Origin of the sequence: Collinsella sp. HCP3S3_E11, from assembly GCF_052067375.1 — a bacterium.
GTDB lineage: Bacteria > Actinomycetota > Coriobacteriia > Coriobacteriales > Coriobacteriaceae > Collinsella.
In genome coordinates, this window is record NZ_JBQHQI010000003.1 from 57,672 (window position 1) to 115,342 (window position 57,671).

Annotated in this window: 46 protein-coding genes, 1 tRNA gene and 1 pseudogene (2 of these 48 cut by a window edge); 39 read left to right on the forward strand and 9 right to left on the reverse strand. The window is 60.4% G+C overall.

Annotated elements, in window-relative coordinates:
* Positions 1-1,016, reverse strand: the 5' portion of a protein-coding gene (gene glmU, locus ACTM86_RS03310; protein WP_441015268.1) for a bifunctional UDP-N-acetylglucosamine diphosphorylase/glucosamine-1-phosphate N-acetyltransferase GlmU. The gene continues 397 nt to the left of window position 1, outside the view; only the first 1,016 of its 1,413 coding nucleotides appear in the window; its start codon is at positions 1,014-1,016; its stop codon lies off the left edge, out of view.
* Between the two features lie 205 nt (positions 1,017-1,221).
* On the opposite strand from glmU, the gene ACTM86_RS03315 reads away from it, so the two are divergent.
* Genes ACTM86_RS03315 through ACTM86_RS03325 form a run of 3 tightly spaced genes read left to right on the forward strand, consistent with a single transcriptional unit; the run spans position 1,222 to position 4,461 of the window.
* Entirely contained in the window at positions 1,222-2,100 is an 879-nt protein-coding gene (locus tag ACTM86_RS03315; RefSeq protein ID WP_441015392.1) for an energy-coupling factor transporter transmembrane component T family protein, read from the forward strand.
* 23 nt (positions 2,101-2,123) lie between these two features.
* Positions 2,124-3,743, forward strand: coding sequence for an ABC transporter ATP-binding protein (locus tag ACTM86_RS03320; RefSeq protein ID WP_441015270.1), 1,620 nt, complete (start codon positions 2,124-2,126; stop codon positions 3,741-3,743).
* A 4-nt stretch (positions 3,744-3,747) separates the two neighbouring features.
* On the forward strand, positions 3,748-4,461 hold the full coding sequence (locus ACTM86_RS03325; protein ID WP_441015272.1) for a DUF6580 family putative transport protein: 714 nt from the start codon (positions 3,748-3,750) through the stop codon (positions 4,459-4,461).
* A gap of 533 nt (positions 4,462-4,994) precedes the next feature.
* Here ACTM86_RS03325 and ACTM86_RS03330 read toward each other — a convergent pair.
* Positions 4,995-5,813, reverse strand: a complete 819-nt coding sequence (locus tag ACTM86_RS03330; protein ID WP_154516667.1) for an exodeoxyribonuclease III — start codon at positions 5,811-5,813, stop codon at positions 4,995-4,997.
* 136 nt (positions 5,814-5,949) lie between these two features.
* On the opposite strand from ACTM86_RS03330, the gene ACTM86_RS03335 reads away from it, so the two are divergent.
* From ACTM86_RS03335 to ACTM86_RS03355, 5 genes are all read left to right on the forward strand, one after another.
* On the forward strand, positions 5,950-6,702 hold the full coding sequence (locus tag ACTM86_RS03335; RefSeq protein WP_441015274.1) for an NAD-dependent protein deacylase: 753 nt from the start codon (positions 5,950-5,952) through the stop codon (positions 6,700-6,702).
* Between the two features lie 94 nt (positions 6,703-6,796).
* Entirely contained in the window at positions 6,797-8,524 is a 1,728-nt protein-coding gene (gene folP / locus ACTM86_RS03340; protein WP_441015276.1) for a dihydropteroate synthase, read from the forward strand.
* Complete coding sequence (locus ACTM86_RS03345) at positions 8,525-9,226, forward strand: hypothetical protein (protein ID WP_441015278.1); 702 nt, start codon at positions 8,525-8,527, stop codon at positions 9,224-9,226.
* Between the two features lie 263 nt (positions 9,227-9,489).
* Complete coding sequence (locus tag ACTM86_RS03350) at positions 9,490-10,686, forward strand: ATP-binding protein (protein WP_441015280.1); 1,197 nt, start codon at positions 9,490-9,492, stop codon at positions 10,684-10,686.
* 159 nt (positions 10,687-10,845) lie between these two features.
* Complete coding sequence (locus ACTM86_RS03355; RefSeq protein WP_441015282.1) at positions 10,846-11,952, forward strand: serpin family protein; 1,107 nt, start codon at positions 10,846-10,848, stop codon at positions 11,950-11,952.
* A gap of 170 nt (positions 11,953-12,122) precedes the next feature.
* Here the strand turns inward: ACTM86_RS03355 and ACTM86_RS03360 are convergent, their stop codons facing one another.
* Positions 12,123-12,920 carry a type III pantothenate kinase gene (locus ACTM86_RS03360; RefSeq protein WP_441015284.1) on the reverse strand — a complete coding sequence of 266 codons (798 nt, stop codon included), beginning with the start codon at positions 12,918-12,920 and terminating at the stop codon, positions 12,123-12,125.
* A 197-nt stretch (positions 12,921-13,117) separates the two neighbouring features.
* On the opposite strand from ACTM86_RS03360, the gene ACTM86_RS03365 reads away from it, so the two are divergent.
* A tRNA-Met gene (locus ACTM86_RS03365) sits at positions 13,118-13,194 on the forward strand.
* A 325-nt stretch (positions 13,195-13,519) separates the two neighbouring features.
* On the opposite strand, the gene ACTM86_RS03370 is transcribed toward ACTM86_RS03365, so the two are convergent.
* Together ACTM86_RS03370 and ACTM86_RS03375 are read right to left on the reverse strand one after the other, a co-directional pair.
* Positions 13,520-15,184: a C45 family autoproteolytic acyltransferase/hydolase gene (locus ACTM86_RS03370; RefSeq protein WP_441015288.1), complete on the reverse strand. Its 1,665-nt coding sequence runs from the start codon at positions 15,182-15,184 to the stop codon at positions 13,520-13,522.
* 258 nt (positions 15,185-15,442) lie between these two features.
* Positions 15,443-16,396, reverse strand: coding sequence for a helix-turn-helix domain-containing protein (locus ACTM86_RS03375; protein ID WP_154516643.1), 954 nt, complete (start codon positions 16,394-16,396; stop codon positions 15,443-15,445).
* Positions 16,397-17,253: 857 nt separating this feature from the next.
* Here ACTM86_RS03375 and ACTM86_RS03380 point away from each other — a divergent pair.
* From ACTM86_RS03380 to ACTM86_RS03415, 8 genes are all read left to right on the forward strand, one after another.
* Positions 17,254-17,553 carry an FAD-binding protein gene (locus tag ACTM86_RS03380; RefSeq protein ID WP_441015290.1) on the forward strand — a complete coding sequence of 100 codons (300 nt, stop codon included), beginning with the start codon at positions 17,254-17,256 and terminating at the stop codon, positions 17,551-17,553.
* Positions 17,554-18,036: 483 nt separating this feature from the next.
* On the forward strand, positions 18,037-20,067 hold the full coding sequence (gene bilR, locus ACTM86_RS03385) for a bilirubin reductase, long form (protein WP_441015292.1): 2,031 nt from the start codon (positions 18,037-18,039) through the stop codon (positions 20,065-20,067).
* Between the two features lie 454 nt (positions 20,068-20,521).
* Complete coding sequence (locus tag ACTM86_RS03390) at positions 20,522-20,917, forward strand: helix-turn-helix domain-containing protein (protein ID WP_229770663.1); 396 nt, start codon at positions 20,522-20,524, stop codon at positions 20,915-20,917.
* A 286-nt stretch (positions 20,918-21,203) separates the two neighbouring features.
* A complete protein-coding gene (locus tag ACTM86_RS03395; protein WP_441015294.1) occupies positions 21,204-24,086 on the forward strand; it encodes a proton-conducting transporter transmembrane domain-containing protein in 2,883 nt (960 codons plus the stop codon).
* A gap of 12 nt (positions 24,087-24,098) precedes the next feature.
* On the forward strand, positions 24,099-24,692 hold the full coding sequence (locus ACTM86_RS03400) for an NADH-quinone oxidoreductase subunit B family protein (RefSeq protein WP_154516632.1): 594 nt from the start codon (positions 24,099-24,101) through the stop codon (positions 24,690-24,692).
* Positions 24,692-25,402 carry an NADH-quinone oxidoreductase subunit C gene (locus ACTM86_RS03405; RefSeq protein WP_441015296.1) on the forward strand — a complete coding sequence of 237 codons (711 nt, stop codon included), beginning with the start codon at positions 24,692-24,694 and terminating at the stop codon, positions 25,400-25,402. The genes ACTM86_RS03400 and ACTM86_RS03405 overlap by 1 nt, the downstream gene beginning before the upstream one ends.
* 5 nt (positions 25,403-25,407) lie before the next feature.
* The gene (locus ACTM86_RS03410; protein WP_441015298.1) at positions 25,408-26,496 is read left to right on the forward strand and encodes a hydrogenase large subunit; all 1,089 of its coding nucleotides are present in this window, start codon (positions 25,408-25,410) and stop codon (positions 26,494-26,496) included.
* A gap of 7 nt (positions 26,497-26,503) precedes the next feature.
* Positions 26,504-26,845 carry a 4Fe-4S dicluster domain-containing protein gene (locus ACTM86_RS03415; protein WP_441015300.1) on the forward strand — a complete coding sequence of 114 codons (342 nt, stop codon included), beginning with the start codon at positions 26,504-26,506 and terminating at the stop codon, positions 26,843-26,845.
* Positions 26,846-27,632: 787 nt separating this feature from the next.
* On the opposite strand, the gene ACTM86_RS03420 is transcribed toward ACTM86_RS03415, so the two are convergent.
* Both ACTM86_RS03420 and ACTM86_RS03425 read right to left on the reverse strand, forming a co-directional pair.
* Positions 27,633-28,262, reverse strand: coding sequence for a response regulator (locus ACTM86_RS03420; RefSeq protein ID WP_441015302.1), 630 nt, complete (start codon positions 28,260-28,262; stop codon positions 27,633-27,635).
* On the reverse strand, positions 28,259-29,404 hold the full coding sequence (locus ACTM86_RS03425; protein WP_441015304.1) for a sensor histidine kinase: 1,146 nt from the start codon (positions 29,402-29,404) through the stop codon (positions 28,259-28,261). Before ACTM86_RS03425 ends, ACTM86_RS03420 begins: the two co-directional genes overlap by 4 nt.
* 166 nt (positions 29,405-29,570) lie before the next feature.
* On the opposite strand from ACTM86_RS03425, the gene ACTM86_RS03430 reads away from it, so the two are divergent.
* The 12 genes from ACTM86_RS03430 (at position 29,571) to ACTM86_RS03485 (ending at position 44,053) form a co-directional block, all read left to right on the forward strand.
* The gene (locus ACTM86_RS03430) at positions 29,571-30,509 is read left to right on the forward strand and encodes an ATP-binding cassette domain-containing protein (RefSeq protein WP_441015306.1); all 939 of its coding nucleotides are present in this window, start codon (positions 29,571-29,573) and stop codon (positions 30,507-30,509) included.
* A 9-nt stretch (positions 30,510-30,518) separates the two neighbouring features.
* Positions 30,519-31,706 (forward strand): ABC transporter permease, encoded by a 1,188-nt coding sequence (locus ACTM86_RS03435; protein ID WP_441015308.1) that lies wholly within the window; start codon positions 30,519-30,521, stop codon positions 31,704-31,706.
* On the forward strand, positions 31,693-32,898 hold the full coding sequence (locus tag ACTM86_RS03440; protein ID WP_441015310.1) for an ABC transporter permease: 1,206 nt from the start codon (positions 31,693-31,695) through the stop codon (positions 32,896-32,898). Before ACTM86_RS03435 ends, ACTM86_RS03440 begins: the two co-directional genes overlap by 14 nt.
* A gap of 346 nt (positions 32,899-33,244) precedes the next feature.
* Positions 33,245-34,450, forward strand: coding sequence for a DUF362 domain-containing protein (locus ACTM86_RS03445; protein ID WP_441015312.1), 1,206 nt, complete (start codon positions 33,245-33,247; stop codon positions 34,448-34,450).
* 383 nt (positions 34,451-34,833) lie between these two features.
* On the forward strand, positions 34,834-35,517 hold the full coding sequence (gene trhA / locus ACTM86_RS03450; RefSeq protein WP_441015314.1) for a PAQR family membrane homeostasis protein TrhA: 684 nt from the start codon (positions 34,834-34,836) through the stop codon (positions 35,515-35,517).
* 114 nt (positions 35,518-35,631) lie between these two features.
* Positions 35,632-37,005: a hemolysin family protein gene (locus tag ACTM86_RS03455; RefSeq protein WP_441015316.1), complete on the forward strand. Its 1,374-nt coding sequence runs from the start codon at positions 35,632-35,634 to the stop codon at positions 37,003-37,005.
* A gap of 24 nt (positions 37,006-37,029) precedes the next feature.
* The gene (locus tag ACTM86_RS03460; protein WP_427727246.1) at positions 37,030-37,857 is read left to right on the forward strand and encodes a cyanophycin synthetase family protein; all 828 of its coding nucleotides are present in this window, start codon (positions 37,030-37,032) and stop codon (positions 37,855-37,857) included.
* A gap of 136 nt (positions 37,858-37,993) precedes the next feature.
* Complete coding sequence (locus ACTM86_RS03465; protein ID WP_154516595.1) at positions 37,994-38,383, forward strand: YtxH domain-containing protein; 390 nt, start codon at positions 37,994-37,996, stop codon at positions 38,381-38,383.
* Positions 38,383-39,138 (forward strand): PRC-barrel domain containing protein, encoded by a 756-nt coding sequence (locus ACTM86_RS03470; RefSeq protein ID WP_441015318.1) that lies wholly within the window; start codon positions 38,383-38,385, stop codon positions 39,136-39,138. Before ACTM86_RS03465 ends, ACTM86_RS03470 begins: the two co-directional genes overlap by 1 nt.
* A 72-nt stretch (positions 39,139-39,210) precedes the next feature.
* The gene (locus tag ACTM86_RS03475) at positions 39,211-40,617 is read left to right on the forward strand and encodes a polysaccharide deacetylase family protein (protein WP_441015320.1); all 1,407 of its coding nucleotides are present in this window, start codon (positions 39,211-39,213) and stop codon (positions 40,615-40,617) included.
* A gap of 320 nt (positions 40,618-40,937) precedes the next feature.
* Positions 40,938-42,782, forward strand: a complete 1,845-nt coding sequence (locus ACTM86_RS03480) for a magnesium transporter (RefSeq protein WP_427795580.1) — start codon at positions 40,938-40,940, stop codon at positions 42,780-42,782.
* A 74-nt stretch (positions 42,783-42,856) separates the two neighbouring features.
* On the forward strand, positions 42,857-44,053 hold the full coding sequence (locus ACTM86_RS03485) for an Nramp family divalent metal transporter (RefSeq protein ID WP_427747655.1): 1,197 nt from the start codon (positions 42,857-42,859) through the stop codon (positions 44,051-44,053).
* Between the two features lie 189 nt (positions 44,054-44,242).
* On the opposite strand, the gene ACTM86_RS03490 is transcribed toward ACTM86_RS03485, so the two are convergent.
* Positions 44,243-46,435, reverse strand: a complete 2,193-nt coding sequence (locus tag ACTM86_RS03490; RefSeq protein WP_441015322.1) for an acyltransferase family protein — start codon at positions 46,433-46,435, stop codon at positions 44,243-44,245.
* 186 nt (positions 46,436-46,621) lie between these two features.
* Here ACTM86_RS03490 and ACTM86_RS03495 point away from each other — a divergent pair, with 186 nt between their 5' ends.
* The 5 genes from ACTM86_RS03495 (at position 46,622) to ACTM86_RS03515 (ending at position 51,319) form a co-directional block, all read left to right on the forward strand.
* Positions 46,622-47,617: a ribokinase gene (locus ACTM86_RS03495; protein WP_441015324.1), complete on the forward strand. Its 996-nt coding sequence runs from the start codon at positions 46,622-46,624 to the stop codon at positions 47,615-47,617.
* 4 nt (positions 47,618-47,621) lie between these two features.
* Positions 47,622-48,596, forward strand: coding sequence for a nucleoside hydrolase (locus tag ACTM86_RS03500; RefSeq protein ID WP_441015326.1), 975 nt, complete (start codon positions 47,622-47,624; stop codon positions 48,594-48,596).
* A gap of 219 nt (positions 48,597-48,815) precedes the next feature.
* On the forward strand, positions 48,816-49,826 hold the full coding sequence (locus ACTM86_RS03505; RefSeq protein ID WP_427793677.1) for a LacI family DNA-binding transcriptional regulator: 1,011 nt from the start codon (positions 48,816-48,818) through the stop codon (positions 49,824-49,826).
* Positions 49,827-50,041: 215 nt separating this feature from the next.
* On the forward strand, positions 50,042-50,530 hold the full coding sequence (locus ACTM86_RS03510; protein ID WP_441015328.1) for an S-ribosylhomocysteine lyase: 489 nt from the start codon (positions 50,042-50,044) through the stop codon (positions 50,528-50,530).
* A 144-nt stretch (positions 50,531-50,674) separates the two neighbouring features.
* The gene (locus tag ACTM86_RS03515) at positions 50,675-51,319 is read left to right on the forward strand and encodes a DUF4867 family protein (protein ID WP_441015330.1); all 645 of its coding nucleotides are present in this window, start codon (positions 50,675-50,677) and stop codon (positions 51,317-51,319) included.
* Between the two features lie 116 nt (positions 51,320-51,435).
* On the opposite strand, the gene ACTM86_RS03520 is transcribed toward ACTM86_RS03515, so the two are convergent.
* On the reverse strand, positions 51,436-52,542 hold the full coding sequence (locus ACTM86_RS03520; protein ID WP_441015332.1) for an ATP-binding protein: 1,107 nt from the start codon (positions 52,540-52,542) through the stop codon (positions 51,436-51,438).
* Between the two features lie 464 nt (positions 52,543-53,006).
* Between ACTM86_RS03520 and ACTM86_RS03525 the strand changes: the two genes are divergently transcribed.
* The 5 genes and pseudogenes from ACTM86_RS03525 to ACTM86_RS03545 form a co-directional block, all read left to right on the forward strand.
* Complete coding sequence (locus tag ACTM86_RS03525; protein ID WP_154518215.1) at positions 53,007-53,120, forward strand: family 1 glycosylhydrolase; 114 nt, start codon at positions 53,007-53,009, stop codon at positions 53,118-53,120.
* Positions 53,101-53,832: pseudogene (locus ACTM86_RS03530) on the forward strand (family 1 glycosylhydrolase); the annotation flags it as partial. The gene ACTM86_RS03525 and the pseudogene ACTM86_RS03530, both read left to right, overlap by 20 nt.
* 142 nt (positions 53,833-53,974) lie before the next feature.
* Complete coding sequence (locus ACTM86_RS03535; RefSeq protein ID WP_441036910.1) at positions 53,975-55,858, forward strand: histidine kinase N-terminal 7TM domain-containing protein; 1,884 nt, start codon at positions 53,975-53,977, stop codon at positions 55,856-55,858.
* On the forward strand, positions 55,855-57,354 hold the full coding sequence (locus ACTM86_RS03540; RefSeq protein ID WP_441015336.1) for a sensor histidine kinase: 1,500 nt from the start codon (positions 55,855-55,857) through the stop codon (positions 57,352-57,354). The genes ACTM86_RS03535 and ACTM86_RS03540 overlap by 4 nt, the downstream gene beginning before the upstream one ends.
* A protein-coding gene (locus ACTM86_RS03545; RefSeq protein WP_418825693.1) for a response regulator transcription factor crosses the window boundary here: on the forward strand, positions 57,351-57,671 show its 5' portion. Its footprint extends 303 nt past the window's final position; the window shows 321 of its 624 coding nt (coding positions 1-321); its start codon is at positions 57,351-57,353; its stop codon lies beyond the right edge, outside the window. Before ACTM86_RS03540 ends, ACTM86_RS03545 begins: the two co-directional genes overlap by 4 nt.

Here is a 57,671-nt window from a genome sequence, read left to right on the forward strand (position 1 = left end):
AGGTAGGCGCGCGGGCCGCAGTCGACGCCGTTCTCGATGACAGTCTCGATGGCGATGGTCTCATCGATGGTGCAGCCGCTGCCAACAGTGGTGTCGGTGAGGCGGCTGTTGGGGCCGAGCTGGCACTCCTCGCCCACGGTGACGTGGCCGATCAGGTGCGTCTGCGGCCACACGACGGTGTCGCGGCCGATGACGGCGTCGGGGCCGATCCAGGCCTGCGTGGGGTCGATGAAGGTAACACCCTCGGCCATCCAGTGCTCGTTGATGCGGTCGCGCGCGATAGCGGTGAGTTGCGCGAGCTGGATCCGGCTGTTGACGCCCAGGCCGTCGCGGTAGTCGTCGCAGTGGAAGATGGAGACTGCCTGGCCGTGGCCCTTGAGAATCTCGAGCATGTCGGGCAGGTAGTACTCGGACTGCGCGTTGTCGTTGCCGATCTCGCTGATGTGGGCGGCGAGCTGCGCGCCGTCGAAGGCGTAGCAGCCGGCGTTGCACTCGAGCAGCGTGGCGGCCTGCTCGGGCGTGCAGTCCTTCTGCTCGATGATGCGCTCGATCTGACCGTCGGCGCCCAGCTTGATGCGGCCGTAGCCAAAGGGATCGGGCGGGGTCATGGTCATGACGGTGCAGGCGAGCTCGCCGGTAGCGACGGTCTTCGCGAACTTGGCGACGGTGTCGGCGGTGATGAGCGGCAGGTCGCCGTTGAGCACGACGACGGGGCCTTGCACGATGCCGCATGCCTCGAGCGCGACCTTTACGGCATGGCCGGTGCCCAGGCGCTCGGTCTGTTCGACGCACTCGACCTTGGTGGCGCTGTTGGCGTAGGCGCCGTCGATAAGCGCGCGCATCTCGTCGGCGTGGCTGCCGATGACGACCACGACGCGGCTGCAGCCGGCCTTGATGGTGGCGTCGACGATCCACTGGACCATGGGCTTGCCCAGGATCTTGTGCGAAACCTTGCAGTGGTTCGACTTCATGCGGGTGCCCTCGCCGGCGGCGAGGATAATTGCGGTTGCGTCCATGTGATCTCCTGTTACGTTATAGAGACGTGTGTTTGGAAACGATACACGGCGCAATATGATACCGCAGGCATATGATGAGCGCGTAACGATTGGCGCATGGCGGCCGATGTCGGTTCCGCCGGCGTGACGTTTGCACTGGTTGTGCATGGCAGCGGCACTGCGGCGTTGGCGTTTGAGCGAGGGGATGGGGGTGTCCGTGGATATCATGCGAGAGGAATCGGGCAACGAGCCCGTCGCGGCATTCTCGATGTCGCATCCGGCGGTGACGGCGCTCTACATGGTGCTGACGCTGGGGCTCACCATGTTCTCGATGCAACCGGTGCTGCTTGCGCTGTCGCTTGCGGGCGGGCTGGCGTATGGGTTTGCGACGCGCGGCGTCGCACGCACGTTGGGGGCGCTTCGCTGGCAGCTGCCGGTGATTTTGATTATCGCGGTGCTCAACCCGTTATTTAGCGCTACGGGCTCGACGGAACTGTTTCGTATTGGCATGCGCGCGGTGTATCTGGAGAGTATGGTATACGGCCTGTGCATGGGCGGGCTGTTTGTGGCGAGCGTGCTGTGGTTTGAGGCCGCGGCGTCGATGCTTAGCTACGACAGGGTGCTTGCGCTTTTGGGTAACACCGCGCCGGTGATCGCGCTCATGATCTCGATGTGTATGCGGCTTATCCCGCAGTTTTTGCGTCGCGGTCGCACGGTGCTGGCGGTGCAGGATGCGATTGAAGTGCCGGGCCGCGCGCCGGCCGACCCCGTGCGTTCGCGCCTACGGGCATCGAGCGTGTTGATGGGCTGGGGCATGGAAGATTCGCTGGAGCGTGCGGACGCCATGCGCTCCCGTGGGTGGGGCGCCGCGGCGCGTCGCACGACGTACGCGCGGTATCGGCTGGCGCGCGGCGACGTTGCCGCGCTGGTTGGGCTTGCGCTGTTTGGCGTGGCCACGGCGGCAGTGGCGTGGACCGCGACGATGCAGTATTCGTTTTACCCGCAGCTTTCGGTGCCGGCGCCGTGGCCTGGCTATGTTGTATACGCGACCTGGATGGCGCTGCCCTGCGTGGTGCATGCGATTGACGAGAAGAGGTTTGGCTGATGGCTCGGTTGGACGGGAGCATCATGGCGGACGCGGTGTGCGGCTCGGATATACCGGCGATTGAAGTGCGGGGCCTGCGCTTTGCCTACCCCGGGGCCGAAGTGCCGGTGTTCGAGGAGCTCGATTGGCGTGTTCCCCAAGGGACGTTTGCGTTGCTTGTCGGTGGTACCGGGTCGGGCAAGTCGACATTACTCTCGTTGCTCAAGCCCGAGATTTCGCCGGCGGGCGAATGCTCCGGCGAGCTGCGTATGCTGGGCGAAAGCGTTGCCGACATGGACGTTCGCGCGTCCGCGGAGCGCGTGGGCTATGTGTTTCAGGACCCCGAGAACCAGATTGTGTGCGAAACCGTGTGGCACGAGATGGCGTTTGGCCTGGAAAACTTAGGCATGTCGCGCGACGAGATGCGTCGTCGCGTGGCCGAGACCAGTTATTTCTTTGGGGTGGAGGATTGGCTCCACCGCGATACCGATACGCTTTCGGGCGGACGCAAGCAGCTGCTGTCGCTGGCAGCCGTGCTGGCGTTGCGCCCTCGCGTGCTGCTGCTCGACGAGCCCACGTCCCAACTGGATCCCGTTGCCGAGAAAAATTTTCTGCATGCGCTGTTTCGCGTGAATCGCGAGCTGGGCTGCACGGTTGTTGTGGCAACGCACCAGCCGCGCCCGATGCTCGAATACGCGACGTGCGCGTATCGGATTGAGGGCGGGCGCGTATGCGAGATCGCTGACATCGCCTCCTTGGGGCATCGCGAAGAGCTGTTTTCTGGCGAGGTGCCAGGGTGGGGTGGCTCGTGGCGTGCAAAAAACGGAGTTTTCAGCAGCGCCAGTGGCCGGCCGGGCTATTTGGACCCGCGCGTGGGCGCTCCGGGCGCAAAAAAAAGACCGAAATCGGACAAATCGGCTGAATTTGAGGCGCAAATCCTGTCGCAAGACGACTCGGGGGCGCCGTCGTGCGCCGGTGGATGCCGAATACTCCCAAAAATGCACGCTGGGTCGGCTACCACCCTGGCAGGGGGCTGGTTTCGCTACGATCGAGCGTCCGGCTGGGTGCTGCGCGGGCTCGATGCGTCGTTTTCGGCAGGCGCGGTGCATGCTGTTGTGGGCGGTAACGGCTGCGGTAAGTCGACAATGCTTTCGGTGCTGGCCAAGACGGTCAAGTTGCAGCGTGGGCATATGGAGCGCGGGGCGGCTTCGGCGGCACTGCTGCCTCAGAATCCCAAGGCGCTGCTGGTTGCCGAGACGGTGCGCGAGGAGCTGATGGAATGGGCTTCGACCTGCGGATATGACGAGGCTATGGCGCGAGAGCGCGCGACGAGTCTGGGATTGTCCGGCTTGGATGGGCGCCATCCGTACGATCTTTCGGGCGGGCAGCGCCAGCTGCTTGCGTTGGCAAAGCTGCTGTTGATTGGCCCCGAGCTGCTATTGCTCGATGAGCCCACCAAGGGTCTGGACCTGGCCAGCCGTCGCATCATCGCCCGCGCCCTGCGCGACCATGCGGAGGCCGGCGGTACCGTCATCATGGCAACGCACGATCTGGGTTTTGCCGAGCAGGTTGCCGATGACATTGCCATGATGTTCGACGGTGAGATTGCCTGCATGGAGCCGCCCGCCGACTTTTTTGCCGACAATGTGTTTTATAGGGCGTGATGGGATGGCGAATTATCGCGTCTTGCGCCTACTCGCAAAACTGGAAATCCCGCTGCTGCTGGCGGTGCCGGCTGTAATGGCCGCGGCGTTGCTGGCAGGCGTTGAGCAAGCGGCGCTTGCCATGCTTGTGGTGCTGGCGCTGGTGCTCGCGCTGTTCTTTGCGGGCTACGAGGCGTCGCGACCGGGCCTACGCCAGATTATGCCCACGCTGGTTCTGGCGGCGTTGGCCGCGGCGGGGCGTATCTTGTTTGGCCCCATTCCCGACTTTAAACCGGTGAGCGCCATCGCCATTATCGCCGGGGCGACGCTCGGTCGTCGTAACGGCTTTATGGTTGGCGCGCTGGCGGCGCTGACCAGCAATTTCTTTTTTGGGCAGGGCATGTGGACGCCGTGGCAGATGTATGCCTGGGGTCTGGTCGGCTATGTTGGCGGCGCGCTGGCGCATGCGGGGGCGTTCGACCGTGTCGATGGAACCGTGCGCATGCCGGCGCTGATGGCGTACGGCTTTGCGTCGGGCCTGCTCTATGGCGCCGTGATTAACGCCTACGACATCATCGGTTTTGTGCAACCGCTCACGTGGGCGGGCGCCGTGGCGCGTCTTGCCACGGCGGTACCGTTCGATATCACACACGGCCTTGCGACCTGCGTGTTCTTGGCCGCTCTCTACAAACCTTGGTGTCGTCGCATTAACCGTGTCGTCGTGAAATACGGGCTGTAGTGGCGGTTGCGCCGGGGCGAGAATCAATACTGTTGAAGTGCCATTTTAAAACTATGCCGGTTTACGGGGCTAGATTGGCACAGGCAGACCATACCGGCTTTTTTCGAAAATAGACGAGCCGTCTACCTGCGGTTTTATTTTGCTTGAATTGCGTTTGGTTGGGGATTTGCGATTCAGCCCCGTAAACCGGCATAGTTTTAAAATGGCCGGCTGATATGAGGGGCGTCGTGGCCCTCAGAGAGCCAAATCGATCCGCTTTCTTCCCCCCAGACGTCCCCAGGGAATCAGTTGACGGCGCTTGCCACGAAACTGGCCCATCTACTACGTTTAGCTTGATACCCTCGACCATGACCGCGTTTTATGAAAAACCGCAGGCTTTCTACCTGCGGTTTTCTTTTTGCGTTGTTTGCTGTGGTTGAGGGTAGTGGCTTAAACGTAGTAGATGGGGCAGTTTCGTGGCGGGTGTGCCGCGTGGATTCCCTCGCGAGGTGAACATGATCCGTTTTGCTTCGTCCCCGAGGGGTCGGCTGGGGCTAGAGCTCTAGGGTGAGGGTGACGGGGCAGTGGTCGCTGCCAAAGATGTCGCCGCGGATGCCGGTGTCGCGCACGTTGCCGGCGATGGCGTCGCTCACCAGGAAGTAATCGATGCGCCAGCCCGCGTTGTTCTTGCGGGCATTAAAGCGGTAGCTCCACCAGCTGTAGACGCCCTCGACGTCGGGATTTGCCGCGCGCCAGGTATCGGTAAACCCGGCGTCGAGCAGCTCGGTAAACTTGCCGCGCTCCTCGTCCGAAAAGCCTGCGTTGCCGCGGTTGGACTTGGGGTTCTTAAGGTCGATCTCCTCGTGCGCGACGTTAAAGTCGCCGCAGGTCACCACGGGCTTGCCGGTCTCGCGCTCGAGTCCCGCCAAAAAGCCGCGATAGGCATCGTCCCAGGCCATGCGCACATCGATGCGCGCGAGCTCATTTTGGGCGTTGGGCGTATAGACGTCCACAAACCAAAACTTGTCGAACTCGAGCGCGCAGACGCGGCCCTCGGTCGCGGCCTGCGCCACGAGCTCGGCTGCCGCGCCCTCGCCGGCGTAAGGCAGCAGCGCATCGGCGCGCAGCACGCGCAGCGGTTCCTGGCGGCTAAAGACCGCAGTGCCCGAATAGCCTTTACGCTCGGCGTAGCTCCAGGTTTGGTGATAACCGGGCAGGTCGATATCAGCCTGGCCCTCCTGCAGCTTGGTCTCTTGCAGCGCCAGGATATCGACATTGAGCTCCTGTGCGATCTGGATAAAGCTCGGGTCCTTTTTGAGCACGGCGCGCAGACCGTTGACGTTCCACGAGGCGAAAGTGTAAGTCTGAGGCATGGTGTCCTTTCGACGGGGTTTGCAGGCTTAAGATTAGCGCAAAAGGGGCGGTGGTGGGCTCCGCGCGTGCTGACTCAAAGGCCGCATGCTGGGATGTCGCCCGACGCTGCCCGACCAACAAGGACGGAGGACTCATATGACGCAGGCGATATCGGATCCCAAGCGGGCCTCCGCCGCACTGGCGGAGCTGTTTGGTACCCACAAGCGTGTGGTTTTCTTTGGCGGCGCCGGCGTTTCCACGGCGAGTGGCATTCCCGATTTCCGCAGTGTGGACGGCCTATATCACCAACAGTTTGCCTACCCGCCCGAGACCATGCTCTCGCATAGCTTTTACGAGGCGCATCCGGCCGAGTTCTTCGACTTCTACCGCACCAAGATGATCTCGCTTGGCGCCAAGCCCAACCGCTGCCACACCAAGCTGGCCGAGCTGGAGCGCATCGGCAAGCTTGATGCCGTTGTGACGCAAAATATCGACGGTCTGCATCAGATGGTAGGCTCGCAGCGCGTGTTCGAGCTGCACGGATCGGTCCATCGCAACATTTGCCAGTCGTGCGGCGCGGTCTATAGCGCCGAGTGGATTTGCGCCCGCGAGCACGAGGACGCCGCGGGTGTGCCCGTGTGCCCCGCGTGCGGCGGGCGCATTAAGCCCGATGTGGTGCTCTACGAGGAGCCGCTCGACGAGCATGTGCTGACCGACGCCGTTGCCGCCATTGCCGCGGCCGATGCCCTCATTGTGGGCGGGACCTCGCTCGTGGTGTATCCGGCGGCGGGTCTTACGCGATACTTTACCGGCGACACGCTGGCCATATGCAATCTTGCTCCCACCGATCAGGATGCAAATGCCGACCTGCTGATTTCTTGCGACATCGCTGCCGCGTTTGCGTTCTAGCCCGCGCGCGCGGATACAATAGAAAGACTAATTGCAAAGCGACCCCGCCGCCTGCGCCCGAGCGTGGCGGCGCGGGCATTTTAGGAGGATGTTCATGGCGAACGACAGCAAGACATGGCGGTGCGGAAAGTACGAGCTCAGCTTTGACCGTCCGCGCATCATGGGCGTCCTCAACGTGACGCCCGATTCGTTTAGCGACGGCGGGGAGCATTTCGACCCGGATGCCGCCATCGAGTACGGCCTGGCGATGCTCGACGCCGGCGCCGACATCATCGACGTGGGCGGCGAGTCCACGCGCCCCGGTTTTACCCCGGTCAACCCTGACGAGGAGGCTCGCCGCGTGCTGCCCGTTGTGCGTGCGTTGGCCAAAGAGGGCGCCATCGTCTCGATCGACACACGTCACGTGGCGGTTGCCAAGGCGGCCGTGCGCTGCGGCGCCTCGATCGTCAACGACGTGACGGGCTTCACCGACCCCAAGATGGTCGAGTTTGTCGCGACGAGCACCTGCGGCGTCATCGTGATGCACGCCGGCGAGGTCGCCGCGCCCGCTCGCACGCATGCAACGGTGCAGCTCGATACCTCTGCCGCGGCGTTTGTTGCCGAGAAGGCGCGCGAGGCGGCTGCCGAGGCCGCGCGCGAGGCCGAGAAGCCCGCCCGCCGCCGTCGTGGCAAGCTGCTGGGCGAGCCCAAGACGGAGGCCAAACTGCCGGGTGGCGTGGTGCAGCCCTCGCTGCCGTTTGGCGATCCGGAGCCAGCGCCCGAGCCAACGGGCGAGCAGAAGCAGGAGACGCCGGCCGCCGAGCAGGCTACCCCTGCCGCCGAGGCCGCCGCGACCCCTGAGCCCGCGCCGGAGCCCAGTGATCACTTGGCCGCCATGATGCGCCGCAGCGCCCGCCGCGAGGAGGCTTATGTGCCCACCTCGCAGCTCCGCCGCTTTACCCTGCCCGATTCGGCGCCCATCATGCGCCGCGTCATGGGCTTTCTGTCCGATCAGGCCCGCGCGCTCATCCACGCCGGCGTGTCACGCGACCGTATCTGCATCGATCCGGGTCCGGGTTTTGGCAAGACGGCCAACGAAGATATCGTCATCCAGCGCGAGACCGCCAAGATGGCGTCGCTGGGCTATCCGCTCATGTGCGCCGTGTCGCGCAAGCGCTTTGTGGGCGCCGTCTCGGGCGTGACCGAGGCCGCCGAGCGCGATGCCGCCACATTTGGCGTGTGCCTGGGCGCTATCCAGGCCGGTGCCAACATCGTGCGCGTTCACGATGTCACCGGCTTTGCGCAGTTCCTGAACGGCTACTGGGCTGTTGCCAAGCCGCAGCCGCGTCGCGCGTTTGTGGCCGTGGGCTCCAACCTGGGGCATCGTTGCGACAACATCCGCGCCGCGCGCGACATGATCGCCGAGATTCCGCTCACCTGTGTGTCCAACTGCTCGCGCATCTACGAGAGCGAGCCGGCCTACGAGACACGCCAGGACGCGTTTGCCAACGCTGTCATCGAGATCAAGAGCGAGCTGGCGCCGCTGGTGCTGCTCGACGAGCTTATGAAGATCGAGGCCGAGCTGGGGCGCGACCGATCCAAGAAGGCCAAGGTCAACGGCCCGCGCACCATCGACCTGGACCTGCTGTGGATGGATGGCGAGACCCATGGCGGCAAAAAGCTGCGCCTGCCGCATCCGCTCATTGGCGAACGCGACTTTGTGCTGGTGCCGCTCGAGGACCTGATGCACGACCCGGCGCGGTTCTTCCGCTACAACGGCGTCGAGGTTAAGGAGCCCGAGGATCGCGTGGGCCATATCGTGGGCGAATTGGGGCGTATGTAGATGATCGAGATGAATGCTGTTGCCGCCGGTACCGAGCTCGACGCGGCACGTGACGCGGGCCGCGAAGGCGTGTCCGCGGGCTGGTGCGCTTGGAGCGTGGGCGAGGCGTCGTTGACGTTTTCGCTGGTCGTGCGCCCGGATGTGAATATGCACGCCTTCCATGGCCTGCCGTTTGTGGCGGCGATGGGCATGATGGACGCGCTCGCGGGAACGGCATCGACGCCGGGGCTGGGTCTTGCCGGTAAGGTGGGCATTCAGTGGCCGAGCGATATTGTGTGCGGCGCGCCCGCGTTTGAGACGTCGTTTGCACGCGTCGCCGTCAACGGTGGCGCCGGTGCTGCGGGTATGTTCGGTGCCGTGACGGTGGATATTGAGCGCGCGGCGCTGGGCGAACTTGGCGTGGATGTGACCGATGAAGCGCTGGTCGAAGCGCTGACTACCGCCGTGCTGGCCCGCGTGGACGCCTGGGCGGTTGTCGCCAACACGCCGCAGGGCGCCGCCGGCCCGCTGGCTCCCGTGCTGGGCGAGTACTTCGACATGGTGCCGCTGCTGGGCCGCCAGGTTGCGGCGGTGTCGCCCAACGGCTTGCCGCTTGCGGTCGGTGTGTTTGCGGGCCTGGACATCTGGGGTCGCGCGACCATCAAGACCGATGCCGGCGAGCAGGAGTTTCCGCCCGAGGCCGTACGGATTCGCGGGCTGTAACACGAGATGCCCGCGCTCAAAGACAACGATGACAACAAGACCCTCCCCGGCAGAGTGAACTGCCTCTGCCGGGGAGGGTCTTTGCGCGACTACAGGGTGGCATCGCGGCCCTATTCCTCAAAACTGAAAATTTTTCGTTTTTGAGGAATAGGATTAAGGCAGCTCGGCCTTTCGCGAGGTATATTCGCTATAGAGCCTATTCCTCAAAACTGAAAAATTTTCGTTTTTGAGGAATAGAGATAAAAGACCGCGAGGAGGCCCCGATGAAACTCATCAATAGAGCGTCATATATGGACACGTTGACGAGTCTTATTGGCGTGCCGGATATCAAGGTCATCACGGGCATCCGCCGCAGCGGTAAATCAAAATTGCTCGAGGCCCTCCGCGATTACGTGGAGGCAAATCTGCCTAATTCGAATGTCATCCATATCAACTACAACCTCGACGAGTTCGAGGTTCTGCTCGAATATCATGCCCTGCTCGCTTATGTAAAAGATCATCGGGTGCCCGGCAAACAAAACTTTCTGCTTATCGATGAGGTTCAGATGTGCGAAGGTTTTGAGCGTGCGATCAACAGCCTTCACGCATCCGAGCATTATGACATCTTCATTACCGGATCGAATGCCTTTTTGCTGTCGAGCGATCTGTCGACGCTCTTTACGGGGCGCACGTTCGAGATCGAGGTTTTCCCATTCTCGTTTGAGGAGTATCGTCTCTATGGCGACGAGGGCGAGGTCGACCGTGACTTCGATGAGTACGCGAGAACCGGCGGTATGTCTGGCTCTTACCCTTATCCACTGCAGGAGCAGCGCTATCAATATCTCTCCAACGTCTTTAAGACGCTCATTGTGAGAGATATCGTGCAGCGGCATAACGTGAGAAACGAATCGGCGCTGCTGCGCATTGCCGATTACATGATGGACAACGTTTCCAACATTACGTCGGCACGCAACATTACCGATGCATTAAATGCGGATGGGCTAAAGATTACGAACAAGACGGTCGGTGCGTACATGGGGTACCTGTGCGATGCGTTTGCCTTCTATAAAGTTCGTCGATATGACATTCGCGGCAAGAAATACCTTAAGAGCGGCGAGAAGTATTACCTGGCAGACCACGCGTTCAAATACGCGCTGCTCGGTACACGTGATATGGATTGGGGGCGCGTATACGAGAACATAGTGGCAATCGAGCTGCTGCGCCGCGGATACGAGGTATACGTCGGCGTGCTCTATAAAAAGGAAATAGACTTTGTAGCAATCAAGCGAAGCGAGAAGCTCTACATTCAGGTGAGCGACGACATCAGCTCGGATAAGACATTTGAACGCGAGATTTCGCCACTGCTGAGCATTGGCGATGCGTATCCCAAGATGATTCTCGCCCGCACGCATCACGAGGCCACGGACCGCGACGGAGTGCAGATCGTGGACCTGGCGAGGTGGCTGTGCGGCGAGGCGTAGCGTGCATCGAGCCTATTCCTCAAAACTGAAAAATTTTCGTTTTTGAGGAATAGAAAGGCTTTGAGCCTCTTAGAAAACCATTGGGCTGCCTTACCGGTGCGAGATTTGTGTCCGCGCCGTGCGAAATAATAGTTTATGTCCTAACGATGGGAGCAGACTATGACTGACAAAGCAAATTCGGCGTGTCCACAGGCATGGAGGGTTGCAAAATCCCTATCCGAGAAAATACTCGCTCAAGGCAAGAACGGGGTTTGGTCGCCTGCGTGCATCGCGAGCTTGTTGACGATTGTACGAAAGGGTGCCTCGGGCGCCACATGTCGGGAGCTCGACATGCTCCTGGGCGATGGCGACATGTTTAGCGAGCGTGATCCCTTCGGCATCGAGCTGGAGCGGAACTGGGGCTATGACGGTTATGATGCGAGCACGGCAACGGCAGCTTGGCTTTCCAGGTCCGCGAGCCCATCGGAGGCGTTTCTGCACGAGTGCGACAAATGCAGCGTGCATGTGTCAATCGATGACTTGGCCGATCCGCGCGTTAGCCAACGGGTGACCGATTGGATAGCCGAACAAACTCACGGCCTGTTGTCGCCAAGCATCGAGTTATCACCAGTGGCTCTTGCCTGTCTTGTGAGCGCGCTTTACATGAAGGATGCATGGGCGGATCCGTTTGACGGCGAATCGACCAAAGTTGAGACCTTCCATGCAAAGAACGGCGATGTTCAAGCAGCGTTTATGCGTGGCAAGCGCGATTGTGCGGTGATCGTCGAGAACGGCAGGGTTGCCTTCTTGTTGCCGCTCAGCTCCGATGCCGGCGTGTGTTTTGTTCTTCCGAGCGGCGAGGATGATCATGTTGATGAGGCGCTTGGGCTATTCGAGCGTCTGTCCCAAGGCGAGGGAGAATGGGAGCCCGTCGACCTGGGGATTCCTCGCTTTGAATGCGAGTCGACGCTCTCGGACGTCTGCTCGCTGCTAAAGGCCGCCGGCGTCTCTACGGCAGCTGCGATGGAGCTTACACCTATGGTGGGGGCAGAGGGGACTCCAACGCAGATTGTCCATGGCGCGAAGTTCGCTGTCGATGAGAACGGCGTAGAGGCCGGCGCGTATACGGTGATGGTCGCTGTCGCGGGCCTTCCGCCGGAGAACCCGCCAGAGCCGCGCAAGATAACGCTTGACAGGCCTTTCTATGCAGCGCTCGTGTCTCGCACCGGCGTACCGCTCTTTGTGGCAAGCGTCGCGCTGCCGTCGGTGGACGTGCAAGAAAGGTGAGGTTGAGGTTTGCGAGGGGGGGCTGCTATGCCAAGGGTTGCCAACGTGCTCTTTCCAGCTGACTATTCTGTTTTGATGAAACGTAGTCCCTTGATCTGGCTCGCGGAGGGGTTGGAGAACTAGAGTCACCTAGTCCGTGCGTCAGATAAACTGAGGGGATAAGACAGTGCTCACGCTTGGCTCCGGTCCCTGTCTTGCCCCAGCTCCTGCATGCGGCGGTAGATTTCGCAGATACCCTTAATGGTGAGCTGTCCATCGACCACGTCGAAGGCATCGGTCGAATCGGCGACGATGCCGGCGAGGCCTCCCGTGGCGATAACGGTGGCATCCTCGCGGCCCAGCTCGCGCTTCATGCGCGCGACCAGGCCTTCGGCCATAGCGGCGGTGCCCACCACGGCGCCGACCTTGATGCACTCCTCGGTATCGCGGCCGATGGCGTGCTCGGGCGCCTCGAGCGGCACGCTGGCGAGCTTGGCGGCGCGGGCGGCAAGCGCATCCATGGAGATGCGGATGCCCGGCGCGATCGCTCCGCCAATGTAATAACCGTCCTCATCGATGACGTCGATATTGGTTGCGGTGCCAAAGTCCACCACGATCGCCGGTGCGCCGTAGAAGGTCTCGGCCGCAACGGCGTTGGCAACGCGGTCGGCACCAACGGCCTGGGGACGCGCCGCGCGCAGCTTGGTCACGGCGGCCGTCTGCGGCCCAATGACGATGGCGTCTGCGGCAATGCGGTTGGCCACGGCATGCCATTCGCGCGAGAGCTGCGGCACCACGCCCGCAAAGGCGATAGCGTCGACCGCGTCGAGCGAAAGGCCGTACATCTTAAAAAAACCCATCAGGCGCACATGGATCTCATCTGCGGTATAGGAGCGGTCGGTGGGCATGCGCCACGACTGCACCAGCTCGTCTCCGTCAAACAGGCCCATGGCCGTCTGCGTGTTTCCCATATCGATAGCGAGCAGCATGTCTACTCCCGGTTTCGGCATAAAAGGACGCGCACCATTGTATACGTGCTGTCGACGGCGCTCGGCTGCGATTCGTTTACGGTGATATGGGCTGAGGGGTTTTAAATATGAAGGAATTATGCTCTACGAGAATTTCCTTGCCGTCCACCGAACTCCCGAGTAGTATTCTTTCTTGCGCACATGAGGCGCCCAGACATTGCGGGGTGGAGCAGTCTGGTAGCTCGCCGGGCTCATAACCCGGAGGTCGTAGGTTCAAATCCTGCCCCCGCGACCAAGACTTTTAGCAGCTCAGAGGCATTGTTCTCTGAGCTGTTTTTCTTTGGATAAATAGCACGGCGAGCTAGTGGCTGCGCGGGCATTTTGGATGCCCCCGTGTCAATCTCTGCGCCTTGGAGGTCGTTGGTTCGAATCCGGCCTCCGCGATTAAAACTCCGGGTCAGACGCAGGAAAGCCTGGCAGCGCGAATAAACGAAAAATACCATCATGCCGAGATGATCGGCATGATGGTACATCTTGGAAGTGATCTCGAGCGCTATCTTTAGGGAGGGTTCGAGATCACTTCCGCTTTCTTTAAATGACGAGCTGAGCGTTACGCAAGATTATTGAATAATTACATTTTCAGTAGTATAAGATGCCTGTGCGTATCGCTGAGCATTGGCAAACTGCGAAGTAGCAAGGCCATACATAATCGCAGCCTGCTCCTTATCGCCTTTCGCATTGGCGCAATCAGCCATAGTGGTGTAATTGCATCCTGTGTGCACCGCCTCAGCAGCCTTATTGTAATACTCCATGGACTCGTCATCCACTGAGCCCTTCTTATACAATTCAGCTCCTGCATTTCTTACCGCAATACGCGCGTCGATTTCTGCGCTCTTATTAGTGGCCTGCATGTTCTTTCCGAGGGTAAGCTTGTAGTAATTAGCTGTACCATAGGGAACGTCTGAACGGAATTTCTCGTCATGACCTCTCAAGACATACATTTCCTGATCAGTTGCATCAAAAATTGTCCTGAAAATTGTCTTGAATTCTATGTCATCGCCTTCTGGAGAGTGGAACTGATAGAAACCACCGAAGTCCCAATTTTCCTCACTCCATTTGCCCTCGTCATAGTAACGAATGCTTCCGAGTCCGTTCGCGAGCGTGAGTGGGGTAACGCTGCCGCTCTCGTCTTGCATAACCTTTTCTAGAGTATTGGCTCTTGGCACGCTATCCGGATATGCCTCATATGAATCATTCATCCAGAGCTCATCCCTGAAATGATTCGCTGCAATTAGATAGTCCGTCTCACCGTAGTCACCGGCTTTGCGTACTACATATGCATTATCTTTTTGCTCGATGAGATACGCATTTCCCTTGTTGTCGGAAACGTTGATGTTACCCGTGTGAATCCACTCAGTTTTCGTAAGCATTTTGACTGCTTCGTCTGCCGTATCGCACTTTGTGGCTGTGTACCAATAAGCAAACAAAGTATCGAGGAAGGTGCCTTCCCTATCGATTGTCTTAGCATCATCGCTTGGCGATGCCGTAGGCCCTCCGGCATAGGTAATAATAAGGCCCTTAGAGTTCATGAACGCATTTCCCTGCAATCCACCTGATGCAATGACTGCATTGCCATGTTTCGGATAAGAAACCATGCTCGAGAACATTGCGGCGGGTGTTGTGCTGACTGCATCAAGATTAGCAGCTCCAAGATGATGACCATCCTGAGTCATACTTCCCCAAGCAGATACATTCATACATGTTTTTGAACGCTCTGGATCATTTGAGCTCTCTGGATCAAAATGCATCATGAGGTCATAGTTAAGAACAGATGAGCCCATAACTGCAACTACTGCATCTTCCTTTGAGACTCCTGCCCCCTCAGCTACTCCCGACAAGAAATCAAATACAGATGGATCATCCTCTTCATAATGTTTCAGAATCTTACCCATGGCTTCGTTATATGCGGCATCGTCTGCCTCTGCATAAATTGAAGCCATTACAGCTGTCCAGTTACTTTCTAACTGATCCTTTTGCTGTAAGCCATACTGCTTTCCCATGTCAAACCAAGAGCCATTTACATACACAACTTCTTGCGCATTTCCTGCGTTGACGGTTGCATCGAACTTCCCGTCAAACTCTTCGTTTTCAGAAGTTGAACCGGCATTTGCCAGCGTGCCGTCTGATGACCCACCTTGCGTATTGTTTGCAGAACATCCTGGGCCTGCCACCATGCTTAAACATAAGCTGGCGCAACACAATACGCAGGCTATCTTTCTTCTCATAATCTTGTCACCTTCTCTTTCAGAGGTTCCGTGTTGCCGATAACTTGATGGCTAAAGCAGAGGCCCCTCGTTGCCGACAACCTAATGACAAAATTATGTAATTTTCCGATCCGCTTTCACATGAACTGGTCTCGATAAATATGTTCAATCTTAGCCTATACCCTGGTTTAGCGCTTTATGAACCAGGGTTCATAAAGCGCTAAGCTGTATAAACAAAAGGAAGTGGGATTCATATTGATTAGCCCAACGTAATCAACGTTATGAACATCTGATTTTCTGCAGCAACTGCATCCTGTTGCTAACATCGGCCTTCTGGTAAATGTTATGTGTATGAGATTTGACGGTGCCAGTCGAAATAAACAACAGTTCGGATATCTCCTGTGTGCTTTTCTCCTTGAGCAAGAATCCCAGAATCTCTCGCTCTCTGAGACTAAGGCCAATAGATGTCGCATAGGCGTCTATGATTTCTTCCGAAAGCTCTCCTGTCAAGGCCTCATAGCTAATCGGTTTCACTGTGATCTTGTCAACAAAAAAACGCGCCGCAACAACAATAAGATATGCGGCAACAACTATCTGGGAGACGCTTTCGCCAAAATTGCGGCTTCGAATCGCGCCGCTAGTTACTAGGCTTGCAACATCATTATTTAGCCCATAATGTAACCCCGTAAGAATATCCTCAAAGACAGTCATTAATCCAAGGATTCCAACCAGTCGCAAGAACATATCTAACCTTAAAAACATGCTCTTATGCACTGTTTTGCCAAAGGACCTGCTACCGATAAAGGCTAGTACGATAACCAGAAGTTGGAATGGCAATAAATAACAAATATACAAGAATCCTGTACGCACCTTTAACAAAGGGAACATGATGAGCCAGATGAACAATGGCGCTTCCACCAATGTCAATATCCATGTTTTTGACCCTCCAACAGCCCCCTTGAATAAATGACATATGAGAAAGGCGCAGGCGAAATATAATAGCGACTTGATTACTACGGGCACCGAAAAAAAATTATGGAAGTAATAATAAAGGGGCGAACTTATTTCGTATCCTCGAACTATTAGCTCAATCAAGTACTGGCTTAGCATAAACAGAGCGATATACAGATATTCCTTCTTTTGACCTCCGATATAGAGGATTAAATAAAGGGCTGCACAGATTACACAGCCAGATTTTATTAATAAACTTAAAACAGCAGACAGTACCAGCATCAGGACCCACCACCCTTTTCCTTTTATAGCGCGCAGTGCCCTATTTAATTCATATCATTTGTCCGCAATCCGTCTTCTGGATCTCCTTGCTCTGCTTCTAGTAAGCAAGCCTTTTCCCGCAACCTCTTCAGCATCCTTTCAATAGTACGTCATATAATACCAAGTTGCAGCGTTCGCATCATTCGCTATGAATATCGCCGCCGTGCCCAGTAGCCTTCAGGCGTCCCGAAGGCCGGTGCGTCGCCGCTGACGGGCACGATGCGCTTTTTCACGAGTCTAAAGATGCATAATCTACGGACTTTTCTCTCTCTTGTCATACTTTTGAAAGTGTTCGTAAGAGGCTACCGATCCATTGGAGGCGTAGAGAGTCCAGGTGATGCGCGGACTCATCCCATCGAGCAGGCGGGTGGAGTCTGGCCTTCCAAGTGGGATGAGCGCCGTCGGGGTGATCTTGCCTAAAGATATTGGACTGTTTAATAGGACTAAACATAAGAAAACTCGATTATCAGGGGCGGGTGCCATAAGGCACACCGCCCCCCTTTGTGCGTATGGCGCCAGGACCATGCGCTCGAAAGCGTTGCCCAAACGCATGGTTCATCCGCACAAAGCCCATGGTCGCTATGGGCAAACATCGGTGCGCCTGCACATGGTTTTGAGCCTGTTCTCGAGCGAAAGTATGGCTGTCGATACGCATGCAATTCGCATGAAACCCGGGCTCGTCCGAGAGCCCTATAAAGGAGGATTCGCATGAAACAGTTAGAGACCGACGTCGTTGTCGTCGCCGCTGGTCTGAGCGGCCTTGCCGCGGCGGTCGCTGCAGCCGAGGCGGGCGCTCGCGTCATCGCGCGGCGACCACGATGACCAAGCGCATGACCGAGCGCGCCCAGGACCTGGGTGTCGAGTTTATGTTTGAGTGCCCGGGCACCGGCCTTATCAAGGGTGAGGACGGCGCCATCTGCGGCGTGACCGCCAAGGACAAGGACGGCGAGGAGTACCAGATCTCGTGCAAGTCCGCGATTGTCGCCACGGGCGGTTTTGGCCACAACGCCAAGCTCATCAAGGAGAAGCTCGACTTTGAGTGGGGTAAAGACCTGTTCTCGTTTGCCATTCCGGGCATGGACGGCGATGGCATCAACTTAGGTTGTTTAAAAAGGTGAGTGTGGCGGTCGTTTCCTCGAACGGGGACGGTGTTGTTGGGGCTGTCTCAATCTGTAACAGGTGGGTCCGATTTTGGTCTGTAGATGTTACAGATTGAGATTTCCGGCGAGCGGGGCTCCGTTTGTCTCGATCTGTAACACGAGGGACGGATTTTGCCGAGTTGTTGTTACAGATTGAGATATTCGGACGGACAGTTGCCGTTTGTCTTGATCTGTAACAGGTAGGGGTCAAAAGTGGGTCTAGCTGTTACAGATTTATATTGTTGAGGATGGGTCGAGAGGAATATCTCGATCTGTAACAGTAAGACCCGGTTTTGCTGGGTAGCTGTTACAGATTGAGACAAACCGACGGGCCGCCCCGCCCCATCCGCCTGCCGCTGCCTGCTATCCGCCGATTTTCGTTGTGCCGCTGTACCCCCATGCCATATCCTCTAAACAACTACGCGGCACCATCGCCGCCGCGTCTACAAGAGAGGAATGTCCATGACCGCACCTGCGTCCAAGCTGCTCCAGCCCATTACGGTTGGCCCCCTTGAGCTCAAGAACCGCATTATGTTCCCGCCGCTGACCACCGGCTATGAGGAGCGCGACGGTTCCATCGGCGAGCGCAGCCTGGCTTTTTACGAGCGTCTGGCCCGTGGCGGTGTGGGCTACATCGTCATCGGCGACGTCGCTCCCGTCATGACCGCAAGCCCCACGCCCAAGCTGGCAACCGACGCCCAGATCCCCACGTTTAAGGCACTGGCCGACGCCGTCCACAAGCACGGTGCCAAGGTCGCGCTGCAGCTGTTCCACCCCGAGTACGACGTGCCCGGTGTCGGCCGCATGGTCATGGGCTCCATGGCTGCGGCCAAAGCCGCGCAGGAGGCCAAGGCCGCCGGCGACGAGGAGACCTTTGCCACCAAGATGGCCGAGTCCAACGAGATCCGCAAGCAGGCATATGCCAAGCTGCACCACGATATGCAGCACTTTGTGAACGAGGCGAGCGTAGAGCAACTCGCCCAGATCAAGGAGGCCATCGCCGCCTCGGCCGCTCGCGCGCAGCAGGCCGGCATCGACGCCATCGAGGTCCACGGCGACCGCCTGGTGGGTTCGCTGTGCTCCGCGATCCTCAACAAGCGAACCGACGAGTACGGTGGCTCGTTTGAGAACCGCGTTCGCTACGCGCTGGAGGTCGTCGCTGCCATCAAGGAAGCCGCGCCGCAGCTGATGGTGGAGTATAAGCTCCCCGTGATCATGGAGAACCCCGATGGCACGCCGCGTGGCAAGGGCGGCCTGCAGCCCGACGAGGCCTGCGAGTTCGCCAAGCTGCTCGAGGGCGCGGGCATCGATATGATCCAGGTTGCACAGGCCAACCACACCGGCAATATGGGCGATACCATTCCGTCCATGGGCGCCATGCCTTACAACTGGACGCTGCCCGTGGCCGAGCGCGTCAAGGCCCTGGTCTCCGTGCCGGTGGCAACTGTGGGCCGTGTTGTCTCGGTCGAGGCTGGCGAGAAGATTCTGGAAGACGGCGCAGCCGATATCATCGCCTATGGTCGCTCGCTCATGTGCGACCCCGACATTGCGCTGAAGGCCGCCACGGGCGAGCCCATCCGCGAGTGCCTCAACTGCAACAAGGGCTGCGTCGATGCGATTCAAAACCGCAGGTACATCTCGTGTGTGCTCAATGCCGAGAACGGCGACGAGGCTACCATCTCCATTAAGCCGGGCGAGGGTGACAAGAAGATCGCCGTTGTGGGCGGCGGTATTGCCGGTCTGGAGGCCGCACGCGTGGCGGCCAAGCGCGGCTACGACGTGACCGTCTACGAGGCGAGCGATCATCTGGGCGGCCAGATTGTGCTGGCGGCCGCGCCTCCGCGCAAGGACGAAATCATGCGCTCGGTCGAGTATTACGAGAAGATTCTGCCCGGCCTGGGCGTGAAGGTTGAGCTCAACCACGTCGCTACCACTGAGGACCTCAACGCCGCCGACGCCGCGATTGTGGCTGTGGGCGCGCACGACGTGGTCATCCCCGTTCCGGGTGCCGATTCTAAGAAGGTCGTCTCGAGCTGGGACGTGCTGGCCGGCAAAGTGGAGCTTACGGGCCGCGTCGCCGTCATTGGCGGTGGCCTGGTGGGCACCGAGACTGCCGAGTACCTGCTGCAGCACGGCTGCGAAGTGGCGATCGTGGAGATGCTCGACAAGATTGCCGCAGGCGAGTCCGAGACCATTCTGCCACTGATTATGAGCGACTTTGCAGAGCACAACGTGGAGCAGCATGTTAAGACCCGTCTGACCGCCATTACCGACGAGGGCGTGGAGGCCGTGCGCACTGCCGATGACGGCGCCGAGGAGCCGGTGAAGATCGCCTGCGATTACGTGGTGATGGCTGTCGGTTCCAAGGCCAACGCGTTTGACTTGGATGGCGTTACGGTGCCCGTGACCTGTGTGGGCGACTGCTCGGGCGAGCGCACCGCCGACATTGCGAACGCCATTCGCACGGCATATCACGCGGCCAACGAGCTGTAGTTGAACATCGCGGCCAGGTGGGGCGGTAGCACGGATCTGTCTCGCCCGGCCGCGTCCCATCGGGTGTCAATCGGGGCGGGGCCTGCAAGCGCAGCAGGTCCCGCCCTTTTTGTTTTGCCCCGGTGGACGACAATGCGCGCTAATCATGGGGAGTGAGGCGTCTACTGCCTTGCAGACTGCTCAAAATTATTGGAGGAGGGGTTAATAATCATATCCTCTATTCCAAAGGATATAAAGAGATGCCAATTTTGCTGGCAAGCGAATGACGATTAGCTGCGAGCTAGTTACCAGCGTAAATAATCAATAAAGAAATGTCGTAAATTGGTGTCAAATTCCCAGATAGCGCCGCGTCTATTTTAATTAACTGCTTTGAGCAAACAGTAAAATGCTACTATCTAACTTGCACGTAAGAAAGCAATTTAACGTTTAAGGCTAAGAAGTAGAAGTGGCAGGTATGTCAGAAACAACAAGGACTCGCACGCATGCGCCCGAGATTAGGCAGCGCGCTGTCGAGATCCTCCAAGAAGGGGTCGGCCATCGCGCGCTCGCCGCAGAGCTTGGCATCCCCCAGGCCACAGCCCGTCAGTGGGCCCGTGCGTATGCCGTGGGCGGCGCCGACGCCGTTCTCAATGCGGGCTCTCATCACCACACATATTCGTTTGACGTTAAGCTTGCCGTGGTTAAGGACCGCTTGGAACATGGTCTGACGGTGCGTGAGGTCATGGTCAAGCACAAGATCCCCAGCGAGTCTTCGGTTAAAGCTTGGTGCCGACAGTATCGCGACGGTGGCGAGGCCGCCTTGGTCGATAAGCCGCGGGGTCGTAAACCGCGCGTTAAAAAGGCGGAATAGCGAACGGGATGGTGCGTCCGCAGGGGCGCATTTTTCTTGCCGCGCCAACTTTTTGGACCGCCGCGAGTCTATCGGGACATCCTTCAAAGTGGTCAATAAACCGCGCGCAGTGGCCCGTGCGCCCGCCGCTACGAGAGGGGGAGCGTTGCCTCTCTACTCCAAAGCGGACATGTCCTTACCCCATACGCCTAAAACTCCCCAGTTGACCGAAAACCTGCCGCCTGAACTCCCAATTTGAGCTATAACGTTAAATAATTGCAGCGTTTTTGCATGGGGGAGTGATGGTATGACGCTACTGTATTTCCTTACCCTGTTTCCGCTGGTACCGGCGATGGGCATGCTGCTCGCGCGCAGTGACCGAGCCCGCGATGCGGTAGGGCTTGTAGGCTCCGGCATTATTATGGCGGTGACCGTTGTAGTTGCCGTCTTATTTTTTGGCACGGGTCCGCAGGGCTTTGAGGTTGCCCCCGGCACCTCGCATGTGCTCTCGATCATCAGCTCCGTCATCGACGTAATTCTGTGCGCCGTCATCCTGTACAACGCGTTCAAATATAGGAACGCGCTTACCGGCGTGCTCGGCGTGGTGCAGCTGGTGGGTTCGGTTGCCTTCGCTGCCATGACGCTGCCCACGGCCGAGGTCGTCACCGCCACGCCGCTCTACCTGGACTATATGAGCGTGATCATGGTGCTCGCCGTTGGCATTGTCGGCAGCCTGATCTGCGTGTATGCCCTGGGCTACATGAAGGACTTCCAGGCGCACGATGAGCACGAGGCCGCGCTGCGTGGGCAGACCGCGCCCGACCGACGCCCGCAGTTCCTGGCGCTTATGTTCCTGTTCCTTTCGGCCATGTTCGTCATCGTGACGAGCGACAACCTAGAGTGGCTGTTCTGCGGCTGGGAAATCACCACCGTGTGCTCGTTTCTTATGATTGGCTATACGCGCACGCCCGAGGCCATCAAAAATGCCTTTATCCAGATCATCCTCAACATGCTGGGCGGCATCGCGTTTTTGGCGGGCCTTATGTTCCTGCACGTCAACGGCGTGCCGCTGACCATCTCGGGCATGATCGAGCTTTCCGCCGCCGGAACCGCGCAATCCGCGCTGCTGGTGCTGCCGGTCGTCTTGCTGTCGATCGCCGCGCTTACCAAGGCCGCACAGATGCCGTTCCACACCTGGCTGCTCGGCGCCATGGTCGCCCCCACGCCCACGAGCGCCCTGCTGCACTCGTCCACCATGGTCAAGGCCGGCGTGTTTTTGATGGTCAAGCTGAGCCCGCTGTACGCCACCTATCCCGTGACCGGCTTTATGGTCACGAGCGTGGGCGCCATCACGTTTTTGCTCGCCGCCCTCATGGCCGTCTCGCAGAGCAATGCCAAGCGCGTGCTCGCGTACTCCACCATTTCCAACCTGGGCCTCATCAGTGCCTGCCTGGGTGTCGGCGCGCCCGAGGCCGTGTGGGCCGCCATCTTCTTGATCTTGTTCCATACGGTGGCAAAGTCGCTGCTGTTCCTGTGCGTGGGCACGGCCGAGCATCATATCGGCAGCCGCAATATCGAGGACATGGACGGCATGTTCAGTCGCATGCCGCACCTGACGCGCCTGATGATGCTGGGCATCATGGGCATGTTCGTGGCGCCGTTTGGCATGCTCGTGTCTAAGTGGGGCGCCCTGGTGGCGTTTGCGCAGACCGGCAATGTGCTCATGATCATGGTGCTGGCCTTTGGCTCGGCCGCGACGTTCTTCTTCTGGGGCAAGTGGCTCGCCAAGCTCTCGGGCGTGGATTCTACGGCCGAAAACGTGGAGGGCAATGTCCATAAGACCGAATGGATAGCGCTCAACACTATCGCCGCGCTGCTGATTCTGTGCTGTGTAGCGTTCCCGATTATCTCGAGCGGTCTGGTGTCGCCTTACTTGGCCATGGTGTTTGGCCGCGTGCCGTATGTTATTGGCAAGGATGCCATGTATCTAATGGTGGTTATCGTGGCTTTTATCGCCGTGGTGCTGCTGACTTCATTCCGCGTGAGCGACAAACCGCACGTAAACGTATATCTTTCGGGTGTGGGAACCGACAATTACCGTCATTTCCGCGGCTCGATGGGACACGATGTGAAGGCCGAAAAGCGCAATTGGTACCTGGAGGACGCCCTTGGCGAGAAGCGCATTGGCCCCGCGGGCAGCATCGTGTGCTGCAGCATCATCCTGTTCGCGCTGCTATGCTGCGTATGGATTGGTCCCGATACGCTCGCCATGGGCGAGCCCTCGGTACTGCGCGGAAAGTATTTCGAAGGCTCGGGCGTCGTGGGCATCTTTATAGGCACCGTGGCGTTTGCCCTGCTGGCGCCTTTGGTTGGTGGCCTGATCGACGGCATCGACCGCAAGCTGTCCGCTCGCATGCAGGGCCGCGTGGGACCGCGTCTGCTGCAACCGTTCTACGATGTAGCCAAGCTCCTGCGCAAAGCCCCTGCCAGCGTAAACACCGTGGACGATACCTACATGGCGTGCGCGCTCATCTTTACCGTGGTGGGCGGCGGCATCTTTGTGTCGGGTTCCAACACACTGTTATGCGCCTTTATGGTTACCCTCGCTGCGATCTTTGTGGTGCTGGCGTCCGCCTCGACGCAAAGCCCGTTTGCCCAGGTCGGAGCCGACCGCGAGCTGCTGCAGGTCATGAGTTACGAGCCCGCCGTTTTGCTGATGAGTGTGGGCCTGTACCTTGCCACCGACAGCTTCGATTCCATCGCCGTGACGGGGCAGTCGGCCCCCATCATCGTGTACAGCGCGCCCATTTTCCTCGCGCTGCTCGCGGTGCTTACCATCAAACTGCGCAAGTCGCCGTTTGACCTTTCGTACTCGCATCACGCGCATCAGGAGATCGTCCAGGGCGTCGCCACCGAGATGAGCGGCGGCACGCTGGCCAAGATGACCCTTATGCACTGGTGCGAGACCGTGCTGTTTTTGATGTGGGTGGGCATGTTCTTTGTTTGGGACAACCCGGTGAGCTGGGTCGTTGCCCTGGTCGTTATGGTCATGACGTATTTTGCCGAGGTACTGATCGATAACACCTTCGCCCGTAGCACCTGGCGCAGCTGCTTTAAGCTCGGCTGGGGTGTGGCGCTGGTGTTTGGCCTGCTCAACCTTATGCCCATCCTCGTCGACGTGTTTATTTAGGAGGCGGCATCCATGGATCATAAAATGTCGCGCTCGCCGTGGGTTATTCATTACGACGGCTCGAGCTGCAACGGATGCGATATCGAGGTGCTGGCCTCGCTCACGCCGCTGTTCGATGCGGAGCGCTTTGGCGTGGTCAACACCGGCAACCCCAAACATGCGGACATCTTTTTGGTGACGGGGTCGGTCAACGCCCAGAACTTGCCCGTCGTGCGCCAGATCTACAACCAGATGCTCGAGCCCAAGTGCGTGGTGGCGTGCGGCATCTGCGCGTGCTCGGGCGGCGTGTTCCGCGATGCGTACAACGTGATCGGTGGCGTGGACCGCGCAATTCCCGTGGACGTGTACGCGCCCGGATGCGCCATTCGCCCCGAGACGGTGATCGACGCCATCGTGGAGGCGTGCGGCATCCTGGACCAGAAGGAGGCCGTGATGCGCGCCGGCGGCGACCCGCTTACCGTGGGCGGTGCCGCTACCTGGGATGGTGGTGTTGAGCTGGGCGAGGACGGATTTGTGGCCCCGGCTGAGGCCGGCGACGCGCCCGCCGCTGGCGACGCACCTGCTGGGACGCCCGCCGCGTCCGCCGCTGCAAGGGGGGCCGAGTAATGCAAAAGGCAATCTATACCACCGTCGAGCTCGATGCACTGCTGTCGCATGTCCAGGCGCTCAAGGGTTCCGGTGCCCGCTTTGTACAGATGCACGCCGAGCGCAATGTGGACGACGGCACGTATCGCTTGGTCTATACGTTCATCAACGTTCGTGCTGCCCAGGAGCAGATCGCGCAGGACGGCAGTTATGCGATTGAGAACCTGGTAGTCGAGGGCATCGACCAGTACCAGGAGATTCCGTCCATCAGCTCGTACTACCCTGCGGTGTTCCCGTTTGAAAATGAGGCACACGACCTGTTTGGGCTTGCCATTACCGACATGCAGATTGACTTTAAGGGCTTTTTCTACCAGGTCTCGACTGCCGAGCCCATGAGCGTCATCACGCCCGAGGTTAAGGCTGCGCGCGAGAAGGCCATGAAGGTCCGTGCCGCCGCCGAGGCCAAGGCGCGCAAGGCCGCGGCCGAGAAGGCCGCCGCTGCCGCGGCCGCTGCGGGGGAGGGCGCTGGCGATGCTGCGGGCGCTGCCGTCGCTCAGCCCGCTGCGGCTGCCGGCTCCGATGCTCAGCATGACGAGGCTGCCGCCAAGGCCGCGCTCAAGGCTGTCGAGATGGAGGCAAAGCTCGCCGCCATGGATCCCGAGAAAGCGGCCAAGGTTCGCGCGGCGCTTGCCGCCAAAGCCGCCCGCGATAAGCAGAAAAAGGAGGCGTAAGGTCCATGGCACATCGCTCCGTTATTCCGTTTGGCCCGCAGCACCCGGTGCTGCCCGAGCCGCTTCACCTGGACCTGGTGCTCGAGGACGACCGCGTTATCGAGGCTATTCCTCAGATCGGCTTTGTGCACCGCGGACTCGAGAAGCTCACCGAAAAGCGTGACATGCACCAGTTTGGCTACATCGCCGAGCGCATCTGCGGCATTTGCGCCGTGGGTCACAGCTGCGGCTATGCCAGCGCCTGCGAGCGCATGCTCGATATCGAGGTGCCTGGCCGCGTGCAGTATATCCGTACCATTTTGCACGAGCTTTCGCGCATTCACTCGCACCTGCTGTGGCTGGGCCTGCTCGCCGATGCCTTTGGCTTCGAGGCGCTGTTCTATCGTTCGTGGACCCTGCGCGAGCAGATTCTCAAGATCTTTGAGAGCACGTGTGGCGGTCGCGTGATTCTGTCGATTAACGAGATCGGCGGCCTTAAGCATGACATTGAGGACTCCGAGCTGGCGGGCATTGTCCAGACGCTCGATGCCATGCGCCCCGACTACGAGGCCCTGGTGCATACGTTTTTGGACGACAACAGCTGCGGCGAGCGCCTGCATGGCGTGGGCGTGATCAGCAAGAAAGACGCGCTGGACCTGTCGATGGTCGGTCCGTTTGGGCGCGCCTCGGGCGTGGACTACGACGTGCGCATGTTTGGCGACGGTGCCTATGCGGACCTGGCTGCGTTTGAGCCCATCGTTGCCACCGATGGCGACTGCTATGCCCGCTGCCAGGTGCGCTGTGCCGAGGTCACGCAGGCCATGGACATCATTAAGGAGCTTGTGGGCAAGATTCCGCACGACGGCATCGGCGGGCGCACCAAGCTTACGCCGGCCGATGGCGCACGCGGCGAGGTTATGATTGAGCAACCGCGCGGCGAGGCGTACTACTATGTGCGCGGTAACGGCACCAAGAATTTGGACCGTTTCCGCGTGCGCACGCCGACGTCGCAAAACCTGGCGGGCCTGACGCATGCACTGCAGGGCGTGCTCATTGCCAACGTGCCCATGATTATCCTGACCATCGACCCCTGCATTAGTTGCACGGAAAGGTAGGCGCGGCATGAGTTTGATGACATTTGCCAAGACGGCCTTGGGCTCTATGGTCAAGCAGCCGGTCACGGTGTGCTATCCGCAGGAGAAGCTGGCGGCGCCCGAGCGCCTGCGCGGGCATATCGTCAACGATATGGACGCGTGCATCTGCTGCGGCATGTGCGCGCGTCGCTGCCCAGCAGGCGCGCTTGCGGTCGATCGCAAGGGTGGTACCTGGTCGATCGATCCGTACGCCTGCGTGGTGTGCGGCGAGTGCATCGAGAGCTGCCCCAAGCACTGCCTGACTATGGACACCGCCCGTACTCCGGTTGCGGCGAACAAGACTCCCACGGTAGAAACCAAGCAGGAATAGCGCTGGAATAGGGGCCGGTGGGGCAAAAATGCCCCGCCGGCCCCGCGCGTGAACGCGCGGTTAGGCTGCCGCTAACAAAACTATGCCGGTTTACGGGGCTGGATAGCGAACCTCCGACCATGCAGATAATTGCAAAAACAAAACCGCAGGTAGACAGCCTACCGTTTTCCAAAAAATGAAGGTATGGATGAGGGTCTCGACTTTAGCTCCGTAATCCGGCATGGTTTTGAAATGGCACCATATCCGTAACAGCCTTTGATCTCCCGTGGACGGAGGAAAACGGACCATTTTGACCTTGCGAGGGCCGCCTCGTGACCCGTCTGCCACGAAATGGGCCTATCTACTACGTTTAAGCCGTCGCCCTCAACCATGGCAAATAATGCGAAATAAAAACCGCAGGTAAAACTCCTGTGGTTTTTCATGAAACGCGGTTATGGTCGGGGGTGCAGGACTAAACGTAGTAGATGGGCCGATTTCGTGGCGGGCGCCGTCAGCCGATCTCCGCGGGCGGAAGAAAACGGATCACTTTGGTCCTGCGAGGCTTGCGGAGGCATTCGTGCAGGGGCGCCCGAACAAAACTATGTCGGTTTACTACGATAAATTCGACATCCCCGACCATGACTGCATTTTTCTAAATGTTGCAAGCGTTCTATCTGCGGTTTTGCAAGCTCGCAATTTGCTGTGGTCGAAGGTGGGCGATTCATCGTAGTAAACCGGCATCGTTTTGAAATGGCATTAAACCGGTAGCAGACATTTTGTTATGTCGGGGCGGTCGGTCTTCGGGCAACTACCCTCGCAGGTAGGCGATGGCGATCTGCGTGCGGTTGCGCAGGCCCATTTTGGCCAGGATTGAGCTGATGTGGTTTCGCACGGTGCCTTCGCCCATATAGGCGGTGGCGGCAATCTCCTTGTTATCGAGTCCGCGGGCGATGAGCTCGGCGACTTCGAACTCGCGGTCGGTCAGGCTGACGAAGGCCGCGGGCCGGCGGGTCGTGCCCACCTCGACGCCCGCCCCATCAAAGTCGACATCCTCGATTGCCTTGCCCTCGAGCACGCGTTTGCCGTCCATGACCTGGGCCAACGCCGGCGGAATGGCGGCGACATCGGTTTTGATCAGGTAGCCGCGGGCGCCCAGTTTGAGCGCCGACACAATGTACTCGTCATCCGAGAATGTCGTCAGAAACACCACCCGCGCTGCAGGGTCGTGCTCAAGGATCTCGCGGGCCGCCGAAAGCCCGTCGCGCCCCGGCATCTGAATGTCGAGCAGCGCGATATCGGGTGCGTGTTCGGCATAAAGAGCCACTGCGTCGTTGCCGTTGGCGCCGGTACCCACCACCTCGATCTGCGGCTGGGCGCCCAGGATTATCTTGAGCGAATCGACCACCAAGCGGTCGTCGTCGACAACGATGAGCCTCATCGGCCCTCATCTCCTTGCTGTTTGGGAACGGTGGCAAACACGCGCCAGCCGCCGGCGCCGGCGCGCGGGCCGGCGGTGAAGGTGCCGCCAAGCGCCTCGACGCGCTCGCGCATGGAGCCGAGCCCCATGCCCTCTGCGGTGCCGCGGCTGCTTGCTTGGACCCCGCCCGCGCCATCGTCGGTAACGATGAGCTGGTAAAACGACGGATGCTCCATGCATCGTACGGTGACGGTCTGGGCGCAAGCGTGGCGCATGGTGTTGGAGAGCGCCTCGCGCAGGACCGCCGTAAAGCAGTTGGCGACATTTGCGGGCGCATGCTCGGCCAAAACCTCAAGTTCAATCTGCGGCCCGCCATCTGAGCGCGCGCCCTCCACGATGCGCTCGAGCTGTACGGAGAGATTCGCCGCGTTGTCGTTGAGCGCGTGGACGCTCGAGCGCACGAGCTGAAGCGCTTCGTCCACGGTGCGCTTGACGTCAGCGAAGTCGGCGGCGACGCCGGGCTCGTTGGCGTGGACCACGCGTAGGGCCTCGGTTTGCAGCGAGGCGCGCGTGAGCTGGTGCCCCACGTTATCGTGGATCTCGCGTGCGATGCGGGCGCGCTCGGCGAGCGTTGCGAGCTCGACCTCGTAGTCCTGGCGGTCGGCAAGGTCGCGGTTGCGCGCCTCGAGCGCGAGGGCTCGCTCCTGCAGCTCGTCGCGGGTACGACGCATGCGCTCCTGCTCGCGCTCCAGCTGAGCGGTGCGCAGAGACAGCAAGGTGGCGGCGACTGAAAGGATGGCGGTCAACAGCAGCGCACGGGTGGGAAGCGCGCCGGCGTGGGCATATGCGACGAGTGCGCAGACAAAGATGGCGCCGGCGCCCAGCGCGACCCAGGCGTGCTCACGGCGCACGTATCGCGCGATGTCATAGAGGGCGAGGGGCGCAAACGGCACAAACGGCGGCACAAAGACGGCCACCATAATGTAAGCGTAGCTCGCGGCCTCACCGGCGCGGCGGGCACGTTCGCCTTGCGCAATTTCCGTAAGCGAGGCGACTGCGACGCCAAGACAAAACGCCGCGACCAAGCAAGCATCCACAGCAAGGCCCAGAGCGGCCGCGATACAGCACGCCAGCATGATCGATTTGTCGAATAGCCTGTTCATACGGGTATTGTACGCGATGGTGCGCGCGACGATTGCTCGGGTGCCGCAACCGTGACATTCCTCCCGCCCGCCCCCGCCGCACTCGTGACAAAGCTCACTGGTGCGCGCCGCCCGCACCTGCGATGATGCAATCGTACCGGGCCGAAATCAACAGAAGGGCCACCTCATGACAGACATCGTCCACGTCGAAAACCTCGTCAAGCGCTACGACGATCTTATCGCGCTCGACCACTTTAACCTGAACATCGCCCCCGGCGAGATCTTTGGCCTGCTGGGCCCTAACGGCTCGGGCAAGACTACGTCCATCAACTGCATTCTGCAGCTGCTCGCCTACGACAAAGGCACCATCGAGTTGTTCGGCGAGCCCATGACGCCCACCCGCTACGACCTCAAGCGCCGCATCGGCGTGGTGCCGCAGCAGGTGGCGGTGTTCGACGAGCTCACGGTGCGCGAGAACATCGACTATTTCTGCAGCCTTTACGTCAACGACCGCAAACGCCGTCGCGAGCTGGTCGACGAGGCCATCGACTTTGTCGGCCTGGGCGATTTTGCCAAGTTTCGCCCCGGCAAGCTCTCGGGCGGTCTGGCGCGTCGCCTCAACATCGCCTGCGGCATCGCGCACAAGCCCGAGCTCATCTTCTTCGACGAACCCACGGTGGCCGTCGACCCGCAGAGCCGCAATGCCATCCTGGAGGGCATCTGCCGCCTGCGCGACGAAGGCGCCACGGTGGTGTATACCAGCCATTACATGGAGGAAGTCGAGCAGATCTGCAGCCGCATCATGATCATGGACGGCGGGCGCGTGCTGGCGCAGGGCACCAACGACGAGCTCAAGCGCATGATTCAGATGGGTGAGCGCGTGACCGTCGAGGTCGGCGCCGTCGAGCTCGCCACGGTCGAGCGACTGCGCGCCCTCGAGCACGTGCTTTCGGTTGAGCTTTCCGGCGGCGAGCTCGTTTGCACCTGCGAAGCGAGCCCGCACAACCTGGTTGACATCCTCGACACGCTGCGCACTGCCGACGTGGCGCTCGGCCGCGTGTGGAGCGAGCCGCCGACCCTCAACGACGTGTTCCTCGAGATCACCGGCCGCAAGCTGCGCGACTAGGGGGCGGCCATGTTCAACACCATTATCATTACGGTCAAGACGCTGTTGCGCCGGCCGAGCACGTGGGTTTGGGGCGCGATCTTTCCCGTCGCGCTTTCCACGATGTTCATGTTTATGTTTGCGAATCTGAGCTCCGACGGCACGGTCGACCCGGTGCCGGTGGCCGTCGTGGCGGATGAGGCCTGGGGCGCCTCGACCTTTAAGGACGTGGCGACGTCGCTTGCCAAGGAAGGCGACGACCAACTGCTCGAGATCCACGAGTGCGACGACGCAGTCGATGCGAGCCGTGCGCTTAAAGCCGGCGAGGTCGCGGGCATCTATACGGTCGATGCCGCGGGCACGCCCAAACTCACGTTGCTTTCGAGCTATGACAGCTCGCGTGCGACGTCGGTGCTCACCGACCGCAGCATCCTGGAGACGGTGGCAAGCTCGTATACGCAAAATGCCGAGCTCATGCGCCAGATTGCCCAGGACAACCCGGCGGCGCTCGCCGACCCGGAGGTGGTTGCGCGCGCCCTGTCGCTTGAGGGCGGAACCCGCCGTGTGAGCCTGACGCGTGCCACGCCCGATGGCACGGTCATCTACTACTACGCGCTCTTTGGCCTGGTCGCGATGATGTCTGCCGAGTTTGCCGCCTTGAGCGTCGTCGACCTGCAGCCCAATCTGTCGGGCCTTGGCGCTCGTCGCTGCGTGGGCGGTCTTTCCAAGACGGCATCGCTGGCCGGCATCTTTGTGGGCGCGTGGTTGGTCTCCTTTGCCTCGATGGCGATCGCGATCGGCTACGTGCGCCTGGTCGTGGGGGTCGACTTTGGCGGGCGCGAGGGGCTCTGCCTGGTGGGCGGCGCCGTGTCCGCGCTTGCCGCCACGGGTCTGGGCCTTTTTGTGGGCACGCTTCCCGTTAAGGGCGGCAAGGCGTCCAAGTCGGGCATCCTCACGGGCTTTGCCACCACGTGTGCCCTGTTCGCCGGGCTTTATGGCGAGCCGGCGATGGCGCTTGCCGACGACGTCGCCCGCGCCTGCCCGGCCGAGAGTTGGCTCAATCCCGTCAAGCTCATCTGCGACATGTTCAACCGCCTGTATTTCTTTGAGGACCTGGGCCCCTTTGCCGTTCGCGCTGGCGCGCTGGCCCTTATGGCGTTGCTGTTCGTTGCCGTCGCCACGCTGATCTTTGGAAGGAGCCGCTATGAGCACCTTTAAGACTGCGCTTCGCATGGCGCTGGCGCACCCGTTCTACCTGCTCATCTATACGGTGTTCATCTCGCTCATGGGCGTATTCATCGCGGCATCGGTGAGCTGGAACTCGTCGCAGCTCACCGAGTACGAGCCCTACGACACCAACGTGATCGTGGTCGACCGCGACGACAGCGACCTTTCGCGTGCGCTTACCAAGCACCTGGGCTCGCGCTTTGATCTGGTCACGGGTATCGGCGAGGACACCTACGACCTTGCGGACGCGCTCTCCAAGAGCAACAGCGCCAAGGGCAGCGCCGACTGCGTGTTCTTTATCACGGAAGGGTTTGAGGACGACCTCGTTGCAGCCGCCCGAGCGGGGGAGTCCCTGCCCAAGCTCGATGTGACCTACGGTGCCGGCACCATGGCGGCGGCGCTCTCGTCTGCCGAGGCCTCGCGCTGGATCTCGCTCGCGGGCGCTGCGGCCGCACTTGATCCTACTGCCTCCGACGGTGACGTCGCCAAGGCCGCCGAGCATGCCGCCGCCAAGCGCGCGGAGGTCGAGATTGAGCAGGTCAAGGTCGACTCGACAGCCGCCGCCACGCTTGAGTCGTACTTCAACTTTGGCACGTACGCGATTATCTCGTCGGTCATCGTATCGGTGGGGCTGGTGTTCTCGGGCATGAACAAGCCCGAGCGCGTGCGCCGCATGGAGGCCGGCCCAATCTCCGAGCGCCAGCGCTCCCTTGCCGTGTTTGCGGCCGCCGCCGTGCTCGCCGTCTGCATCTGGTTTGTGTCGAGCATGATGGGCGTCGTGGGCTTTGCCGGCGCGGTCGCCGAGGTCGGCGCGAGTCGTGTGTGCCTAGCGCTGGCGGCAACGTTTGCCCTGGCGTGCACGCCGCTGGCCGTTGGCTTTGCGTTGTCGAGCCTGGGCGCGCGCGAGGAGCTGCTCAACGGTGTGGGTAACCTGCTCGGCATGCTCATGACGTTTTTGGGCGGCGCCTGGATGCCGCTGTCGCTGATGGGCCCGGCCGTGCAGACGGTGGCGCACTTTGTACCGACGTTTTGGGTGAACGACGCAATCGGCAAGGCGCTCTCGTCGGACCTGACGTCCGCCGTGCTGGGAGACATCGCCTGCGATCTGGGCGTCACGGTGCTCTTTGCCGCGGCCATCGCCGCCGTAGGCCTAGCCCTCGCACGCGCCAAATCCCACGCCTAGCTACCTAGTCATTGGGTGCTCATTGGGGACAGACTTAAACGACCAAGAGTGGTCATTGGGGACAGACTTAAACGACTAGTCATCGGGGACAGCCTTTGCCGATTCGCCGGCTCGCCGGCAGGGTTGCCAAGGACTGTCCCCAGCTGCCGGCAGGAAAGGAACGTCCCTAGCTGCCAGGTGGCGAGGCACTCATTTAAGTCCGTCCCCAATGAGTGGTTTCAGTCATTTAAGTCTGTCCCCAATAAGTCTGCCCCCAATGACTAGGCGCCGTACTTGACTTTGACCCCGCTTTAACGGGTACCATCCTCTATGTCTGTAACGCCATATAGACCGAGGGGATAGATCTATGACCGCAACTTCACCCGCAGCACCCGCTAAGGTGTACTTCACCAACCTGCGCACGCATGCTCGCGAGAGCCAGCTCGACAAACTCAAGCGCCTCATCCGCCGCGCCGGTATTGAGCAGATCGACTTTGAGAACAAGTTCGTCGCTATCAAGATTCACTTTGGCGAGCTGGGCAACCTGAGCTTTTTGCGCCCCAACTACGCCCGCGCCGTCGCGGATGTCGTGAAGGAGCTGGGTGGCAAGCCCTTCCTCACCGACTGCAACACGCTCTATGTCGGTAGCCGCAAAAACGCGCTCGAGCACATCGATACCGCTTATCAGAACGGCTTTACCCCGTATGCCACGGGTTGCCAGATCATCATCGCCGACGGTCTCAAGGGTACCGACGAGGCGCTCGTCCCGGTCGAGGGCGGAGAGTACGTGCACGAGGCCAAGATCGGTCAGGCACTCATGGATGCCGATATCGTGATCAGCCTCACCCACTTTAAGGGCCATGAGCAGGCCGGTTTTGGCGGCGCCATGAAGAACCTGGGCATGGGAGGCGGCAGCCGTGCCGGCAAGATGGAGCAGCATGCCGCCGGCAAGCCGAACGTCGCGACCGAGCACTGCATTGGCTGCCGTGCCTGCGAAAAGATCTGCGCGCACAACGCTATCTCGTTCGACGACACCCGCGAGCGCGAGCTTGCCAGCGGCGCTACTCGTACGGTGCACGTGGCCGCCATCGACCACGATCGCTGCGTGGGCTGCGGACGCTGCATCGGCGTGTGCAACCAGGACGCCATCAAGCCCGTCTATGACGCCGCGGCCGACGTGCTCAACTGCAAGATCGCCGAGTACACCAAGGCCGTCGTCGACGGCCGCCCGAGCTTCCACATCTCGCTTGCCATGGATATCAGCCCCAACTGTGATTGCCATCCCGAAAACGATACGCCTATCGTCAACGATATCGGCATGTTCGCGAGCTTCGACCCGGTCGCCATCGACCAGGCCTGTGCCGATGCCGTCATGGCGTCCGAGCCACTGCCCAACACCGAGCTCACCGATAGCGCGGCCAAGATGGAGCATAACCACGAGCATCTGGAGGGCGAGCAGGCGCGTGACCCCTTCTGCATCACGCATCCCGACACCGACTGGCGCGCGTGCATCGCGCACGCCGAGAAGATCGGCCTGGGCACGAGTAAGTACGAGCTTATCGAGGTCAAATAGCGCCTAGCTATTGGACAATATAAGCGCCTTTGTGGCGTAATTCGAGCAAAAGCCGCTCGCGAGTACAGCGCTCGCGGGCGGCTTTCCGGAAGTGCGGGGAAAAGTCGAATACCGCCGACCACAAGGCGTTTTTGGCAACAAAACCCCTGATAAATTGTTGGTAAAACTGCGGTCTGGTCGGCAGTTCCAGATTTTGCCGCATACTTCCGAAGGCGGGAGCCAAAACGGTCCTCCAGCGCTGTAATCAACCATGATTGTTCGCCGTTGATGCGTCAACAAGAAAAGAATGGGTAAACAAGGGGTCACGTATGGTGCAAATTTCGCACGTACCCAGACGCTTTGATATAGTGTTGAGAACTATTTACTTGGAGGATGTAACCGGCATGTCCGATTCGAGCGACAGTTCCAAGCCGCGACCCAAGGCCGCGGCCGTTCCACACTACACGGTGGGTGAGGAGATCATGAACTCCGTCACCCATGGTGTCGGTTGCCTGCTGGGCATCGCGGGCCTGGTGCTCCTGATCGTATTTGCCGCTCTTCGCGGCGGAGGCCCGGCTCACATGGCCGCGGCGATTGTCTATGGCGTCAGTATTATCCTCGAATACCTAGCCTCTACGCTCTACCACGCGATTCAGCCCGCACGCGCCAAGCGCGTGTTTCGCATCATCGACCACAGTTGCATCTACCTGCTCATAGCCGGCAGCTATACGCCGTTTTGCCTCATCACGCTCGCAAACGACGGCGGCCCTATGCTGTTCTTTGCCGTATGGGCCATCGCCATTATCGGCATCGCCCTCGAGTGCTTTATGCGCGAGCGTCAACCGCACTGGGTAAGCGGCCTGGTTTACCTGCTGATGGGCTGGCTCGTCGTCTTTAAGCTGCCCGAGCTCGTGTCGCTGCTCAACCCCGTGGCACTTGCCCTGCTCGCTGTCGGCGGCGTGTGCTACACCGTGGGCGTGCCGTTCTACATCGCTAAAAACGTGCGCTACCTGCACAGTGTGTTTCACTTGTGGGTGCTCGCCGGCAGTATCTTCCAGTTCATGGCGGTGATCCTCTTCGTAATCTAGCGATCACGTCTGTGCCTGCGGACCCATCCAAGCGGCCGCCGGACGCAACTGCCCTATCCGTTATCTACGCTTACTACCTAACGTCCCGAATCTTGGAGGTTCGAGAAACTCCCGATGGACATAACCATCTCCCTTATCACCACCCTCGTTTTGACCCTCATCAACGGCTACTTCTCTATGTCCGAGATGGCGCTCACCACGGCAAAGCGCGCCGTGCTGGAGCACGAGGCCGAGGAAGGCGACAAACGCGCCGAGCGCGCCGTTAAGCTGGCCGCCGACTCCGACCAGCTGCTCGCCACCATCCAGGTCGCCATCACGCTCGTGGGCTTTGCCTCGTCCGCCGTCGCCTCGACGAGCTTGTCCGACCCGCTCGCCACGTGGCTCATGAGCTTTGGCATCGCGCCGCTCTCTGCCATCGCGCGCGGACTGGCGCCGGTCATCATCACCGTTGCGGTCGCCTTCGTGTCCATCGTGATTGGCGAGCTTGTGCCCAAGCGCATTGGTCTGGCCAATGCCGAAGGCGTGTCCAAGCAGGTCGTGGGGCCGCTGTCGTTTTTCCAAAAGATCGCCCGTCCGCTCGTGTGGCTGACTGGTGCTTGCTCCGATGGTCTGGCCCGCATCCTGCGCATCAAGAGCGCCGACGATCGCCAAAACGTCTCGGAGGAAGAGATTAAGTACATGGTCTCGGAGCAGGACGACCTGCTCGACGAGGAAAAGCGTATGATCCACGAGATCTTCGACCTGGGCGATACCGTTGCCCGCGAGGTTATGGTGCCGCGCGTGGACACCACTATGTGCGAGGACGACGAGACGGTCGCCGACGTGCTGTCCACTATGCGCCAGACCGGCTTTAGCCGCATCCCCGTCTATCACGAAGATCCCGACAACGTGGCGGGCATCGCGCACATCAAGGACCTGATTCAGCCCTCGCTCGACGGCGAGGGCGACCAGCCCATCGCCGGTTATTTGCGCGACGCCACCTTTGTGCCCGACACCAAGGACATCCTGCCGCTGCTGTCCGAGATGCAGACTTCGCACGACCAGATCGTGGTGGTCGTGGACGAGTACGGCGGCACGGCTGGCATCATTACCATCGAGGACATCGTCGAGGAGATCGTGGGCGAGATCGAGGACGAGTTCGACCCCGACAACAAGTACCTCACGCGTCTTTCGCGCCGTGAGTGGCTCGTCGATGGGCGTTTTTCGTGCGATGATGCGATTGAGCTTGGTTGGCCGCTCGAGGAAAGCGATGATTATGAGACCATCGCCGGCTGGATTTTGGAACTTTGCGACTCGGTGCCCGACATCGGAGAGGTGTTTGAGGTTGCAGGGTACAAGTTCAAGGTGCAGTCGATGCGTGGCCAGCGCATCTCGCTTATTCGCGTGATCGCTCCGGCCGAAACCGATAAGAAGGATTCCGAGTCCTCGGCAGATAAGCCGGCGACGCCGGGCGCGGGCTCTGCGGTCCCGCACGACGGCGACGAGTAGGGCAAGGAAGAGTAGGGGAGAGTTATGGCAGGCCTGTTCAACATCCTTAAGGTCACCGTCAGCGAGGACAAGATCTGCGCGCATGTGCTGGTGAACCCCGGCATGCCGCTCATGACCTCGGAGGACATCGAGGCCACGGCGCGCGTGTATTACCTGGTGCCCGCGATTGCCAAGCACCTGTGCCTAGGCGATTCCGGTCGTGAATTCCAGGACTGCATGGGCCAGACCGAGCTTTGCCATCTGCTGGAGCACGTGACAGTGGAGCTCATGAACGAGACCGGTCTCGCCGGCAGCATTTCGTGCGGCCGTACCCGCGTAAGCGAGCACGATGAGCGTGTCTTTGAGGTTGAGCTTTCATGCCCCGATGACGCGCTGGCCATCGGCGCGCTGTCTTCGGCGACCTTTATGATGGACTGGGCTTATCTGCACGCCGACCAGCCTGCCCCTGACGTGGAGGGCACGGTCGCGGGCCTGCGCAACCTGGTGCTGGGTATGCGCGCCGAGGCCGAGGGCAAGGATCCGCACGAGGCCATCGCCGCCGCAAACGCCGAGGACGGGGCCGAAGGCGAGGCTCCTGCCGATTCCGAACCCGGCGTCGAGGCAGCTGCTGAGGAAGCTGTCGAGTCCGAGCCCGCGGAGCCCCAGGGTGTCCCGAGCTTTGACGATGAGCCGCAGGAGGCAATCGATACCGAGGGCGCGACCGCCGAGAGCCACGAGGCCCCCGCTGCCGTCTACGGTGGCGCGGCGACGGTTCCGGCAGGTCCCGCACAGGAAGGTGCGCTTCCGCTCGTTGATGGCGCCGGCGAGGACCCGGCGGCCACGGTGGCCATGCCTGCCATGCCGCAGGAGTAGGCTCACTCGCTTATCACCATCATGTACCTGCGCTTTTACCGTACGCAGATGAGCGCGACGGCAAGTGTTGCGCTGCGGGTATAATGGACAGCATTCAAACGGTGGGCATTGAGGTGCCCGCAGGAGAGGAATGATCATGGGAAAGACTTTCAGCTTTGTTTCCGGTGCGCTCTTTGGCGCTGCCGCCGGCGCTATCATCGGCGTTGCTCTGGCCCCGCGCTCGGGTGCCGAGACCCGTGCCATGGCCGCCGATATCGCCAACGATGCCTGGGACAACATGCGCGACACCTACGAGCACGGTGCCGAGGAGGCTCGTGCCGCGGTCAACGACTTTGGTCCGATGGTCGACGCCAAGACCGATGACCTGCGCGCCAAGGTCGACCTGGCCCGCGAGCGCATGGACCAGCTTCGCGAGCAGCTCAACGACGCCATCTCGGGCGGCAACGTGACGCCCGCTGCCGACGTCGTGGTCGAGAACGTCACTGAGGCCGACACCGAGGCCACGGAGCCCTCGACCGAGGCATAATGCGCGCAGGGGATTTTGTCGGCGTCAAGGTTTATCGTAAGCCTGCCGAAGACAAGCGCACCAAAAAGGACGGCACGCCGCGCAGCCCCAAAAAGCTCGGCAAGATTCACTTTCCGGTCTTTACCCCGGGCGGTACGCGCGTGGTGGGCTTTATGGTTCGCCAGTCCGATATCGCGGGCATGATCGAGCGCCCCGATCGATTTGTGGCGCTCGATGCCATCGGCGTCTATGAGGGTGCTGTCGCGGTCGACGACGTCAAGGGCACCTACGATGCCGCCGCGGCCAAGCGCCTCGATATCAACCTGGACGACTGCATCATCTGGGTTGGCATGGACGTGCGCACGGAATCGGGCGATGTCGTGGGCTACTGCTCGGACGTTGAGTTCAAGCCGCGTTCGGGTATCGTGCAGACGTTCTACGTGACCGCCGGCACTGCCTCGAGTGTGCTGGTGGGCGACACACAGATGCCGCCGACGATGCTGCGCGGCTACGAGAACGGCGCGATGATTGTCTCGGACGAGGTCAAGTTGCTCGGGTATTCGGGTGGCGCGGCCGCCAAGGCTGCCGAGGCCAGTGTCGTGGTGGGCGATAAGGTCAAGAAGGGCGCCAAGGTGCTCGATGACAAGGGATCGGCCGCCGTGGACAAGGGCAGTCGCGCACTGGGCAAGCAGCTCGGCAAGACGCGCGGTATGTTCAAGGCCTTTAAGGACGAATATCAAAAGGCGAGCGGGGGCTCGTCAAAAGCTAGCAAATAGCGACGTACCAAATGATGGGAGGCGAGCCGGAGACATGTTGCTCCGGCTCGCTGTGTTTATGGGGGAGGGCACATGCGCCAAAACGGATCTAACTTAAACGGGCGCTCGGGTGCGCGTCCGACGGCGCGACGCGACCTGGGGCAGCTGCCCAGCGGTCAGCGTCGACGTCGCCGTAAACCCGGCGCGATGTACCTCAACCATAGCCGTGGGTTTAGCGATCGAAGCGCGCGCATCGGCAACGGGCGCTCACCGCGCCGACCGTCCCGCCTGCCCTATGCGCTCATCGCTGTCGGCTGTGCGCTCGTGCTGTTTATCGCTGCCGTCGTGGGCTATGTCAATCGCAGCGTGGACATTGTGCTCAATGGGGAGCAGGCTTCGGTGCGCGTGGGCTCCACGTTGCAGAACCTTATCGATGATCAAGGCCTGACCGACACCTACGATGCCGGCGACTTGTTGGCTGTCGACGATAGCGTGCTTACCCGCCGTGGCGGCGAAAAGCTGTCGGTGAAGGTGGACGGCAAACGGGTGAAGCAGGGCAAGTGGAATAGCCGCGAGCTAACGGGCGGCGAGAAAGTGACGGTCAAAGACGGCCGCGACACGTACGAGAAGCACGAGGTCCAGGTCACGACCATTGAGCCCAAGTTGAAGGTCGAGGGCACGGGCGCTATCGAATACGTTAAAACCTGGGGCGTTCAGGGCCGCTCCGAGGTATGGGTCGGCGAGCAGTCGGGCAAGACGCAGGACCGCGGCGAGGTCGTGCCCGCCACCGACTGTGTAGTCGAGTGCGCGAGCGTAGCGCCCAAGGGCAACGAAAAGTACGTGGCCCTGACATTTGACGAGGGTCCGAGCGGCGCGACCAAGCAGGTCTTGCAGGTGCTCAAGGAAAAGGGCGTCACGGCGACGTTCTTCCTTTCGGGCGATGCTGCGGAAGCCTCGCCCGCTACTGCCAAAGCGATTGTCGATGCCGGATGCGAGATCGGCTCCAACAGCTACAGCGATGATTCGCTCAAGGGCAAGGATCGCGAGGCGGTGCGCAAGCAGATCACGAAGGGCACCGAGGCGATTAAGTCGGCGACCGGCGTCGAGACGATGTTGCTGCGTGCTCCCTACGCCGCGTTTGACGAGCAAAACTGGATCGATGCGATGGACCTGGTGTCTGCCGTGGTCTCGTGGAATATCGATTCGGGCGACTGGCTGCTCAACGGCGCCGACGAACAGGTTTCGACAGTGCTCGAATCGGTGACTCCGGGCAACATTGTTTTGTTCACCGATAGCGACGAGTGCTCCGAACAGACGCTCGAAGCGCTGCCGCAGATCATCGATGGCCTTGTCGCCAAGGGCTACAAGATCGTGACGCTGAGCGATTTGGTTAAGACGGATACGTCGCTGAGCAAAAAACTCACCTCGCTAACGAAGACTTCCATGCCCAAGAACGCCGTGTTTCCCCAGCTCGCCGAAGATAACGACACCACAGACTAGTCACGGGGGACGTTCTTAAACGACTATGTCACGGATGCGTCAGCGTTTGATATGCCTGCGATGTTTGGAGCATAAATTTGGCGTCACGGCGCGATGCTGATGCTATAGTTACTGCGGATAACAAGGGTCAAGAGAAAGGTTGCAGGTGAAATCCAAACCTCGACCATACAGTCGATGACCCCTTGCAGGTGCTTCTTGCGCATGCACGGGGTGTGAGCGCCGAGCGGTGTGCCGCCCGCGCATGCGTATACATATCTAAAAGTCCACGGATGGCGTGCCGGCATGGCCACGGTCCGAAGGAATAATGATGGGGAGCACCAGTGAATTATCTGAGTGAGATGCTCAAGCTGCCGGTCTTGGACGTCGATGGCGAAAAGCTCGGCGTTGTGAACGATTTTGGCATTGCTACCGGCGAAGTTTTTCCGCACGTGACGTCGCTCGCGTTCCGCGGTCCCGGCAAGACGCCGTTTATGATCAGCTGGCGAAAATGGGTCGACCGTATCGACGAGACGGGCGTATACCTTAAGACGTCGGCCACCGAAATCCGTTTTTCGTACCTGCAGCCGACCGAACTCCTGCTCGCGCGCGACGTGCTCAACAAACAAATCGTCGACACGCAGGGCATGAAGGTTGTGCGCGTAAACGACATCAAGTTTTCCATGTCAGGCGAAAATCAGCTGCGCCTGCTGGGTGCCGAAGTTGGTGCCCGCGGTCTGCTGCGCGCAATCAGCCCCGCTCTTGAACATGTCGTCGAGGGCTTTATGAAACACCTGGGCAAACCGCTCGGCGAGGACATCATCGCCTGGTCCTACATGGACCTGCTCGATCGCTCGACTAAGAACATCCAGCTGTCGGTGTCGCATAAGACGCTCGGCGAGCTGCATCCTGCCGACATTGCCGACATTATCGAGCAGCTCGATCCTCGCCTGCGCGCGCAGGTGTTCGCGCAGCTCGACACCGCCCAGGCCGCCGAGGCCATCTCGGAGTTCGATGACGACGAGCTCATGACCGAGATGCTCGAGGGCCTGTCCGACACGGATGCGTCGTCGATGCTGGCCATGATGGACCCGGACGACGCCGCCGACCTGATCGACGAGCTCGATTACGAGAAGGCCGAGAAGCTCCTGCGCCTGATGGGCGTTCAGGAGGAGAAGGCGATTCGTAACCTGCTGGGCTATGAGGAAAACACTGCCGGCCGCATTATGACCTCGGAGTTTGTCTCCCTGCCTGCCACGGCGACGGTCGGTGACGCCATCGAGGCGATCCGCAAGCTCGACGAGGATTTCGAAAGCGTCTACTACGTCTATACCGAGGATCCGAGCGGTATGCTGACCGGCGTGCTCTCGCTGCGCACGTTGATCGTGGCCGACCGCGACGCCACGCTGGGCCAGCTGGCCTACCGCGACCTGGTTTATGTGTCGCCCGACGAGGACCAGGAAGACGTAACGGATGAGATGACCAAGTACGACCTGGTCGCCATCCCCGTCTGCGATGAGAACCGCCACATCTTGGGCATTGTGACCTTCGACGACGCCATGGACGTTATCGCCGAGGAGCACCAGGAGGACCTGCAGATCGCAGGCGTCGGCTCGGGCGATAGCGCGTCCGACGACTCGACGAATGTGCTCAGCTGGTTTGTGCATCGCCAGTACTGGGTTGTCGTGTGGGGCATTGCCTCGTGCATCATGGCGGCAGTGCTGGGGACGGCGCTGGGCTCCGCACATCTGGTGGTGTTCCCCATGTGCGCCATGCCGCTCGTGCTGCTGGCTGCCTCGCGTATGGTGTCGTTCGTCAAGAACTACTTCCTGGAGTACGACGGCCATGACGATGAACCCAAGCCGTATCTGGGATTCTTCTTCCAGAGCACGGGCATGGGCCTGATCCTGTCGCTCGTGACCTACCTGTGCGCTCAGCTGGTGCGCACCACGGCGTTCCCCGACGCGCCCATGCTTGAGGAACAGCTCTTTACCGGCTGCTTTAACATCGCGGCCATCGTCTGCCTGATTGGCAACATGAGCGCTGTGATTTACCTGATGGTGCTGTTCTGGCGCGACGAGCACGACCTCAATACGTCGGGTACCGCCATGAACGTCATTGCCGTCATGATCTCGTGCGTGGCGTACTGTGCCGCTGCGGTGCTGCACACCATGTCGGTCATGGGTTAGGTGGTCGCGTGCAAAATAGCAAGCAAAAGCAGGGCACCAAGCAAAAGCTGACCATCGCGGCCATCTTTGGTGCCATGGGTCCTGGCCTTCTGGCGGCGCTTTCGGGCAATGACGCCGGCGGCATCGCCACGTATTCCAGCGCCGGTGCCAGCTATGGTTACAAGATGCTCTGGATGCTTCCCGTCATGACCGTGCTGCTCATCGTGACGCAGGAGACCGCGGCGCGTTGCGGCTGCGTGACGGGCAAGGGCCTGGCCTCGCTCATTCGCGAGCGCTTTGGCGTGCGCAAGAGCGTGCTGGCCATGGCGGCGCTGCTGATTGCCAACACAGCCGTGACCATTTCGGAGTTTGCGGGTATCGCGAGCGGCCTTGCCCTCTTTGGCGTGCCGGCGAGCATCTCGGTGCCGCTTGTGGCGCTGATGGTTTGGATGCTTACCATGTCGGGTAGCTTCCAGCGCATCGAGAAGATTCTGTTGCTGGTGAGCTGCGTGTTTGTGACCTACATTGTCGCTGCAATTATGGCTGGTCCCAGTTGGGGCGAGGTGGCGGTCGATTTGGTTGTACCCAACATTCAAAATGACCCCAGCTACGTGTCGCTTGTGGTCGCGACGATCGGTACCACCATCGCGCCCTGGATGATTTTCCTGGCACAGAACAACGTGGTCGATAAGAATGCGGGCGAGGACGATATCGTGTTGCAGCGCATCGATACCGTGAGCGGCTCGATTGCCGCCGATGTCATTGCCGGTTTTATTATCATCACGACCGGTACGGTATTGTTCCCCGCGGGCATTCAGATTAGCGACGCTGCAGACGCTGCCCGCGCGCTGGAGCCCATTGCGGGCCAGTGGTCCACGGTGCTGTTTGCCTCGGGCCTGGTCGCGGCGAGCTTCTTGGCCGCCTGTGTGCTGCCGGGCGTTACGTCCAGCGCTATCTGCGAGGCGTTTGGCTGGGAGCGCGGTGCCGATCGCAGCTGGGACGAAGCCCCGGTCTATCGCGGCATCATTACGGCAATCATTGGCATTTCTGCCGTGCTGGTGCTCATGCCCGGCGTCGACCTGTTCCAGATTATGATGACCTCGCAGGTCATCAACGGCGTGTTGCTGCCCGTGGTTCTGGTGTTCCAGGTGGTTATTGCCGCCGATCGACACATTATGGGCGCCAACCGCAACGGCCGTGTGTGGAATGTGCTCACTTGGGCGACTATCGGCGTTATTACGGTGCTGACGGTCGTCATGTTTGTTCTGCAAGCGATGGGCTACAGCGCGTAGCACCTCTCTTGGACTCTAAACAGGCCGCCGCCATGGGCTGCGGCCTGTTTTTGTCTGCTATAGGGTGCTAGTTATATACCGATGTGCAGCTATAAAGCCGCCTCTGGGGTGAATTAACAGCCCAGAGGCGGCTTTGTAAGTCGCGGAAGTGGTCCCAAGTGCCGGATTGTAAGCAGATTTGGCTGTGCGTTACTTGTCGGTGCCTAGCTTGTGCGGTTTGTAGGCGAGGGCGTTGACGAGTGCCTCGGCAGCGGATTTGACAGCCGCCGGCTGCGGATCGTTAACGTGGTCCTCGGGGTGCACGGGTAGGTCCTTCTTGACGGCATCGTGGATGAGCTTAAGGTACTCGGTCACGCCGGCGGTCGAAAGATGCGTGCCATCGCCATCGAACAGGTCGTTGCGGTTGGCGCTGTGCCCGTACCAGTCGATAACGCGTACATTGTTGTAGCGCGTAGCGGCGTTGGCGATGGCCTGGTTCGTGGACCCGACCCACGGCTGCGGGCTGCGCGTGTTTACAAACACGACAATACGCTGATTACCGGCGTCGGCCATGATCGCGTCGACCTGGGCGTCCGTTACCAAACCGTTGGTGCCCAGGGCAAAGACCACGATCTTGCCGGCAAGGTTCTGCTGGATATAGCCCTCAAATGTCGCGCGGCCCGCATCAAACTGGCGGCCCTTTTCGGCATCGATGTGGCTGTGCGGGAACACGCCGTCAAAGGCATCGACGGCGCGCAGGGACACGGAGTCGCCAATCATTAGCAGGTCGTAGGCTCCGTCGGGGAAGCCGTCGTCGTCTTTGTCGGAGTCGTCGGCCGCCTGTTGATCTTGAGGCTTTGCATTTTTGGCCTCCTTGTTTAGGATTTCGGCGCCCTCGCCGCTCAGCGCGGATGTGTCGGGCACAAAGACCAGGCCGCCCAGCGCCACAACAAGCACGACGGCGCAAACGGCGCAGGTGGGGACATGTGCGCGCATCCAGCCGGCGGGCGTGGTGGTGCCGTCGCGGAGCTCGGAAACGGTGCGCCCAAAAGCGCCCTTCCTAAACGGCGTTTCGATAAAGCGATAGGAGCACTCGGCCACGGCGACCACCAACAACACCTGCAAAATGTAGTGCCACCAGGGCGTGTCGTTAATGTTGGCGACCGGGTTCATAAGCAGCAGCAGCGGATAATGCCACAGGTAGATGCTGTAGGAGCGCTTGCCGATCCATACGAGCGGCTCGGCGGCCAAGGCCCGTGCGACCATGCCCTGGGGCTGCACGCATGCCGCGATAACCATCAGTGTGAGGATGGAGCACAGCAGCGTGCCTCCGCGATACTGAAACGCGGTATAGCCGTTGGTGAGCGCGACCATGGCGGCGAGTCCGACCAGGCCAACGACGCCCATCAAATCGATGGATGCGGGGGAGGAACAAAAGCGTGCGAGCTCACTTGGCTTTGTCGTGGCGGCCTCGGCGGTGTCGCTCTTTGACTTGTCGTGCTTGCCGGCGCCGGCCAGTCGGTCGAGCCCCAGATGGCGGACAAGGCGCGCAGGCGCCAGGTCGCGGTCGGGGATAAAGGCCATCCAGGCGCCCAGCAGCAACGAGAACACGCGGGTGTCGGTGCCGTAGTACACGCGGCTGGGGTCGGTGGCGGGGTTGTAGAGCACCATCATGGCGACGGCGGAGACGGCGGCGAGGCCCAGGACCACGCGGCGCGTGTTGGGCTTGCTCACATGCATGGATACCATTGCAAACAGCAGTGGCGGCCAAATAAGATAGAACTGTTCCTCGATGGCAAGCGACCAAAAGTGCGTGAGCGGCGAGGGGTCGCCCAGGGCGTTAAAGTACGAAACGTCCTGCATGATCTGCCACCAGTTATTAAAGAACAGCAGCGACGGCAGGATGTCGGGGCGCATCTTGGTGAGCATCACATGGTTAAAGACAGTGCACAGTGCGCAGGTCACCACCACGACGGTTACCACGGCGGGGAACAGGCGACGGATGCGGCGGATCCAGAAGCTCTTGAGATCGATACGACCGGTCTTTGCGATTTCGTTGAGGAGCAGGCGCGTGATCAAGTATCCCGAGAGCACAAAGAAGATCGTGACGCCGAGCAGGCCGCCCTGAGCCCACGTGAGGTTGAGGTGATAGAGCACCACCGCGACAACGGCGAGCGTGCGAAGGCCGTCGAGGGCGGGGATGTAGCGAGATTTGGGACGCGTGGGCGCCTGCTCTTTTGCGGCGCTGTCGGTGCGGGCGCCCTTGTTGGCGGGCGAGCGATGGGAGCCTGCAGCGCGGCGCGGCTCGGTGGTTTGGCGGTTAGTGCGCGAACGTTCGTGCGGCGCTTGTTGATCGCTCGCATGGCGTGAGCTGCGCGAGCTCGATCGCGGGAATTGTTCCATAAAACATCATCCAATGACGAGAATAATCAGCACGCTTTCATTGTAGCCGCCTACTCCTGTGAATGCTTGCTGCTGGCGTAAGCTCAAGCGCGCGTCCACATCAAAGTGAACTAAAGTTATAGAGGTGCGAGAGCGCACGATTGACGGCCGACAGCGGGTGCGGGGCCCGCGGACGAGGAGGTTTTCATGGCAGATTGCGGCATCGTTGCGGTGTTCGGCAGCATGAACATGGACCTTTCGGTGGCGTGCGAGCGCATGCCGCGTGCGGGCGAGACCGTCGGCGGCAGCGGGTTTATCACCAACGCCGGCGGCAAAGGCGCCAACCAGGCCGTAGCAGCTGCGCGCATGGGTGCGCGCACACGCATGATCGGCGCGGTCGGCCGCGACGCGTTTGGCTCGTCGCTCGTGGCGGGGCTCCAAGATGCTGGCGTGGACTGTGGCTTTGTGGCGCGCCGCGACGACGTGGAGACGGGAACGGCGACCATCATTCGCTGTGAGGGCGATAACCGCATCGTGCTATCGCCGGGCGCCAACCATGCACTTGCGGGCGAGGACGTTGCCCGCGCGCTGAGGCGTCTGGTGACCGATGAGCTCGATGGCAACGCCAGCGAGATTGCCCCGGCTGCCGGAAGCGTCTTTATCGCCCAGGGCGAATGTGACCTTGCAGCGACGGCCGAGGCGCTTGCTTGCGCTCACGAGCTGGGGTTTTATACGGTCTTTAATCCAGCGCCAGCCTGCGAGTTGCCTGCGGAGGTCTGGCCTGCGGTCGACCTGGTCTGTCCCAACGAGACTGAGTGCCAGGTACTGACGGGCATCTTGCCTGCAGACGATGCGAGCTGCGTCGCGGCGCTCAATGCCCTGCTCGCCAAAGGTGCCGGAGCTGCGGTCATCACGCTGGGCGGCGCCGGCTCGGTTACGCTCGGCGACGACGGCGAGTTGCTGCGCATGCCGGCGCTTTCGAGCGCGGTGGTCGATACGACGGCCGCGGGCGATACGTTTATCGGTGCGCTTGCCGCGGCTCGTCTGGAGGGCCTGCCGCTCTTTGAGTGCATGGCCGCGGGTGCTCGCGCCTCGGCGGTGACGGTGTCGCGCCTGGGCGCGCAGCAGTCGATTCCCACGCGCACCGAAGTTGAGCGCGTGTTTGATTTAGACGATTTAGTACAAGACGGAGAAGCGGAGTAGAACAATGGCAACCAAGAAGCTGATCCTTGATCTGGATATGGGTGTGGACGATGCGATGGCGCTTGCCTATGCCATCGCGAGCCCCGAGGTTGAGCTCGTGGGCATTACCACGTGTTTTGGCAACGTGCGCGTCGACCAGTCGGCGCGCAACTGCCTGGCGGTGCTCGACTTGTTGGGCCGTCCCGAGGTGCCGGTGTACCTGGGTGCTGACCGTCCTCTGCAGGCGACTGAGCCCTATACGCCGCCGGCGTCCACCGTACTCATCCACGGCAAGAACGGCATCGGCGGCGCGAGCGTGCCCGCGTCGCCCTATGAGCCGGTGGGGGCGACGTCGGTCGATGGCAACGCTGCAGTCGATTATCTAATCGATGCCGCGCGCACTTATGGTCCCGATCTGGTCTACGTAGCGACCGGCCCGCTCTCCAATCTGGCGCTTGCCCTGGAGCGCGATGCGACGGCGGTGATGTCTATCGGCCGCGTGGTGGTGATGGGCGGCGCCCTGACCGTGCCCGGCAACGTGAGCGCGGGCGCCGAGGCCAACATGGCAAGCGATCCCGAAGCGGCCGATGCCGTGCTGCGTTCGGGCCGCAAGCTCACCATGGTGGGACTGGATGTGACGCATCGCGTGGTGCTCACGCGTCGCGACATTGCCGGATGGACGGGCTCGGGCACCATGGCGGGCTGTGCGTTTGCGAGCATGGTCGAGCACTACATTGGCTCGTACGAGATGAACGCTCCCTACCTGGGTGGTTGTGCGCTGCACGATCCGCTGGCCGTTGCCGTGGCGATCGACCCCACGCTCGTGGGTGCGCTCGGCTGCAATCTGCGTGTTGATCTGCTGGGCGAGTATCGCGGCCGCACCATTTGCGACGAGCATCGCCTGTCCGATCCGGACAAGAGCGCGCTTGTGGCGCTGACCGTGGATGCCCCGCGCTTCCTGTCCGAGTTCAAGACGCGCATGGCCCGTGTTCTTGGCTAGATGATTTCCGTGCCCCGCCCCATGTAGTCAATTTGGGACGGGGCTTTTTTAGCTACCGAGTAAATGCGCCCGTTGGGGGAATAGTCGTGCCACTTCGCTTGACAACAGGCTAAACTAGCTCATAAACATTTACTATTCTGTTTAGATTGAATTTGCGGTCGTTTAGTTGTCGAGTCATCAAGTTGCGATGCTCCGCCACGGCCGTTGCTAGGGGGAACAATGGCCAAAGCAAGTGTTCGCGAGATCAGCCGCATCACCGGTTTTTCGCCTGCGACCGTGTCCAACGCGCTCAACCGCAAGCGCAGCGTGAGTGAAGAGACCGCCAAGGTCATCCTGGAGTGCGCGCAATCGCTTGGCTATCAGCAGTCGACGCAGCTCGAGAGCATTCAGTTTGTGCTCGCGCGCAAGACGGGTGCCATCTTGGACGAGAGCACCTTCCATCCTGCGGTCATCGAGGGCGTGGAGCGCCAGGCGCGTCGTCACGGCATGAGCACGAGTTTTGTCTCGCTCGACTTTAGCGACTTGGACGCCGTGCGTCCGCAGGTCGAGGGCCTGATCGCCGATCCGTCCGCCGCTATCGTGCTGATGGGTACCGAGCTGGGTGAGGAAGACTACGCCCTGTTTGCCAACGCTGCCGCCCACCTGATCGTGCTCGATGGCTGGAGCGATCGTCAGTACTTCGATGCCGTGGTCATTGCCAACACCGACTCGGTGCTGCGCGCCGTGGATCACCTCATCGAGAAAGGTCACAGGCAGATCGGCTATCTGGCAGGCGACCTTCGCATCCGCAACTTTAAGGATCGCGAGCGCGGCTATCGCCAAGCGCTTGAGGACGCAGACCTTGAGGCCAACCCGACATGGCGCGTTACGCTGGGCACCACGCTCGAAGGTGCTTATCGCGACATGGGCGCATGGCTCGACAGCGTCTCGCGCGACGACCTGCCGACGGCTTTCTTTGCCGAAAACGACGTGCTCGCCGTGGGTGCCATGCGCGCGCTCAACGAGCACGGCATACGCGTGCCCGAGGATGTCTCGATCATCGGCTTTGACGATCTGTCTTTGGGCGCCTTCTCCAACCCGCCGCTCACCACGGTGCACGTTCCCAAGCACGAGGTGGGCGAGATCGCGGTGCGCCGCCTGGTGGGCAACATCCGCAATCCCAAGAGCTATACCTGCAAGACAGCCGTATCGACCTATTTTGTCGAGCGTCAGAGCGTGCGTGAGATCTAGACAAAGGCAACGCCGGGCCGCAGGGCGGCAAAGCCGTCGACGCGACCATTTCGTACACTGCCTAGCATGATTTTTTGGGACGGGATTAAAAATTCATTGATCCCCGTCTCGGGCAGCTCATTTGGGACGGGGCTTTTTTGACTGGTATGATTGGTGCGACCATTCGAACCAGCTAAAAGAGCCCCGTCCCAAATTGACTATCGAGAGGATCTGCCATGGAGCGCATCGCGAGCTTTTCCGTTGACCATCTGCTGCTTGAGCCCGGCGTGTATGTGAGCCGCATCGACCGCGATCCGGCGACCGCCGCTGTCGTTACCACCTTTGACCTGCGCCTGACCACGCCCAACAAGGAGCCGGTCATGAACACGGCCGAGTGCCACACCATCGAGCACCTAGGCGCGACATTCCTTCGCAACCATGCCGAGTGGTCGAGCCGCATTGTCTACTTTGGCCCCATGGGCTGCCGCACGGGCTTTTACCTGGTGGTGTTTGGCGAGGTGACGAGCGAGGAGATTCTGCCGCTCGTGCGTGAGTTGTTTGAGTTTGTCGCCGACTTTGAGGGAGATGTCCCCGGAGCCGCTCCCGAGGAGTGCGGCAACTACCTGGACCAGAACCTTCCCATGGCAAACTGGCTCGCGCGCCGCTACCTCGACCGCGACCTGGCCGATATCGACGAGAAGCACCTGCACTATCAGCAGGCGTAAGGGTTTTATCGCCCAAAACGCGCGCATTGGGCGCCTTCGCTTATGCGGGGGCGCCTTTTTGTTGAGTGGTCTGGACGAGCGTTCAAAATCGCTCATGTTTGTTCTAGAATGTTCGTATAGTCACATTTACGAACAGGAGTGAACATGCATATCTACTCTGTCAACGATCTCGAGTTCAAGTCCTATGGCCGCGTGTGGGACGACGTCCCGTCCGGCCTGACCGCCCCACTCGTCGAGGCACTCTCCGCTACGCCCATCCCCGAGGGCAGTAAGTACGTGGCGCGCGCGCCGGAGCTCGAGGGCGTCAAAGATGCCGACAAGCTGGGCTTTCTCATGTTTGGTGGCCGTCCCTTCCAGCTCGGCTGGTGCAACGGGCACAACACGCGTCTCAACTGCCTGGAGTACCACCGCGCGAGCGAGTTCAACCTGGGGGCGCGTGACTTTATCCTGCTCGTGGCGCATCGCTGGGAGATCGAGGGCGGCAAGCTCGATACCGCGTGCGTCAAGGCGTTCCGCGTGCCGGCAGGCAAGGTCGTCGAGGTTTTCAGCACCACGCTCCACTACACGCCGTGCATGGTCGACGACGGTGGCTTCCAGGTGATGGTGGCGCTGCCCGCCGGTACCAACGGTCCGCGTCCCGAGGCTGCGGCCGATATGCCTGCTGCCGGCGACGGCTACTGCTACTGGAAGGCCGACAAGTGGGTTCTCTGCCATGCTGACAGCCCCAAGGCAGCCGAAGGCGGCTACGTAGGTCTCATCGGCAAAAACCTCGACATCGCCTGCGACTAGAATCTTCTGTCTCGATCTGTAACATCTAGCGGGCTAAATCGTCTCTACCTGTTACAGATCGAGACATACCGCCCCCCAGCCACCACAAAGGTGCCTGTCCCCATTGTGGTGGCTGTCTAGAGCTGGCTGCGCAGATAGTCAGCCATATATGGAACAGCGAAACGCACGTAACCGCGGCGTGCCTGTTCGATAACGCCGGCGTCGATGAGGCGTCGGCGATACTTTTGCGCATAGTCGGGTGTGACTGACATGCGCTCGGCCACATTGGAGATGCGCGACACACCGTCTTTGTCATCAGTCATTGCGTCGAGAAACGCGACGTCTTGGTCCGACAGCGCGGCGAGCGTCGTTTCACAAACATCGTTTTCGAAATCGGCCTTTGACGCTTCGATAGCTCCGTCGACTTGCTCTGGCGTTACGTATTCTCCTGCCTGGCAGCGATTGGCGATGTTGTAGCCGATGAGCTGCAGCATATAGGGCGATCCTTGGGTTGCACGAGCGGCACGGAGGCGAAGATCGCCTGGAATATCAAGGTCGAGCTCTTCGAAAGCCCGCTGATAATAGGCATCGACATCTCCGACTGAAAGCGGTTCGAGCGTGACTTTGCGTGCGCGGTTGAGAAATGTCAGTACGCGGTCGTTGAGTGTCGCGGAGACTGCTCCCGGGAGGCCCGCCATGACGAGCGCGACGTTGAGTCCCTCGCCGACCAGCTCTTGATAGGCGGTGACGAGCTGTCTGATCTCGGGTGAATTTGCCTGGAGCTCGTCGATGAGGATGAGGATGCCGTGTCCCTGCTCGGTTAACTTGCGTGCCAACTGCGTGAATTTGAACTGGAAACTCTTAGTTTCCTGTACGTCGCGCGTAAACTCGAGGCCGGCTGAGAAACCGAAGACGCTCAAACTGCCACCTGTAAGTTTGGGGAGACGATGCTTGTTGGCGTAAGGCTCGCCCGCTTCCTGGATTTTCTCAACAATGCGCTCGAGCATATCCTCGGAGGCTACGGTGGGCGTGGCGACAACAAAGCCGAGCTTGCGGGCGCGATCGGCAAGTTCCCACAACAGAACCGTTTTGCCGCTGCCTCGCTGGCCGAGCATGAGCATGGCTCGGTCTCGATTGCCCGGCTCCTGCTCAAGGCCGGAGATGAATGTCGAAATCACGCTCCCGCGTCCCACCAGATAGGACGGGCGATTTCCAAATGAGGGGGAGAAGATGGTTTCAGTCATAAGTCTCCTTTCCTTTTTTTCCTATTTTTTCCTTTTTTTCCTATTCAGTCAAATGAGTTGCTGAGCGAAGGCGGCTACGTAGGCCTCATCGGCAAAAACCTCGACATCGCCTGTGACTAGAATCTTCTGTCTCGATCTGTAACATCTAGCGGGCTAAATCGTCTCTCCCTGTTACAGATTTAGACAAACTGCAAAGGACTGGCCGAACAATCTCAATCTGTAACACCAGGCCCGGTTTTGGCGGCCTATCTGTTACAGATCGAGACAAACGGGCCCAACCCACCACAAAGGTGCCTGTCCCCTTGGTGGCGGCTTGGGCAGGCGGGTATCAAAAAGTGTCAGGTGGGGTGGCTGCCGGGCGCCTGCACGCGAAAAGAAGTATCGGCCTGTGCCGTTGCCGTTGAGCGGTACCCCGTTTGCAGGGATACTGAGCCTATGACAACAGCGTGCGAAAGGATTGATACATGGCTTTCCGTAATGACTTCCTGTGGGGCGGCGCAACGGCTGCCAACCAGTGCGAGGGTGCCTACGACGTGGACGGCCGCGGCCTGGCCAAGCTGCATGCTCGCCGCGGGTAGCTACTACCCCTACAGCTGCCGTCCGGGCGACGTGCGCCAGGCGCAGCTCGATAACCAGGACAACTACTTCTTCGTCGACGTCCAGAGCCGCGGCTACTACCCGGCATATGCCGTCAAGAAGCTCGAGCGTCTAGGCATCGATGTGGGCATGACGGACGAGGACCGCGAGATCCTGGCCGCTAACACCGTCGACTTCATCAGCTTTAGCTATTACAGCACCCGCTGCTCTGCCGGTGCCGATAACCCCGATGTCGAGCGCACCCAGGGTAACGCCTTCGCCGGCGCCAAGAACCCCTACCTGCAGGAGAGCCAGTGGGGCTGGGCCATCGATCCGCTGGGCTTCCGCATCACCCTCAACGACCTGTACGACCGTTATCAGAAGCCGCTGTTTGTGGTCGAGAACGGTCTGGGCGCCAAGGATGTTGTCGAGGAGGATGGCTCCATCAACGACGACTACCGTATCGACTACCTGCGCCAGCATATCGCCGCGATGCGCGATGCGGTGACCGAGGACGGCGTTGACCTGCTGGGCTACACCACCTGGGGCCCGATCGACCTGGTGTCTGCCGGCACGGGTGAGATGTCCAAGCGCTACGGCTTTATCTATGTGGACCGCGACGACGCCGGCAACGGTACCCTCAAGCGTTCCAAAAAGAAGAGCTTCGACTGGTACAAGAAGGTTATTGCTTCTAATGGTGAGGACCTGTCCTAAGGAAGCTGAGACACTCAACTTCATAGCCTTCTAACCAAGGCGCCCGGCGAGTAGTTATTGCTCGCCGGGCGTCTTGCCGTCTGCGGATTTTGGGACATGCGGCCCGCTTTTTGGGCCCGCCTGTCGGTACACTAAAGGGACTATGAGTACCCGCGAGCGACATATCGGCCACGCGGCCGCCCGGACCGCTCCGGTTGCGGATCCCAGGGGCGGCAGGCTCTTCGCCATGCCGCGATTCCTTGTTGGCATAACGCATCAGGTGTACCGTCACCGCGTCTTTGCTATCGCCGGCGCCATCACCGCGCTGTTCCTCATGCTTTTGGCGATCTTGCCGGTGCTGTTCGCCTTCGACCCCAAACTTTCTAACGCCGTGCCCGCCTATAGCGAGGTGTCCGAAGAGGTCGTGGATGCGCTCACCCATTCGAGCCCTCTCCCGCTGCTTGTCGCCGCAATTGTATTTTCAATTTGGGGCGTGTTGGTCTATCTGCGTTGTTTGGACTATGTGTTGCGCCGCCGCCTTGTTGCCATCGCCACCATCTGTGTCCTGTGGATGATCGAGGTCATTCTCAAGTACAAGTCGTACACGCCGTTCTATGCCACCTTGCTGTGGTACCTGTACTACGTGCCCATGACGCTCATTCCGCTGCTCTACCAGCTCTGCGGCCTGCGCCTTGCGGGCCTGGAGCAACGCCGCCTGGGTCGCCGCTACCGTGCTGCGCTGTGGATTGTGGCCATCCTGCTTATCGGATTTGTGCTCACCAACGATTTTCACCAGCAGGTCTTCCGCTTTGACCGTACAAGCGACACCTGGAGCAACGATTACACGTACGGCCGGGGTTATTTCGCCTTCCTCGTGTGGACGGCCTTTAACTTCGTGGCCTTTTTTGTCCTGGTTGGTCGGTCCTCGTCCTTTCGCATCCAACGTTTCTCGGGCACGGCGGCGCTCGTGCTGCTGGGCGGCGCATTCTTTGCCATCTCATATGTTCTGCGCGTGCCCTGGGCATGGAGGCTCAACTTTTCGCTCGTCTATTGCATCCTGTGCGTGGTGGCGATGGAAATCTGTCTCGATTGCGGTGTCATTCCGTCGTACCACGATATCGCCGGCATCTTCGACACCTTGCCGCTTGACCTCAAAGTTCTAACGCGCGACCTGCAGGAGGTCTATGCCACGCCGGTGTCAAAGCCAATGCCGGTAGGCGTGCGCGAGGAGTTGCGGAACCAGGAGCACGGCCGCGCCCATGCCTTTACCGTGGCGTCCGATCCCGATGTGATGTATCGTGCTTTTCCGCTGCTGGGGGGATCGGCCCTGCTTGCCCAAGACGTATCGGAGCTCAACGAGCTCAATCGCGAACTGGCACATCGTCGCATGGAGCTGCAACGCCAAAACGAGCTGCTTGCCGCCGACTACGACCTTAAGACACATTTGGCAGATCAAGAGGCCGAGACCTTGCTAGTCCAAGACGTGGACCAGGCGCTTGCCCGCGCGCTCGAAGAGATGTACGACTTGTTGAGCTCGCTGCCGCCGTTGACTGACGAGGAATCTTCGCGCGAGCGTTACCGCATGCTGCAGCGCGCCAAGATGCTCGTTGCCTATTGCAAACGGAAGGGGTCGCTCACGTTGGCACAGCACGGGGAGAGCGGTTTTGACCGCGACCGCATTCAGCTCATTGCCAACGAGCTCGCAAGCGACCTGCGCACGATCGATGTCGATTGCGCCTCGATTATTGCCATACGGCGCCCGATGCACGCCAGTACGGTAAGCGCGCTGTACGACTGCGTGTATGACTTTTCGTTTTTTGCCTACACCACCGATCATCCGGCACTTATGTATCACTTGGGCGACCATGACCGATGCAGCGTCGAGCTGCGCGCCACACTTTTTTCCAACGATGATGAAGATCTTTCGCAGACGCCCGCTGCGCAAGAGCTCGAAAGCGCTTTGCAAGGGCGCAACGTGGCATACCGCCTTGAGGGCGAGTCCGGTCAGCTGCGCATGATCGTCTTGATGCCGAGGGCGGGTGAGTGACGATGCAGATTTCGCTCATACTTCCCCAAATCGTTGCGCTCGATGTTGTCTTTGCCCTGGCTGCGTGTCTGCAGACGATCCACGTCCCGCTCATCGCATCGCGCCGCTCGTCCTATAACCGTAAGGTGATTTGCGCCTACGAGGCGAGTCTTGTGCTTCACCTGATGATTTCGGCGCTCATCTTGTTCACGTCGTCTGGCTCGTATTTGGTGGCGCCGCTTGACGTTTGCGCCAGGGCAATGGGCGGAGCGTTGTGGCTCAATGCCGCAATCTTTGCCTATGGCGTGGTACTTATGGTGCACTATCGTCGTCCCGTCATGCTGGTCGAGCTGCTGCTTGTTGTCGCCGTTACACCACCGGTGGTTTTTGCCATGGGCTCGGCGTGGACCGTTGTCCTTATCGCAGAGGGAGCGTTCTTCCTGTTCCGTTCCATCGCGGCGCTCTTGATGGACGTCCGTAACCGCCAAGAGGATATCACCTTGTTCTCGACGATCGAGACCATCAACGTGATTCCCGTGGGCATCCTGTATCTAGACCCGAGGGGCCGTCCGCTGCTCATGAACCGCTGCATGCGCAAAAACCTCGTAGAGCTCCATATGCCCACTGACCTGGGCGACATGAGCAGCACATGGAACGACCTGCGCAAACTGAGCATGCAAATGCCCGAAAGCAGCGCTAATCGCGCCCATATCGACCTTGATCGCTTTGGTAGGGATCGCGCCGTGGTCGAGATCTCTCCTTCCGAGATTCGTCTGTTCGTGCGTGACTCCGTTACGGTCTCGAGCCGTCCGTTCGAGCGCGTCGTCGGCCTGGACGTGACGGAATACGCACACGCCTACGACCGTCTGGCGCAAGCCAACCACCTGCTTGAGCGTGCTGGCCAAGAGCTCCAGGCCCAGATCGAAGAAGCCAAAAAGGTTGCCGACAATGCGGCCTACCTACGTATGCGTGCCCGCGTTCACGATGTGATCGGCCAGCGCCTGTCCATTCTTCATCGCTATTTGGAGGAGGGACGTCTGGATGATGAGTCGCTCGAGCAGATTGACCCGTTGCTGCGCTCAATCGCCGCCGATTTGCGCAGTGGCGGTGCCAGCGAGCCTGCAGAGCAGCTGAGCGATATCGTCCACGCCTTTGGCTTGGTGAGTGTGCAGATCGATGTTGAGGGTGCGCTGCCTGAGGACGCGCGTGTCGCCGCCGCATTTTTGCAGATTATCCGCGAGGCCTCGACCAATGCCACCAGGCATGCGCAGGCGCATCGGGTCCACGTGCGCCTGTGGCAGGAGGGGACGAATGCTAGCGCCGTCGCGCGCATGACGATTTCTAACGACGGGTCCCCGGCCCCCGTATCGTATCGCGAGGGAACGGGTATCCCAGGTATGAGGCATGTCGCGCAAGATTTGGGCGGCGGCCTGGAAGTCCACGCCGCCCAGCCCTTTACGCTTGCGGTGTCCATCCCGCTGAGCCCCAACGCCACGGTCCAAAGGAGAAGTTCATGATCCGCGTGTTAATTGTCGAAGATCAGGCCATTCTGCGCGAAAGCCTGGCGCGCTCCGTTGGCGACCAGCCCGATATGACCGTCGTCGCCGCGATCGCCGATGCCTCCGAGGCCTTGGGTGTCGCGCTCAAGGAGCGCCCGGACATGATACTGATGGACGTGTGCACCGAACACGATTCAAACGGCATCGTGGCGGCGGCGCGCATCAAGGAGCAGCTGCCCGAGTGCCGCGTCATCATCATGACCGGCATGCCCGAGATCACCTTTGTCGATCAGGCTCGCGAGGCGGGCGTCGATAGCTTTGTGTACAAGAACGTC

Bases quoted from the DNA above. Each gene is read 5' to 3' on its own strand.
- ACTM86_RS03405 (WP_441015296.1), top strand. From the start codon at position 24,692: ATGCAAAAGGCAATCTATACCACCGTCGAGCTCGATGCACTGCTGTCG.
- ACTM86_RS03355 (WP_441015282.1), top strand. From the start codon at position 10,846: ATGACTGACAAAGCAAATTCGGCGTGTCCACAGGCATGGAGGGTTGCA.
- ACTM86_RS03390 (WP_229770663.1), top strand. From the start codon at position 20,522: ATGTCAGAAACAACAAGGACTCGCACGCATGCGCCCGAGATTAGGCAG.
- ACTM86_RS03315 (WP_441015392.1), top strand. From the start codon at position 1,222: ATGCGAGAGGAATCGGGCAACGAGCCCGTCGCGGCATTCTCGATGTCG.
- ACTM86_RS03345 (WP_441015278.1), top strand. From the start codon at position 8,525: ATGATCGAGATGAATGCTGTTGCCGCCGGTACCGAGCTCGACGCGGCA.
- ACTM86_RS03375 (WP_154516643.1), bottom strand. From the start codon at position 16,396: ATGCTGGTACTGTCTGCTGTTTTAAGTTTATTAATAAAATCTGGCTGT.
- ACTM86_RS03440 (WP_441015310.1), top strand. From the start codon at position 31,693: ATGAGCACCTTTAAGACTGCGCTTCGCATGGCGCTGGCGCACCCGTTC.
- trhA (WP_441015314.1), top strand. From the start codon at position 34,834: ATGTCCGATTCGAGCGACAGTTCCAAGCCGCGACCCAAGGCCGCGGCC.
- ACTM86_RS03425 (WP_441015304.1), bottom strand. From the start codon at position 29,404: ATGAACAGGCTATTCGACAAATCGATCATGCTGGCGTGCTGTATCGCG.
- folP (WP_441015276.1), top strand. From the start codon at position 6,797: ATGGCGAACGACAGCAAGACATGGCGGTGCGGAAAGTACGAGCTCAGC.
- ACTM86_RS03475 (WP_441015320.1), top strand. From the start codon at position 39,211: ATGCGCCAAAACGGATCTAACTTAAACGGGCGCTCGGGTGCGCGTCCG.
- ACTM86_RS03525 (WP_154518215.1), top strand. From the start codon at position 53,007: ATGGCTTTCCGTAATGACTTCCTGTGGGGCGGCGCAACGGCTGCCAAC.
- ACTM86_RS03420 (WP_441015302.1), bottom strand. From the start codon at position 28,262: ATGAGGCTCATCGTTGTCGACGACGACCGCTTGGTGGTCGATTCGCTC.
- ACTM86_RS03415 (WP_441015300.1), top strand. From the start codon at position 26,504: ATGAGTTTGATGACATTTGCCAAGACGGCCTTGGGCTCTATGGTCAAG.
- ACTM86_RS03520 (WP_441015332.1), bottom strand. From the start codon at position 52,542: ATGACTGAAACCATCTTCTCCCCCTCATTTGGAAATCGCCCGTCCTAT.
- ACTM86_RS03505 (WP_427793677.1), top strand. From the start codon at position 48,816: ATGGCCAAAGCAAGTGTTCGCGAGATCAGCCGCATCACCGGTTTTTCG.
- ACTM86_RS03400 (WP_154516632.1), top strand. From the start codon at position 24,099: ATGGATCATAAAATGTCGCGCTCGCCGTGGGTTATTCATTACGACGGC.
- ACTM86_RS03360 (WP_441015284.1), bottom strand. From the start codon at position 12,920: ATGCTGCTCGCTATCGATATGGGAAACACGCAGACGGCCATGGGCCTG.
- ACTM86_RS03465 (WP_154516595.1), top strand. From the start codon at position 37,994: ATGGGAAAGACTTTCAGCTTTGTTTCCGGTGCGCTCTTTGGCGCTGCC.
- ACTM86_RS03535 (WP_441036910.1), top strand. From the start codon at position 53,975: ATGAGTACCCGCGAGCGACATATCGGCCACGCGGCCGCCCGGACCGCT.
- ACTM86_RS03500 (WP_441015326.1), top strand. From the start codon at position 47,622: ATGGCAACCAAGAAGCTGATCCTTGATCTGGATATGGGTGTGGACGAT.
- ACTM86_RS03485 (WP_427747655.1), top strand. From the start codon at position 42,857: ATGGGTCCTGGCCTTCTGGCGGCGCTTTCGGGCAATGACGCCGGCGGC.
- ACTM86_RS03490 (WP_441015322.1), bottom strand. From the start codon at position 46,435: ATGGAACAATTCCCGCGATCGAGCTCGCGCAGCTCACGCCATGCGAGC.
- ACTM86_RS03330 (WP_154516667.1), bottom strand. From the start codon at position 5,813: ATGCCTCAGACTTACACTTTCGCCTCGTGGAACGTCAACGGTCTGCGC.
- ACTM86_RS03510 (WP_441015328.1), top strand. From the start codon at position 50,042: ATGGAGCGCATCGCGAGCTTTTCCGTTGACCATCTGCTGCTTGAGCCC.
- bilR (WP_441015292.1), top strand. From the start codon at position 18,037: ATGACCGCACCTGCGTCCAAGCTGCTCCAGCCCATTACGGTTGGCCCC.
- ACTM86_RS03460 (WP_427727246.1), top strand. From the start codon at position 37,030: ATGGCAGGCCTGTTCAACATCCTTAAGGTCACCGTCAGCGAGGACAAG.
- ACTM86_RS03495 (WP_441015324.1), top strand. From the start codon at position 46,622: ATGGCAGATTGCGGCATCGTTGCGGTGTTCGGCAGCATGAACATGGAC.
- ACTM86_RS03470 (WP_441015318.1), top strand. From the start codon at position 38,383: ATGCGCGCAGGGGATTTTGTCGGCGTCAAGGTTTATCGTAAGCCTGCC.
- ACTM86_RS03325 (WP_441015272.1), top strand. From the start codon at position 3,748: ATGGCGAATTATCGCGTCTTGCGCCTACTCGCAAAACTGGAAATCCCG.
- ACTM86_RS03380 (WP_441015290.1), top strand. From the start codon at position 17,254: ATGACCAAGCGCATGACCGAGCGCGCCCAGGACCTGGGTGTCGAGTTT.
- ACTM86_RS03395 (WP_441015294.1), top strand. From the start codon at position 21,204: ATGACGCTACTGTATTTCCTTACCCTGTTTCCGCTGGTACCGGCGATG.
- ACTM86_RS03515 (WP_441015330.1), top strand. From the start codon at position 50,675: ATGCATATCTACTCTGTCAACGATCTCGAGTTCAAGTCCTATGGCCGC.
- ACTM86_RS03370 (WP_441015288.1), bottom strand. From the start codon at position 15,184: ATGAGAAGAAAGATAGCCTGCGTATTGTGTTGCGCCAGCTTATGTTTA.
- ACTM86_RS03455 (WP_441015316.1), top strand. From the start codon at position 35,632: ATGGACATAACCATCTCCCTTATCACCACCCTCGTTTTGACCCTCATC.
- ACTM86_RS03320 (WP_441015270.1), top strand. From the start codon at position 2,124: ATGGCGGACGCGGTGTGCGGCTCGGATATACCGGCGATTGAAGTGCGG.
- ACTM86_RS03430 (WP_441015306.1), top strand. From the start codon at position 29,571: ATGACAGACATCGTCCACGTCGAAAACCTCGTCAAGCGCTACGACGAT.
- ACTM86_RS03435 (WP_441015308.1), top strand. From the start codon at position 30,519: ATGTTCAACACCATTATCATTACGGTCAAGACGCTGTTGCGCCGGCCG.
- ACTM86_RS03445 (WP_441015312.1), top strand. From the start codon at position 33,245: ATGACCGCAACTTCACCCGCAGCACCCGCTAAGGTGTACTTCACCAAC.
- ACTM86_RS03350 (WP_441015280.1), top strand. From the start codon at position 9,490: ATGAAACTCATCAATAGAGCGTCATATATGGACACGTTGACGAGTCTT.
- ACTM86_RS03335 (WP_441015274.1), top strand. From the start codon at position 5,950: ATGACGCAGGCGATATCGGATCCCAAGCGGGCCTCCGCCGCACTGGCG.
- ACTM86_RS03410 (WP_441015298.1), top strand. From the start codon at position 25,408: ATGGCACATCGCTCCGTTATTCCGTTTGGCCCGCAGCACCCGGTGCTG.